The sequence below is a fragment of the Kiloniella antarctica genome (assembly GCF_042682825.1).
Lineage (GTDB): Bacteria > Pseudomonadota > Alphaproteobacteria > Kiloniellales > Kiloniellaceae > Kiloniella > Kiloniella antarctica.
This window is the reverse complement of sequence record NZ_JBHUII010000004.1, coordinates 580,767-636,620: the sequence shown is the minus strand read 5'-3', so window position 1 is coordinate 636,620 and position 55,854 is coordinate 580,767. Positions and strand designations below refer to the sequence as shown.

Below are 55,854 nucleotides of genomic sequence, written 5' to 3'. Positions count from 1 at the left end.
ACCACCTGCGCCAATGCCGTTGATATCGAACACATAACATTGGAATTGAGCAGCGGTTGCACGGGCAATTGCCAGTTCAACATCACGATCCGTTGTGCCTGTTAATACTGGGTGTAACAGAACTTCTGCGCCCATGGCAGCAAGTGTACGTGTGGTTTCTGGGAACCAGATGTCGTAACAAATTGAAAAACCAAAGCGCCCAACACTTGGCACATCAAAGACCAAAAATTCAGTGCCGCCTGTGACGCCTTGTTCATAAGGCATAAAGGGAAACATCTTGTCGTAACGCCCAATGATCACGCCTTCTGGGTTTATGACAACAGAAGTATTAAAGACGCCGCTTTCTCTGCGCTCGAACATGGAACCGGGTATGATCCAGATACCGTGTTTTACAGCGAGCTCTTGAAAGATCTCAATCTGATTTGTAATGGTTTCCGGATGATTGTCGATGAGAGGCCCAAAAGGAGCCAGCTCACTAAACATGATCATGTTGACCCAGGGGAAACGAGCGAGCGCAACCTCTGTCCGCAGTTTCATGGCGGAAATATTTTCATGAGTTGCGGATACAAACATTTGTATGCCTGCGATAGAAAATGGTGTCATATTTTTCTTTTCACGTTTTTACGGCTGGCGTAAGTGCCTAAATGTACAAGGTGGTAAAATTATCACCCCGCCTTGTACAGGGTTGTGTGTGTAACGATAGATACCAAATACATCCTGCAGAAATGTTACCACTACTGGGTATCACCACTACTGGGTATCACCACTACTGGGCGTCAACAAGGCATTGCGCAAGTGTTGCCTCTAGAACATCCATACCTTCGTCAATCAAAGCATTTTCTGCGGTGAGGGGAACGAGAATTCGGATCGTATTGCCATATATACCACAGGACAAAAGAATAAGCCCGTTTTCCATTGCTTTTACACAAAGTGCCTTAGCCAAAACGGGATCAGGAGCATCACCTTTCATCAGCTCAAAGGCAATCATACCCCCAAGATTACGGATATCACCAATAACAGGTTCGTTAGCGCGCTGGGATAGTTCTGACAAGCGGGCAACTGTTCTTTCTCCCAGCGCAATAGCTTTTTCATTTAACTTTTCAGTTTCAATGACATCAAGCACGGCGAGCGCTGCGGCACAGCCAATCGGGCTGCCGCCATACGTGCCACCCAAACCACCCGGCGCTGGTGCATCCATAATGTCAGCTTTACCGATAACACCGGAAAGTGGGAACCCGCCAGCGAGACTTTTGGCAACGGTAATCATGTCTGGTTCAATGCCTGCGTGTTCGATTGCAAGCGTGCGCCCGGTACGGGCAAAGCCAGTTTGAATTTCATCGGCAATTAACAAGATACCGTGCTGATCGCAAATCGCCCGCAGCTTTTGCATAAATGCAGGAGAGGCGATGTAAAATCCGCCTTCGCCCTGAACGGGTTCAATGATAATCGCGGCAATTCGGTTTGGATCGACATCTGCTTTAAAAACGGTGTTGAGAGCGTCGAGTGAATCTTCTTCGCTGATGCCATGATTGGCCATGGGATAAGGCACATGGAAAATGTCAGCGGGGAAGGGACCAAAGCCGACTTTGTAGGGAACAACCTTACCGGTTAAGCCCATTGTCAGATTGGTGCGGCCGTGAAATCCGCCTGAAAAAGCGATCACACCTGGACGTCCCGTATGGGCACGGGCAATCTTGATCGCGTTTTCTACGGCTTCCGCACCTGTTGTCAGAAATAGTGTTTTCTTTGGTGTCGGTCCCGGTGCGATTTTGTTTAGGCGCTCGGCCAGTTCCACATAGCTTTCGTACGGTACGACCTGGTAAGCGGTATGGGTAAAGCGTTCCATCTGTTCTTGAACGCGTGCCATCACTGTTGGGTGACGGTGGCCCGTATTGAGTACGGCAATCCCGCCTGCAAAGTCGATATAACGTCTGCCTTCGACATCCCAGAGTTCGGCATTTTCCGCCCGGTCGGCAAAAACATTCGTTGCTGTTGCAACACCGCGGGGGATTGCATTATCACGCCGCGCTGACAGAGAGCTATTATCCATAAGTGTCTTGCCTTCCTTTGTTAGGATGTTCCAGAACATTTCCGCCTTAATTAAGGGGTACCCAGCTCTGGACGTATCTTGTTTATTTAGCTGTTGAGAGCTTCACTGATATCAATAATTGGAACGTTGACCTGATCTGAAACGGGTGCAGTAAAAGCAACATCTTGTACCGCTATTTCAAAATTTGTGGCTTCAATACCTGCGGGTTCAATACCTGGGTTTTCAATATCTGGGGTTTCAATATCTGGGGTTTCAATATCTGCAACGCCAAGTGTACTTAGCGCAGTAAGGTCGGAAAATCGTTTTTCGATCTCTTCTTTGCTCAGGTTTTCGATTTTTTTGCTCAAAATCCAGACATGGCCGAATGGATCAACAACTTTTCCGGTACGTTCGCCCCAATAGGCATCTTCAAGTGGAAGAATAACAGCAGCTTGGGCTTCTACAATACGATCCCATGCACCATCGATATCCGCAAGATAAAGTTGTACTGCGGTAGAGGTGCCACCAAGAGAAGTTGGTGAAAGAATGCCGTAGGCAGGCATTTCATCGTTGAGATGAATGATAGAGTTTCCAATTTTCAATTCAGCCCGCAAAATGGTGATGCCATCAATATCGACAATGCGGGAGAGTTCTTTTGCATCAAAGACCGAAGCGTAAAACTCTATCGCTGCGGCAGCGTTTTTGACCACAAGTACAGGTGTAGATGTGTGATAACCTTTTGGTACCGGGTTAATTTTGCGCGCCATCTCTAGCATATCCTCTTTGACAGGTTTGGTCTGGATGGTAATATTCTCCAAACATCATGCCTCATGCTGTATCAAAAAAAGGAAACTGTCAACAACATGGACCAAGATGTAAATTTGGGCGTAACAATGGCTGTTACGCAGGCCGATCTGGTTTATCTTCGTCAAACCGCAAGGCTGGGCGAGTTTCCAGTGGTTTACCGTGTCCATCGTTTGCAAAAGGGAGGTGGCTTTGGGGATCAAAGCAAACATCCTTTCTCCTGGGGTGTGTTGGTTTATGTCGACAGCCAACTTGCCCGAATTAATTCGGCGCGGGGCTTTGGGCGTGAATGGAACGACCTGGCGCGGGTTGAAGTATGGCTGCGCGCACAAGGATTTCGGTACTGGTGGACTCGTAACGATCTTGAACCTATTGGCGAGTTCGAAGGCGTAGACGAGGATGAAGAAGAACTGGGGGTGGTTCAAAATCCGGCCAGTACGGACCCCGTTCCCGGTACGGATTTTGGCTATTAGAAACCAAAGGGTATGACAAAAGGTCTTTGGCGAATAATAAGGAAATCACCATACCGCGCTGTTAAAGTTGTTCCAAAGAGACATTATCTTAAATTCTGAGCGATTTACTTAGATCAGGAATAAGTCATCCGGAAAGTCAGGCAGATGCGTTCGCCTGTTGGTTTGTTGGTCTTGGGGATCTGGTGTAGCCAGTAGTGCTGGGTTTCGCCCTTCATCAATAACAGAGTGCCCGCCTTCAGATTGATATCGAACGGCAGGGTCGCGCCTGACTTTGGCTTGAATTGGAAAATTCGATCGCCGCCGAAGCTGAGAGAGGCGATGGCTGGATTTATTCCCAACTCTGCCTCATCGTCCGCATGCCAGGCAACGCTGTCTCGCTCATGACGGTAGAGATTGCAGAGCGCGCTGTTATAGGTAAATCCAGTAAGGTGTTCAGCCCGGTCCTTTAGGCGTGACAGCAAAGGTGTCATCGGTCTCGCTGGCATGTGCAGGCGTGAATAGGTATAGGGTGAATCTCCATACCATTGTTGTAAACGCGGGATCGGCACGGTCCGGCCATGTAAGGAGATCTGCGCTTGCTGCCAATCCAGATCAGTTTTCAGTTGTTCGAAAATCTCTGCGCTTTCAGTGGCTGAATAGGCATGAGGGAAACAGGAAATATCAGCTTGTGGGGCAGGGTACTGAATTGGGTTTGTATCTGGCAATCTAATCTCCACTAATTACCCTAACAAATGCCACGCATTATATTAACAGTATAAAGGATTAACTAATTTTATCGTATCTGCTATGAGGCTATTGCGGAAGTCTCTATAAGTCGCAGACATTATAGAGAATAGTTAAATACACAAGCCTAAGTGTTGTCATGTTGACCAAGAAGTGCTCGTTTCATGAGGATCAGGCGCTTTACCACCTTGGGACGCAAAACATAGAGAGGCTTTGGTCCGGCTTTAGATGGGGGTTATGAGGCAATTGACGTGCTGAATTCGAGGTGTCGATAATGTGGTTTGAAATCCTCGGATAGATGAAAATGATATGTTGTCAAAATCAGATCAGCCTTCTGTCTCAATTAAGACAAGTGGCTTAAGTCAGATACGTGTAAGAAAATAGGGTTGCCACCTGTATTTTTACGATAAGAAAAGCCGTTAAACCCGCTTTGTGATAAGGGAGTTCTCCGCGTTGTGACGCTTGGAGTTTCAATGTGTTGTAGCTCGATAAAGGTATAAGGTCTGGCCCACAGCCATTCTCTGTTGTCCACTGATGTTAGGTCAGGATCGGGCAATGTTTCGTCACTCCAACCATAGAAATAGAGACAAAATCCGTATTCTGTGACGGGTTGAATAGACATCAGGCGCATTCCAAGTTCTTCACCAAAATAAGTTTGAGCAGCGACAAGATCTGTAACGCGCAGCGTTATGTGGGCGAGGGTAGCTTGTGCCCCGATAAAATGGCCTTCGGGTAAAGACTTGGCTCTGCCTTCAAAACCCTGCTGCAAAAGTTCTATGGAAAATCCGTTCGGGTCGGTGAGCTTGCTCATATAGCCGATGTTCTTGAATTGATAAGGGGCGGGCAGGGCAACGCCTCGATCCTTTAAGTAACCGACAGCGGCATCGAGATCTCGTAAGGTGATGCCTATTTTCCAGTAAAAATCGTTGTTTTGAGGTTGATACGGTTCGACATTTTCCAGATGAAAAACAACGGCGCATTGTTCGGGGCTAAAGCCAAAAGCTCTTGAATTTTTGTCAGCATTGAGTTCTTCCATCCCCAGAAGATCGCAATAGAAACCAGACAGGCCAGTAAAACTTGGTACACGAAAGTGTTGTGCTGTTATTCTTGGTGGCGGGATCTTTGGGATAGAACGCGATTTCATGATTGATAAAATCCTACACACAGAATTTTTAAGATAAAGCAAAACTCATTTATTTACTAATCCCGCTCAGGAACCCGCCGGAGGGTCATGCCGAATTTCTCGTTAGCGGTAAAACCCAGGTTTTCATAAAACCCTCTGGCTGATCCAGCTTTACTTACGGTCGTTCGTTCCAATATTGCCGCGGTTAAATTATATGAAAAATGTGGATTTAAGGAATATGGGGTGGAACCCAGAGCCTTGAAAGTTGGAAACGATTATCATGATGAACTATTGATGCGTTTGCTGTTCACAAAGTAAAATTTCAGCCTCTTCTCTTTACGGGGCCTAACTGCAGCCTCTTGCAGTCGTCCGTATCCATACTTGCAAACACCGGGAGCTTGGGCTCACTTTATCCGCAACTAATCGAACGAAAATATACATTAACTGCGAGTATAAATAGAGCTACAATTTTAACCGCTTCGTGCCATTAGCAGTCATTCAACGTTTCGATCAACAGAAAATTTGGAACGTAGAGAGTAAGATTTCCGAGTGGGGAAACTTGTTATAAGCCATAGCATTCAACACTAGAATTAAATACATTCTTATGGCACTGGTAGACTACATGTTTATTGTACTGCTCTAACTCATTTAAATCGTTGACTACATTATGAACAGGAATTGATTTAGGAGCGACCTTCAAATTTTCTATGAGATACTTAGAAGCGCTTGCGGGTACAAGAAAATCAAAATCCCCGAAGAAATATCGTATAAATCCATTCGAATATAAATTAAAATCCCACGCCATATGATCATCCTTTTCGGGTAATGGAATGCTATAACCCCGGTCAGAAAGAAGGCATGTTTTCTCATCATATGTATATATAAATACCATGATGAATAAATTTGGGTTTTCAAAAAGATCTTTTACAGTTTTCTCTAGAAAATTAGGTTGGTCTCCTTCAATTGGTGTTAGACAAAGAAATATGACAGAAAGCCAATCTACATACTCTTCTTCTGTTACTCCTAATTGTTCACACAGATAGCTCTGATGGGGTTTTCGCCCATTAAGTACACGTTCAAAATTCTTATAGTGAATGGGATCAGTTGGATGAATATTCCTAAGCGGAAAGAATGTATCTAGAGCCTTCTTTATTGAATATGGGTTTCTGACAAAATTTAAAAACTTAGAAGCAAAAATGTTTAATATTTCAGGCTTTATATCTGCTCCAGGAGTAGGAAGCTTTGAAATCAAGCTTTCTGTATTTGATTTAATATTCGTCTCGTACTGATGGAATAGCTTTTCAAAATTATATCTTTCCACGTCTTTTCCTAGGATATCAAAACTAAATATATCTTTTAGGTTTAAGGTTCTTGAAATTTTGAATCCTTTCTCAGAATCAAGAATGATAGAATGAGATTCTCGATCTTTCAGGCTAAATGAATATATTTTTTTGTTTTCTTCTCTAGCTGATGGATTTACCGCATTAAGCCTTTGTTCTACTTGCGATACAAAATGCTGATTTTTAGTTCCATTGAGCAAATCCATACCGAGTTTCCATTGGCTTATGACAATTTAATAGAGAGAACGTTTGTCCGTTTTATCAATATTAATACCAAATGCTGGAATACATCGCCAGACAAGGTGTGTGGGCATTTAAAAGATGCTAAGCGGCTTCGTGCCATAAGCGGACGTAAAGAATTTTCACTCTGGTCAAACCTCAAACTTCGAAAATAAATAGATCGCTTCATTCAACATCAGTGGAATCTTGATTATCCAACTCCTCAAATTTGCTCGCCATTGTAGGGTTGTGCCGTGTCAGCTTTTTGATCGTTACGTCCTGTGCCTTGTCGTTTGCAAGGCGAAGATTTCGATCCGTTCCAAGCAGTGCCTCTTTAGTTTTTTGTAAGTGATTAATTGATTTATCAATTTCATCGATTGCGATTTGAAATTTCCTAGAGGCAAGGTCATAGTTTTTCCCAAATGCGGTCTTGAAATTATCGAGGTCGTTTTCGAAGTTTGTTATATCTATGCTCTGAGATTTAACAAGCGCAAGCTCCGCTTTGTATTCTAGCGATTTCATTGCTGCGTTACGCAACAGCGTAATGATAGGAAGAAAAAACTGCGGCCGAATGACGTACATCTTCGGATAGCGATGAAAAACATCGACTATTCCAGAGTTGTAGAGTTCACTGTCAGGTTCGAGCAGAGATACTAATATTGCATACTCGCAACCCTTCTCAGTACGATCTTTGTCTAATTCCTTTAAAAAATCTTCATTCAATTGGCTGTCGCGAACCTATCAATGCATTCTTGCATAAGTTTAATGGAATGCTCAAAATTTCCTTGCTGATCACGCATTTTATAAGCCCATTTCAATCCATGAAAAAAATTGTTTCTAAAACGTAAAACAATAATCATACATGCAGTGAGTTGATCAGGAATACTCTCTTTTTCCTTACTTAAGACAGCCTTTACCAGCTCTTCATTATCATGACGTCTAAAATGAAGAGAGGCAAACTTATCATTAAAACCTTCAGCTTGGGTATCCATATATCTGTTTCTAAAATACTCAAGTACATCATCGAACCATCTTTCATTGAGTAAACCTTGATCATTCCATTCTTTTACTTTGCTTGAGATTTTGTTAGCTGAAGCATTGGTATCCAATACTTGAGCTTCAAATATTGTCCAAAGTAGGGAAAAATGATGAACTGATATTCGCTCAACTTCATCCAAGTTTTCATAACCTGGTGCATATTTTTTTAATATTTCTATATTCATGAAAATTTAACTCCAAAGTTAAAGTCAAGTGATTGAACCTGCCAGAGCGGACTCTTCAATTGTCTCTTTTTTATTGTGCTAATAAAGAAAGTTGTTACTTACTACTTGTGCGATAAATTTAATATAAAAAATATATAAATGAGGGTGTATTAATGGCTTCTGAGGATGTAGATTATTTTCAAAACGAACATCACGATAACTATTTTGATAACGATTTTGACAAGATTAATGAATTAACATATCTGCCGTGGGTAGGATCAAAATACAAAGGCCTCTACAATAAGCAAAAAATTCTGGTTATTGCAGAAAGCGTTTATAATTGGGATGAAAATAGTCAACATGCTTGGGCTTCTGTTAACGGTAGGAATTTCTCTCGGCATGTTGTTCATAAGCATGGTCTATACCATACAGTGAGTGGCGGCGTAGAAAATGCGCCCACATACAGAAATCTTGAACGCTCTTTGTCTGGGCAAAGAAACCTTAGCCCTGAAGCGAGGGTAGAATTTTGGTCTTCTATAGCATTCCAACAGCACGTTCAAAGGCCTATGCGGAATAAAAAAGAAAGACCAAGTCCTGAGGACTATGAAAAAGGTTCAAGAGTGTTAAAGGATATCATAAGTATAACAAAGCCAGATTTGTGTGTATACATGGGAACAGATTGGCGGAAACTCTCTGCAATAATGGATGTATTTGGTATTCAAGAAATAAAACAATATTCAAAAATTAATGGGGCCATACCAAAAAAACTCACACTTGAACTTCAAGGCAGTACTATACCTTTAATAATGATTAAACACCCCAACAGATTTTTTAGTTGGGACAAATGGTTTAACGAAGTTATCAAGGATGAAATCAAGTAATTTTAGCACTAAACCTAATAAATAATAATACACCCGTGGGCTTAAATGAGGCAGTAAAGTGCCATTAGCGGACGCCCAGTTACTAAGAATAATCCCTCAGTAGTTCCTATCAGATATTGCTAATCTACTGTAGGGAATTAAATTTATTGGATAATTTTAAGGCTAGTCTGACATAATCTTGAGCTTGAGATGATGATATTTCATCATCAACAGAATGAGCGGCTTTGTTTCTAACTGACCTTAATTCGTTTAACAATTGTATTTCTGCGCTACTGATTTTACTATGCTGATCCATCTCTTCTATGATTTTGTAACCCGAAATCTGTCTGCGTCCATCTTTCGTCGTAAATTTACTGGTAGACAACAAACTTATCATTGAGGCTTCTAGTGTTTTCCAAGCCTCTACGACTGCTGCAGTAGGCCTTATCATGGCAATATTTAATAAATCTTCATCGATAGTATTATCATTTGAAATGTAACCGTCTCCAGTTTGAGAAGCTAAACTTTCTAGCTTTTCAAACTCTGCGGAAAAACCTTTACCTTTAACATTTTTGAGCCGCCCAAGAAGTGTAGTGGCTTCTTGTTTATATTTTAAAGCAATGATTAAAATGACTATTGGTATAGCCAAATGTTCAAATCCAGAAACTATAACATTTTCAAAGTCAAAATTTAGGAAATCGGTCCAAAGCTCTAAATGCCAAACTTTGGGTGTTTGATCTATTGTCTCTTCTATATCAGCCATGATTAATCTTATATGTTTTGATTGATGCTCTGTTTATCAAATTAAAATCGGGATGTATCTGCGCAAGTATCAAACTGTTTATTAATAAACTAAACATTATATATAATAACTTGATGCACAACCTTTGACCTGCTCCCCAATGTGTAATCATTTATAAGTTAGTTGTGTTCCTGTTTTGGATCGCATCAAGTCAACGTGGTGCCAAAAGCGGATATTTACCATCTTTTACTCCGCTTTCCCTAATTCCTTATCGAAACCTCTAATCTCTTCGTGAGAAGGAACAATTAATGGTATTGCAATGCCGCTTCTTTGTTTTGCAAGTCTCTTTTCCCTAATTGATACCATTTGAACAAAGTAAATTACAGCACTTCTGGCTAACTTTAATGTACGAAGAGATTCCGTTAAGAATACTTCATAGTCGAAATGCTCCAGACACCCGGCCTGACTTTCTGGAAGTTCACCTAAATCATGTAACACGGTAAAACGATGAGTAGACGAGTTTCTAGATGCTTGTTTTTCAAACAAATAACCATTTATATTTGAAAGATCTTTAGAAACTTCAGTTAAAGCTAATAGTGCGGTGTTACCATTCTCTATTTCTTGAGAAATTTTCGGCTTAAACTCTTCTTCTACATCTTTTCCTCGTTGTTTTTTTAACCAAAACTCTCTAACCGAAGCTCTCTTTGCACCACCAATTCCAAGGTAAGATAAAGTAGCAACCGCCACTTTATCTAAAACGTCTAATGCACTTCGCTGAGCCAAAGTCAAAGCGGACTCATTTACCCCATAACAAGCATAATCTAACGTGTCATTATAATTCCCCGTCTCAATGAATACTTGATTAGAGGCGTAAAAAAGCAATTGCCTAGAAAGAATATAGTCAGATTTTAGCAAATTAATCATTGCGAATATTTCAGGTACAGAACTACTTGAATCTACGTCGGTGGTTACTGATGATATGCTTATGTTATCCCAATATTTAGATTCATGATGGTGAGAATGGATAGTTGCTGATAGTGTTAAATTATTTAAAATAACAAACCTTTCGTACTCATCACCTTCAATAGTTGATTCACTTTTTTCTGTACAAGGAATATCCTTTATTTCATCGGTTATACCTTTTACTCCATACCCACCGGAGTAAGAATAGATAGTTTCAAGGTTTTGATTTACGTTAAAAGCTAAGTATTCAATTTCTTTTATTATTAGATTATAGTCGCCCAAATCCTGAGATAAGGCATATCTGAGCATTTTCAACGCGCCCGAACTGGCGACACCATTTTTAGGATTTTCAGTCAAAGCTAAGGTGTAAAAATCGTATGCTTCCACCCACCTATAAGATGACCATAAAAGATTCCCCAAGTTTGTATTAGATTGGGACTTTAGATCAAATGAAGACTGGTCATCATTTGCAGCCACATAAAAATACTTTCGCGCCTCCGAACGATAGTCTTCAGTTTCGCTATACCAAACGAAACCATTATATTCGGTAGATGAGGCGAGAGAGTGTAGTCCATTCGCTAAATTATATTTTAGCTCTGAGTTACCTTTAAATTTATCGACAGCATTACGATAAATTTCGACCCCTTTAAGAACCACATCAAAGTTCTTTAGCATTCCTCCAGCATCAACAAAAATTGCAGCTTTCAATAGCTCAACTTTAATATTCCCAGAAAGCTTTAGTGCTTCATCAATCGCTTTCTCTGGATCGTCATCTAACAATTTGCTTAATTCTTCAGATATGTTGATTGCATCCATTAGATTTCCTTAAATCGGCATACACATAATATTTCCATGGCACACTTTATAGTTCGGGCGCTCATGAAGCGTACACAGGTCAACGTCAAAGTCTGCTTTGGGTTGGTTGCGGAAATCCCAATAAGAACCAATTGTTATAGAAGATAGCATAAAATACAACCTTTGGTGTTGTTGTGATTGCCAATTAAAGTGAGTTCAGGATCATTTATTTCGAGCTGATGGTTATCTACCGTCGCAATTAAAGCGCGCCCAAATTCCCGATGTTTGCAAGCATGGACACGGGCGATTGTGGGTGGCTAACCGGTGATCTTGGGCCTTCTGAGCTTCAGTTCGGAAGGCCAGACAAGGGGGCGATTTCAGATAGCTTTGCCTTTTCGAATGCGTGTGGTTGCGCCTTTGTTGGTTCGTGCGAGGGCGACTTTCATTATGCGGTTGAACCTTGGGCACTCGGTGTGGGTGGGGGCCTGACACTCGACCACATGTCTCAATCCATCCCGTAAGGCTGCAAGCTGCTTAACAAGCTGATTAATTTCGTCCGCTTTTTTTAGTAGAGTTTGAGTTGGAAACTTGACCTCGCGACCAGATGCCGAAAATTCACGTATTTCATCTAATGAGAAGCCTGCCTTCTGACCAAGCATGATCAGTGAGAGTGTTTGCAACACGGAAGGGTCAAACAAGCGACGTAGCCCGTTTCTTCCAGATGAAACAATAAGCCCTTTTTCTTCATAAAACCGGAGTGTCGCAGGGGTTAACCCTGTCGCCTTTGATACGTCCCCAATATCGATATCTTTCATGCTTGACCTCAAGTTGACTTTAAGTAGTAGGTTATGTTTTCCAAAATTTAAATTCAATCGAAAAGGTCGATTTTTATGGAAGAAAATGTGTTCTGGTTTGTTGTCATTGGATTAGGGGCAACATTGATAATGGACGTCTGGGCTTTGATCCTGCGCCTTATCTGGAAAGTTCCCTCAATGAACTATGGCTTGGTTGGCCGATGGGTTGGGCATTTACGTTTTGGGGTGGTGTCTCACGAACAAATTGGCGCATCACCTATGATCCCGTATGAAAAGCTCAGAGGTTGGGTCGTTCATTATTTTACGGGGGCGGTTTTTTCTGTCCTGTTTGGTTTTATCGTGGGCACGAACTGGCTGGCAGATCCTCAAATAATACCCGCTGTTGTGTTCGGCGTAATAACGCTGATCTTTCCGTTCTTTATACTGCAGCCTGCTTTTGGCGCTGGACTGGCAGCGTCCAAAACACCGAACCCAACAATTGCCAGATTAAAAAGTTTAAACGCGCATATGTCCTTTGGCCTCGGCCTTTATTTGATCGCGCTTGTCTTGAGCTTTTTATAGACACCCTCGCTTTTCTATAATCTTTAAGGAGAAACACAATGAATAACATATACTCAACCATCACAGTCCGCCGACCAGATGAGGGTATTCGGTGCGTATCTGCGGGAAATGTCTATCGATATTTAGCGACTGGGCAGGAAACAAACGGCAAATTGGCGGTGCTGGAAAGTGTGGTGGAACCGGGGAAGGGCGCACCCTTTCATACCCATAGTCGGGAAGAAGAAGCTTTTCTTATAACAAAGGGCGAAATGGTTTTTTATTCTGAGAAAGAACGGTTCGTTGCGCCTACAGGTACGTTTATTACATGTCCTGTCGGAACTATGCGTGGCTTTAGAAATGAGACAAACAACCCCGCACACATGGTGATATTGCTTGCGCCAGCAGGTCTTGAGGAGATGTTCATCACGGATGGGACTGTTTTGGAAAGGGATCAAAAGGCCGATGACGTCGGCGGACTTCGTGAAGCCGCCTGCCCGAGCCTGTCTGAAGAATTTGGTATCATTAATCATGATATCCCTTTGCCCATAGGAAAAGAAGGGCTTGTTTCTGAAGCGAGCACCTGAAAGGACATCGTTCTATCCTGACAAAATAACGTGATTGTTGTGCAAAGCGCGGGTGTTAAACAAACTGCTATTTAGGTTGTTTATAATACCCGCGCCGGATTTTGGGACACCTGATCAAACGGCAAATTTTAGTGGTGAGATCAATGGAGCGGGAGCCGCAGCGAAAACCTAACTTTTCAAATTAATTCGTAACGAGATTATCTTCGTCAAACCAAACGGTGTCTCCTAGGCCATAACGCTCAAAAAACTTCTTGGTTTCTCCCTTTGCCATCATGTCAGCCAGAATATCGTTTAGGTTATCATACACTTTTTCGAGTTCAGAGGTTTTCGGGACGCCGAAATAATAGCCACTGCCTTCGTTGTATATGATGTAGGACGCGAAGACGTAGTCATCGATCCCAGCATTATTCAATGCTGTTTGAATTGAAACGAGATCTGCAATCGCCATTATTTTGAACCGACCGCCTTTGAACATCTGAACCATGTTTTTGTCATCGATACTGACTATTTTTTTAATTCTCGGGTCTTTGTCGAACTTATCGTTATAGGTTGTTCCGCGTTTAACACCGATCAAATATTTATAGAGATCCTCATAGCTCCCGAGGAGGTGCTTATCACTTTTGTGTACCAGAAATAAAACGCGTGTTCTGGCATAACCGATTGGTCCAAGGTATTTAACGAAAGCTTCCCGTTCCTCCGTTTTTCGTACGCGAGGAACAATGACAGGTTTCATTCTCTTTACCTGTTGAAGGCTCTGCGCAAAGGGAACATCCTGCCATTCTAGCTCATACCCTAATTGCTTAACGGCTTCTTCAAGTAGCTCAACCATGACGCCTTTGATTTGGTCATTATTATCTTTGAAAATGTAGGGCGGGCGGTCGCGCCAGTGAGCGATGAGTTTATCACCTTGAGAGAAAGAAGAAGCTGAAAACAAAGAAGTAAATAGTATGAAGATTACCGCAAGCATATACACCGCATGCTTTTTCATTATTTTCTCCAGGCCGTTTGTGCAGGTCATTATACAAACTGATAAGTTAATTTTTGGGAAAATTTGAAAAATAACACTGCTATAATTAGCTGTTCTCCAAGGTTGTCATCGTATTAACCTTATCAAGGGGTGTATCAATCCATAGCGAAAAACTCATCTTTTTCATGAGCTCTTGTACCTTGCATGGGGATCTATAAACTCACCTGACTTCACGTATCGGCGACAGGTCTTTGGGTCGCTTAGGGACATCGCAATGGATAAACATAAATAGATGAAGATCTTTTTTCGACGGCTTATTTGGGCGTGTGTGTTGATCGGGCTGGTCTTTCCCGTGACGACGATCCTGCTCTACCGGGTACTGCCGCCTCTGGCGACGCCACTCATGCTGATCAGAAGTTCTCCCATGAAGTATGACTTTGTCGCGTTGGAAGATATTTCGCCAAACCTTATACAGGCGGTTTTAGTTTCTGAAGATCAACGTTTTTGCCAACACGCGGGCTTTGATTGGAAACAAATGGGAATTGTCTGGGATGAGCTTTTGTATACAGGGACGGCTTCACGGGGGGCGAGTACCATCTCGATGCAGACTGGCAAGAACCTGTTTCTCTGGCCCTCTCGCAGTAAAGTTCGAAAAGTACTGGAAGTCCCTCTGACACTGATGTTGGAAACACTGTTACCCAAACGAAGGATCTTGGAACTCTATCTTAACATCGCAGAATTTGGGGATGGTATTTATGGGGCTGAGGCCGCAGCCCAAGCGCACTTTAATCGCGCGGCAAAAGGACTGACACGTGCTCAAGCAGCGCGCCTTGCTGCCGTTCTGCCCAATCCCTTGGACCGAAATGCCGCGCGACCAAGTCAGAATGTTCAAAAAGCTGCCAACCGTATTTCAGGAAATATCAGGGTTGCTCCTGCGGCCCTTTGGTCTTGCCTTTAAATTACCTGTTAAAAATATAATTTTAGCCAGATTTTTCTGGCCAATTTTTGCTCGGGATACTGAATTTAAGACATAAGAATTATGAGATTTTATAATAAAGTAGCCTTGAGTGAAATTGTTTTTAAAAGCAAGATTACTTCAGCGGTTTTGTTTTGTATCTTACCAGATAGAATGCTGACCGAATAATATTCCACGGACTTATGTACGCCTTGTTCTGAGTGCAAAAATGAATAGCCGTCGAAATAAAGCACGTTATTGTAAATTATATTTATGCTGATTGAGGTAAAACAGAATGGGTGTTTTTGAGCGGTTTTTGTCCGTTTGGGTTGGCCTTTGTATCGTTGTTGGAATCGTATTGGGTTTATGGCAACCGAGTCTTTTTCAAAAAGTTGCTGGATTAGAAATTGCTCACGTCAACATCGTGGTAGCTGTTTTTATTTGGGTGATGATTTACCCAATGATGGTGCAAATTGATTTCTCTGCCGTAAAGGATGTTGGCCGAAATCCTAAAGGCTTGCTGCTCACCATTGTGATTAATTGGTTGGTAAAGCCATTTACGATGGCGGCATTAGGTTGGTTATTTTTCAAAATTTTATTTGCCGATTTGGTCGATCCATCATCGGCACAAGAATATATTTCGGGGATGATTTTACTCGGTGTTGCGCCATGCACGGCAATGGTATTCGTTTGGTCGCAACTAACCAAAGGCGATCCTAATTATACCTTGGTTCAGGTGTCCGTTAATGACGTGATTATGATTTTTGCGTTTGCGCCTATTTCAGCATTTTTACTTGGAATAAGTGACGTTCAGGTGCCGTGGGAAACATTATTAATCTCAGTTGCTCTTTACGTGTTGTTGCCATTAATTGCAGGTGTGTTTACGCGCAAAATTTTGAACAAAGGTAATAATGAGCAACCCTTAAATGACTTTCTGGCAAGGTTGAAACCTTGGTCAGTTATCGGATTACTCGCAACCGTTGTTCTATTGTTTGGGTTTCAAGCAAATACAATTATTTCGGAACCAGAGACTATTGGATTAATTGCCATACCTTTGTTGATACAAACGTATGGAATTTTTATTATTGCCTACCTTGCAGCCAAATGGATGAAGCTTCCGCACAATATCGCGGCTCCTGCTTGTCTTATTGGTACATCGAATTTCTTTGAATTAGCTGTTGCCGTTGCAATTTCGCTTTTTGGCCTAAACTCTGGTGCCGCTTTGGCCACAGTTGTTGGTGTGTTAGTCGAAGTTCCTGTCATGCTTTCACTGGTTGCGTTGATTAATCGAACTCAACACTGGTTTAAATAGGCGTGAGACTGGCCCGCATATCGGCATATTTCGATATATGGGCATTAAAAGTACAATTGCAGCATTTAGATAACCCTTTTAGGCAGAATATTCTTGTTTGGCTAAAAGATTAGGCCAGATTTTTACCAGTTTTAGCGGAAAGTTAGTTCTCTGATTGCATTTGGGTATGGCAGGGTTAAAACCCGTCGGTTTTGCACTTGTGTTTCATAATATTTTTTGTCACCATCTGCGTGATGGTTTCTGGATATCTAAGCTGAATCCGGGATGAAAAGGGAATACGGTAAGGTGTAACCTCATAGGTGCCAATTCCGTGACTGCCCCCGCAACTGTATGTGGTTAGCCGCTCTGAGAGTACCACTGGATTACTAAAATCCGGGAAGGTTCAGAGAAGCTTTGATCCATAAGTCAGGAGACCTGCCATCGTGTTATTAACTCAAACCGGGCGGGGTGCCTCGGAAAGGATGATAGACATGGCGACAGGCTCTTTTGCGTCACATCACATCGGTTTTCGATCCTCCTCGTGCGTGCACGGAGGGTGCCATGAAACTGATTGCGCGATATCGATATCTCTTATCAAAATTTTGTAAAACGTTTGCACGTCTAGCTTTTAGCACGACGCAGCGAATAGAGAGCCAACACTCTTTTCAGAGATGGTCTTGTCTTTGTTGATAAATATGGATAGTAATGTTATAACATTACGTATTTATTTGTCGTGAATTAGATAAGAAATCCTGTTACATGAATAAAACGGCTTTAGAGGCCTGTAACCTGTCCTGGGGGCCAAACGGGCGCGAGGTTATCCTGCATGAAACCAGCTTTAAGGTTGGTGCCGGACGCATACTTGGCGTCGTTGGGGCCAATGGTGCAGGAAAATCGACCCTGTTGCGGTTGCTGTATCGCTATTACCGTCCTCGAACCGGGCAGGTTCTGGTTGATGGTGAAGATATCCATGCCATGGGGGCCAAGGCTGCTGCGCAACGCATAGCCGCTGTCCTTCAGGAACAACCGACAGACTTTGCCCTCAATGTGCGGGAAATTGTTGCGCTTGGCCGTACGCCGCATCGCAGCGGCCTGTCCGGCTATGGCGCACGCGATGCCGAGATTGTCACATCAGCACTGTCTAAACTCGATTTGTGCGGCTTTGCTGACCGATCATTTGGCACGCTTTCAGGAGGCGAAAGGCAACGAGTCATGGTTGCCCGTGCATTGGCACAAGAACCCCAAATCCTCATTTTGGATGAGCCGACCAATCACCTTGATATTAGGCACCAGCTGGAGGTTCTGACCCTGATCCGGGGCCTGGGGCTGACGATTATTACCTCTTTGCATGATCTCAATCTGGCCAACACATACACCGATGACGTGTTGGTCCTGTCCAAGGGACACAGCCTGGCTTTCGGTCCACCCGAAACGGTGCTGAGCGAAGAACTGATCACCCGTGCTTTTCACGTCAATGCCCGGATCGAGCGACTGGAACCCAGTGGTGAGAACCACTTTACCTATCACCTTTAAGTATCTTGCTCGCTATTAGCGACCTGTTTTGGAGAATACCCATGCGTAAATATATATCCTGTATGAGCCTTTCAGCCTCGGCCTTTGTTCTGGCATTATCGACAACCGCTGTCCGTGCTGCCGACTATCCTGTGAGTGTACAAAGCTGTGATCGAGAAGTTGTTTTTGACGCAGCGCCAAAGTCGGCGGTTTCCAATGATGTAAATCTCACTGAAATGATGCTGGTTCTTGGCCTGCGGGACAAAATGGTGGGCTATACCGGGATTTCCGGATGGAAAACGCTGGATGAAAAAATGCGTGAAGGCGTAGCAGAACTGCCGGAGCTTTCAGAAAAATACCCATCGAAAGAAGTTCTGGTTGGGGCTGATGCGGATTTTTATTTTGCAGGCTGGAACTATGGCATGAAGGTTGGTGGTGAAGTGACGCCAGAGAGCCTCAATCCTTTTGGCATCAAGGTGTACGAACTCACGGAATCCTGTATTCATATCGGGGGCAAGCCAAAGGTATCGATGCAGGATATGTACAATGATATCTTAAATCTTGGTAAAATTTTTGGGGTAGAAGAAAAGGCCAATGACCTTGTTGCAGGTTATGAGGCCGAGTTGGAAGCTTTCCAGTCCACATTGAAGGTGCTAGAGCATCCGGTTCGGGCGTTTGTTTATGATAGTGGTCAAGAAAAACCCTTTACTGCCGGGCGTTATGCGATGCCAACCGCGATGATCGAGGCTGCGGGCGGGCGCAATATCATGGATGACTTTGACAAAAGCTGGGCCAAGGTCGGCTGGGAAGCGGTTGTCGAGCGTAACCCGGAAGTGGTTGTTATCGTGAATTATGGCAATGTCACTGCAGAACAGAAAATTGAGTTCATGAAAAATAACCCAGCCTTTGCCGATATGGATGCCGTTAAAAATGATCGTTTTGTGGTGCTGGAATACGTCGAAGCAACGCCAGGGCCCCGCAACATCAACGCCGTGAAAAAACTCGCAACCGCTTTTCAGGGCAAGTAAATGAGCATCAGCAAAATGGAGGGGCCTCTGTTGCCAGATGAGGCTTCCCGCAGAACTGGCCGAAGAACAGGACGAGGAACGACTTCCCAAAAAACACACGTGTTACAGAGCTTGGTGGTGAAAGCTCTGGTAAAGCCAAGCCGATCATTTGCGCTCATTTTAGTCGTGGGTGTTATGTTTTTGGTATTCTCCATTTGCGTTGCGATCAGTGTCGGGGCCATTTCGGTCCCGATACCAACGGTTTGGGGGATATTTTTAAACAAGATTGTCCCTGGATTCATTGAGCAAACCTGGTCTGCGGGTCGGGAAGCCATCGTTTGGGAAATTCGTTTTCCTCGTACAATCTTGGCGGGACTTGTTGGTGCTGGTTTGGCGCTGGTTGGTGCGACCTTACAAGCCGTAACCCGCAATCCGCTGGCGGACCCGCACTTGCTTGGGATTTCATCAGGTGGGGCTTTTGGTGCTATTTTAGCTCTGTTGCACACGGGGTTATTTATTGGACTTTTTACCGTGCCTTTGTTGGCATTTCTTGGGGCGCTTGGTGCGTCGGCCTTGGTTCTCGGTGTGTCCAGGTTGGCGTCGGCAACCTCATCGGATCGTTTGATTTTGGCAGGGGTTGCTGTCTCTTTTGTGGTGATGGCTGCGGCCAATGTCTTGATCTTTTTGGGTGATCCTCGGGCCACTCATACAGTTGTATTCTGGATGCTTGGCGGGCTGGGTCTGGCGCAGTGGTCTCAACTTATTTACCCGTTGGTTATCTTGATCGGTTGCAGTCTGTTTTTCTGGTTCAAATCCGGTGATCTCAATGCAATGACGGTGGGGGATGAGACGGCTTCTACATTAGGTATTCCCGTGACGCGTTTTCGACTGACAATTTTTATTGTCGGCGCGCTTATTACAGGGGTGATGGTGGCTTTTTCAGGCATTATCGGCTTTGTCGGATTGATGGTCCCGCACATTGTCCGCATGTTTGTCGGCGGTGATTACAAGCGGGTGTTGCTGGCCTCAGCGCTAGTTGGGGCGATATTTTTGATTTGGTCGGATGTTATTGCTCGGACGATTATGGCGCCAGACGATATTCCCATTGGCATTATTACCGGACTGATTGGCGGGTTGTTTTTTATCTGGCTGTTGGGGCGGCGCAATAAGGTTTAGGTTTTTCAACTTAATGACCCAGAAGAAAGACAACTTGGATAGGACAAAAGCTGAAAAGGCAGGATGTCAAAGCTTGAGCTTCTCCTTACTGGAAAACGGACTTTGTGCTTGCTTTCCTCGCAAGGTGGGAAAGAATTTAAATGAAATCCTTATGGACTAATGCTTGGAGAATTGATCCTTAGCTTAAGCAGACCATTTTCAAGATCTCTACCGCAACAATACTCCTAGATGAGTAATTGGTGGTACTTTGTCCGGAAACGAATGTTCAGGAGAATAATGTAGAATAAACCAACACTAATACGATTGATCGCGGTTCCTAGCCTGTTAAAGTAATTTCAAAATTAATGCAAAATCAAACAATAATACCTAAAGGAACATCCGTATGAAATTTTGCAGTTATAATATTCAGTACGGGATCGGCAAGGATGAGCTGGTCAATTTCAACCGGATTGTCGCTGAAATCGGGACCCCGGATGTAATTTGCCTACAAGAGGTGGAGCGCTTTTTACCTGAAACGGGGATGAGCGATCAGGTGCGGGAATTGGCGGCACTCTTCCCAGCTTACCACTGGGTCTATGGTCCGGGGGTGGATGTGGATGCTGATATTGTTGAATCAAATGGTCACGTGCGCCATCGTCGCCGCCAATTTGGTAACATGTTGCTTTCAAAAGCCCCTATCCTGTCGTCTCGTAATCACGTTTTGCCCAAACACGGGTTGCTGGATGCCTTTAGCTTGCAACGTGGACTACTCGAGGGCGTGATTAATACCCCAAGCGGACCGCTGAGGGTATTTTCGACCCACTTTTCACACTGTTCACCGCAAGAACGCCGGGATCAGGCCGAGACGCTGCTGGACATCATTCGCCGTGGCCCGGACCAAGGCGGATCCTGGTCGGGAAACAACGCATCGGCGCATTGGACCGAAACGGGTAACGCCCCACCGATGCCGCATCAGGCAATCGTTATGGGGGATTTCAACTTGACCCCGAAAGATGCTGAATACGATGTTCTGGTTGGTCCTTGGGATGTGGCTCATGGGCGTTTGAGTAAACGTGATAACCTAGTTGATGCGTGGGATTATTCCAAGAGTGGGGATTTTGAACAGCCGACCTGTACGGAACGGGCGCAGGGAAACCGCCCGGTGCGCAGTGTTCGTTTGGACTACGCCTTTGTGACCCCGGATCTTGCGCCCAAAATAAAATCAATGTTTGTCGATGTCGAGGCGCAAGGATCAGATCATGAACCGATTTTTGTCGAGCTGGATCTGTAGGTTGAACAGAATGAGGTTAGGTCAAAAGAGATGAGTAAAGAAATGAGTAAGGGGAGGAAACTCCGAAAGACAATAAAAGAACGCGGTCTTGCGCGTGTGATGGCCGCCCATAGTCCACTATCAGCTCGCCTTGTGCAGGAGGCTGGGTTTGATGGTATTTGGGCCAGCGGTTTTGAGCTATCAGCACTCTATGGCTTGCCCGATGTCAGTTTGGTTTCCATGACCCAGCATCTTGATATGACCCGGGCAATGGCGACACAGACATCTTTACCGATTATTGCAGATATCGATACAGGTTTTGGCAATGCGATCAATGTTATCCACGCGATAAAGGAATATGAGCGTGCTGGTGTTGCGGCAGTTGTTATCGAAGACAAAAGCTTTCCCAAGGTGACAAGTCTGGTCGAAGGTGGCAGACAGGATTTGGTGCCGATCAAAGAGTTTCAGGGCAAAATTGCTGCTGCGATTGATAATAGAACCAGCGCGGATTTTCTGATTATCGCCCGAACAGAGGCACTGATTGCCGGATTGGGGGAGGCCGAGGCGCTGGCGCGTGCGCTGGCTTATGAAGAAGCCGGGGCGGATATGATATTGGTGCATTCCAAACAGGATACGCCCGCCGAGATTGAAAGCTTTGTGCGTAATTGGCAGGGGAAAACACCGATTGTCATCGTGCCAACAGCCTATCCTGAAATGACCGAAAAACAGGCGTTGGCACTGGGTAAAATTAAAGTGCTAATCTATGGAAACCATGCAATCCGGGCCTCTATTCAGGCAATGCAGGATGCCTTTGCCAATATCATCAAGCATGGCGGCGCGCAGGAAATTGGCAATGATATCGCCGCAGTTACAGAAGTTTTTCGTTTGCAAAAGATGGATCAGGTCAAAACAAATGAAGAGCGTTATCTCTCTTAAACCTTCGATTTATATTAATCGCGGGGTAAGGTATTTTATGTTATTGTAATATATAATTTTATTTATTGCCTTTGCTTATTCCCTAAAGGATTTTCAGTTCCATGCATCTGGATCCGGCACTGTCTTCATTTGTAGCAATTATCCTGCTCTTAACTGGGGTAGGGATGGCCGCTCATCTCTTTCGCCAACCTGTAGTCGTGGGTTATTTACTGGCGGGGATGATATTGGGACCAGATGGTTTGGCTATCGTCACCGACAGCGATGTTCTGGGCCGTTTGGGAAGCATAGGTGTTGTGCTTTTACTGTTTTTTGTCGGCATGGAAGTCTCTCCCAAGCGTTTGATTGCCAATTGGCGTATTGCGGTTATGGGAACAGTTTTACAAATAGGGTTGTCCGTGGCGATTGCCTTTGGATTGGGTGAAGTTCTGGGGTGGAGCTTTGGGCGTAGTCTATTGATTGGCTTTGTTCTTTCTCTGAGTTCTACGGCTGTTATTTTGAAGCTCTTTCAAGATTGGAAAGAGCAGGATACCAATACAGGGCAGGATGTTCTGGGTATTTTGTTAGTTCAGGATCTAGCAGTAATCCCTATGTTAATTGTCATTGGCGCTTTTTCAAATACTGGATTTCATACTGGTCAGGTCGTACTGCAGTTGGTTGGGGGGGCAGGGCTGCTCGGGATTGCGATAGCTGTTTCGGTTTTTGCCCCAATAAAACTGCCCTTTAGCAAGTTTTGGCGGCAAGATCATGAGATGCAGGTTCTGATCGCGCTCACGATTTGCTTTGGGTTGGCACTGATTTCTGGATTATTGCAACTGTCAACAGCACTTGGGGCCTTTGTAGCGGGAATGGTTCTTCACGCTACTCATGATACGGATTGGGTTGAACATAGCCTTCTTGGATTTAGAACTGTTTTCTTAGCTGCCTTTTTCCTTTCTATCGGGATGCTGGTTGATTTCGATTTTCTGGCCGAAAACTGGCCGCTTGTTTGTCTATTGGTTGGAATTTCACTGATTGCCAATAGCGGGATTAACACTGGAATCTTGAAGTTGTTTGGCAGATCCTGGCGTGAAAGTATCTATGGTGGTGCAGTTTTGGCTCAAATCGGGGAGTTTAGCTTTGTCTTGGCTGCGGTTGGTTTACAAGTCGCCCTGATCAATGAAACAGGGTATCAAATTATCATTTCAGTTATAACACTAAGCCTCTTGGTCAGTCCGGTTTGGATTGGCGGGACAAAACATCTCCTTAAAAAATATGGTGATAAAAATGATGTACCGGCCTAAATTTTTATTGTTAGTTGTTTTTTTGATTTTTACTTTAAAGCCAGCGGCTTCGGCTAATTATCTCTTTAGCGATTTGGTTTCTCAGTGCCGCCTTCCGTTCCAGAGCGGTCAACTTTTTTGTGCGGGTTATCTTGCGGGAGCTTTGGAAATGCATCGTTTGACCCGAAATCGTTTTCCCTCTGCGGCAGTTATCTGTGCGCCCGTTTTAAAGGTCGAAGAGCGTAAGGAAATTTTGGTGGAATGGGCCAAAGCGCATCCAGAACATAAAGACCTTACCCCTCCTGAAGGGGTAATGCGTGCTTTTTCAGAAAAGTTTCCCTGTCCATAAATAAAGGGCCATAAATTAGGAGGCCCATCTACAGGTCCTCGTAAACAGGTGTCTTTAAAATTATAATAGTCTTAGGATATGTCTCTGTTTTGAAACAAAAAAGATTATAATGAAAAAGTCTCAACCGAAAAACAGGTCGTTCGGTGCTCAGTGGGACTTCTGGCATGGGTGAGAGAGTACATTAAGAATTTTTCCGTTTGGATCACAGAGATAAAAGCGGCGCACGCCCCACGGCTCATCGGTTAAATCATAAACAATCTTGTGCTCTAATTTCTTTGCCAGTTCATATACTGCGTCAACATTATCCACTTCTATAGACAAATCAGGGACCGGGGTGCCTGAGCCACCTTCGCTGGCAAGGCTGATCTGCACAGTCGCCATCTCTCCAGAAGACAAGGTAGTAATCCAGCCATGGTCCATAACAACCTCTAGACCGAAGAGATTCATATAAAATTTCTGAGCGGTGGGGACTGACTTTACTGCTAGATTCGCGACAATACGCTTGACGGTCATTTTAATACCTTTGTTAGATTTCATAAAATGATGTGAGAGCGACAGGGGAAAACGATGGAATAGATGTAAAATTTCTCAATTGCAGATTACTACTTAAAGTATAAAATAAAAAGGTTCGTATAAATTTTACGGATATAAACTTTAAGGGAAGAAAATGGCAAAATATTTATTTATCTATCACGGTGGGGCGAAGCCAGAGAACCAAGAAGATGGTAAAAAAGCTATGGCGGCATGGATGGAATGGTTTGAATCCATTGGAGACAAAGTGATCGATGGTGGAAATCCAGTTGGTCTTTCTACGACTGTTATGAGTGACGGTAACGTTGTTCGTGATGGGGGGACAAATCCTGCAGGAGGTTATAGTCTGTTTGAAGCCAAAGACGTCGAAGAAGCAATTTCCATGGCAAAGGGCTGCCCGATTTTGGCTGCTGGCGGATCGATTGAACTTGCCGAAACCTTTGATCCATAAATATTTAGCCGATACAACAAGCAACAGTTTTTATCAAAAAGGACTTCGGAGAGTACATCAAGGAAGTGTACGGTAGTGTTCAAGCAATTGTTGCATATGGCTTTCTCGATAGTCACCAATAGCGTTCCAGATTTTTTCTGCGAGCCTGGGTTTGGCGTTATAAAGTTTATGACTGATCATCAGATACCAGTCATATTCAGCAAAAGAAGGTTTGATTTCGATCAGACTGTCGCTAAGGTTTAGTTCCCGGATCAGGTTTCGTCCAATGTTACTTTCTAGAACATAGGCATCGAGATGTCCCTCGGCGACATAACGAAGGCCTTTGGATGGCAGGTGTACGGTATTGGCCTTGATGCCATGATCTTCCTGAAGTTTTTTGACGACGACATAGCCTAAAGGGGTGCCAATGGAGTGATTGATGCTGGAAAATGTGTCTCCATTCCAATTAAAAACAGAGGTTTTGTTTTTAAACAGGCTGTAGACAACTCGGTGTAAACGTCTTTTGGGATCAGGGCGTGGAGTATTATTGGGCGTGTTGAGCATTAAGGGGTAACGGCCTAAAACTTCACGTTCTTGTCGATAGATAGAAGCAAAAATACCGTCAATCTTGTTTTGTTCAAGCAACTTCATGCAGCGCTTCCAAGGCCGCCGTATGAACTTGAGAAGAAGTCCTGATTCTTCTACAGCTGCTGTTATAATTTCAACGAGTACACCAGGGTTTTGTTTTGAGAAAATATCGTTACTTCCCATTATATAAGGGGGGTAGCTTTGGTTTTCAGCACAGGCAACAAAAACACCTTCTTCTGAAAGAGGATCAATTTCTGCTCTGGCTTCTTTGTGAAAAATTGACCAAATATTGAGCAAGGCAAAGCTCATTATAAAAAATGTAAAATATTTCATACCAACTCTCTATCTGACAGCGTTTAAGAGTGTGTCATCAAAGAGTTAAGGAAGGTTTATTGTCTGGTTTATCGCAATTAACTTTTCAGTTGAGGACATCTATGCTTCATTATTAAGATCAGGGCTATCAAGAATTATGTAAAAGAGGCAATGAAAGCCTCTAAAAAAACTGGGTACAAAGTATTCAGTAAGGGAACTTGGGAGCTATGATAGGGATGAGGGAGGTGCCGTGATTATCCGTTTTACTGTATTGTGTTTTGTGCTTGTCATGACCGGGCGTACAGTAAATGCGCAAGAAGTCCAAAACACCTATGTTTTTACGGGAGCACTTTTTCCCTTTATCCTCGAGCAAAATAACGAAGGTGCCCCGAAAGGGTTGTCCGTGGATATTCTCAAAAGAATTTCTGAGATAACGGGGGATCACATCGAGGTGAAAATGTATCCCTGGGCGCGTGCTTTACAGATGGCAAAAGCAGGTGTTACTCACGGCGTTATCGGACCCTACAAATCAGAAGAACGTGAAGCTTATCTAAACTATTCCAGCACCCATTTTTACGAAGACCGCATGGTGCTTTTACAGCGACAGCAAAGCTCTATTTCTTGGAAAGGTGATCTTAGGTCTCTAAGCAGCTATACGATGCTGGCGATCAATGGATGGGCGTATGGACCGGAATTTTCGGCGGCATTACCGTTTCTTAATGTGGAAAATGTATCTACAGCTGAGCAGGCCTTAAATATGCTTTGTAAAGAACGTGCCGACCTTGTTGCGTTAAACGAGAGAAATGCTTTGTACGAGATACAAAAAGAAAACGTTTGGAACGAATTATCCATTATGGAACCCGCCTTTCGTACTGTCGTTGGTTATTTTGCTTTTTCTAAAGAACGCGAAGATCTTGCCTTTGAAAACCGCTTTAATACTGCACTTAATTGGCTGGCGACAAGCGGAGAGATTAAGCAGCTGTCAGCAAACTATGGTCTTTCTTATATCGGCCCCACCGTTGAATAAAACCCGCCGTTGAATGAAATGATGTCATTCCTCTATCGCAATACAGCCATCATAGCACTGCCCCCGAAAAGACAGCCCCCTGAAATGTAGTTGATACGTTTAGCCGCCTTGCTGCCAAAAAGAAGCTTTTTGGCTTTTGCTGCTGCAAGCACATACATGGCGAGGACGGCAGCCACGACAAAAGTTGAAGATGCCAGTAAAATCAGGATCTGTTGTTCCGTGTTTCCTGTGGGCACCATAAATTGTGGTAAAAAGGCAAGATAGAACATGATGCCTTTGGGGTTTAGGGCTGCCGAGAGAAATCCGGCTTTGAAGCAGGCCCACTTTTTACCAGGCTGTGGTTCTGAAAAAGATGTGGAGGTCATCCGTCGGGCTTCAATAATTTGGGAATAGCCAAGATAGGCCATGTAAATTACTCCGGCCCATTTCACCATTTGAAACAATACTTCGGAAGATCCCAGAATGGCCCCCAGTCCCATCAGGGATAACAGCATCAAAAAAACATCACCGACTAGAACACCGCCAATGCTGGCGAAAGCCGCGCTCACACCGCGCGCGAGAGCGCCTGACCAATCAGCAATAGTACACAAGGCCCGGGAGCCAGTGTGATGACCGTGCAAGCAACAACAAAGGTAAGCCACATTTCAATCGACATTACATGGTCTCGTTTGGGCTAAGTTAAGGTGGGTAGATTAAGTAAGATAAGAAGTCTCAATCAAGTAGTCCCATTTTTCTAACGCTTAGTTTAAAAACGGGCAAGTTTACAAACTCATATTCGCACTAATTGGAAAAAACAATAAAGTAACTCTTGACCTTCCCCCTAGTGGAAACCTTATCTAAGGTGAATGGACAGAATTATTCACATATTATTGATTGTGGTTTTTACCGTGTCTGCCCCTCTTATGGGTGCTGGTGCAAATGACCATGGCGGTAAAATGAACCATCATGGTGTGATGGTGGACAACCTTGGCCACAGTGATGTGGTTGTGGATCAGGATAATTCTGCCATAGGTAGCTCTGGCGCAGAAGGATTGCGAGACGATTGCCTGCAAATCTTTCATTGCAGTTCTCCAAATACGCTGGTTTCTTTCTTCTCTGAACAAAAAAGAGTGAGCTTTTATCAGCATAACCTTTGGAGCTTGCACAAAAGCGAAGTGTTTCGCTCACAAACACCAACAGTAGATCTTCGCCCACCGAGATCACTGTAACTCCCCACGGGACGATCCACAAAAACCTTAAAGTCAGAAAACTCAAAGATTAACAGACTGTTCTTCTTATGATTTTTTCCAGATCTTAGCGGTTCATATTTCAGCTGTTCATATTTCAACTGTTAAATGTGTTCGTCCCTCTACTTTCAAAACATAAAATTTATTAAACATTACTGCTGGAGTTGCAGATGAAATCTACTGTTTTTGGCCATAAGGCCCTTATTTCTACTTTCGTTGGCATTGCACTTTCAATCGGCGGGATCTCCTTTGCCATGGCGAGTGCCGGACACGGAAGTGTAAAAGAAATATCCATTGGCCAACCGGGTGAAGCCGCCCATGTCAGCCGGACGATTGACGTTAATCTGGAAGACAATTTCTTTACCCCGGAAACGATAGAGGTCAGTAAAAACCAGACCGTGCGTTTTGTGATTAAAAACACCGGGGAATTTGTCCACGAATTTAACATTGGCACCGCCGCGATGCACGCATCCCATCAAAAAGAAATGATGATGATGGTCGATCACGGCATGCTTGAGGTTGATAAGGTCAATCGTGATATGAAAATGGATATGGGCGAGGGCGGGATGATGTCTCACGATGACCCTAATTCCGTTCTATTGGAGCCGGGCGAAACAGCCGAGATTATATGGCAGTTTCCTGAAGCCGCCGAGTTGGAGTTCGCCTGTAACGTACCCGGTCACTATGACAGTGGCATGATGGGTGAAATCACGGTTGGCGAACCTGACCATGATAACGTCGAGCTTTCAACGCACTAGGCGCGTTTCATATCTTTTCTAATGCTGGTCGTACGTGCTCAGAAAATAGAACGTACGGCCACAAAGAGATAATCCGGGCACAAACATTTTCAGCATAAAACGACAGGCATCTTTACTCAGGTCTCAGTTATTCTTGGGCTCAAATTTATTTGGGGCCAGTCATGAGATCAGATGCTTGATTAAGGAATATTTTCATGAAACAGGACAAACCCAGTCTTGCTAAAAACTGTTTTGCTTTTGCGTCCTCAGCCGTTGCCCTTGTCGGTGTGCTGTGGACCGCAGGGGCGCAAGCAGCGGTCTATGATATCAGTGTTGATACCGTGAAGATCGAGACCAGAAGTTTTAGCAAAAACGGCATCGGTTATAACGGCAGTTCACCGGGACCAATCTTGCGCTTTACAGAAGGTGAAGACGTCACCATCAACGTCAAAAATAATCTCGACACCAGCACATCCATTCACTGGCACGGTTTGATCCTGCCAACGAATATGGACGGTGTACCGGGGATCAGCTTTGAGGGCATCGCGCCGGGGGAGACCTTTAGCTATCAATTCCCGGTGGTGCAGTCCGGGACCTATTGGTATCACAGCCATTCCGGTTTTCAGGAACCCGACGGGGCTTATGGTGCCATTGTCATCACGCCCAAAAAACGCGAACCCTTTAAATATGACCGCGATTATGTGGTTCAACTCACAGATAAACACCCGGACTCTGGCGCGAAGATCATGCGCAATCTCAAGATGATGGATGACTATTATAATCGTTCTCAGCGTACCCTGGGCGATTTCTTTTCCGATGTTTCAAAAAAAGGACTTTCGGCGACCCTTGATGATCGTAAGGCATGGGGGGAAATGCGCATGACCCCGACAGACATCGAAGATGTTCAGGGCTTCACCACACTGATCAATGGCCAAGACGCAAATCAAAGTTCTGAAAAGAATTGGACCGGATTATTCAAGCCGGGCGAAAGAGTTCGCCTGCGTTTTATTAATTCTTCCGCCATGACCTATTTTGATATTCGTATTCCCGGTCTGGAAATGACGGTGGTAAGCGCGGATGGCAACAACGTGCAACCCGTCAAGGTGGACGAGTTCCGTATTGCCGTTGCTGAAACGTACGACGTCATCGTCCGTCCCAAAGAAGACCGGGCCTATAACATCTTTGCTGAATCTATGGGCCGGACGTCCTATGGTTTGGCGACCCTTGCGCCCAGAGAAGGTATGAGCGCAAGCACAGAAGTTCCAACACTGCGTGAAGCTCCACTTCTGACCATGGCCGATATGGGTATGGATCATGCCAACATGGACCAAGCCAGTATGTCGAGTATGGATATGTCTGGAACTGATGATATGGCAGGTATGGATCACTCTAAGATGTCGGATACAGACATGGCAAAAACAGACATGGAGAGCATGGACCACTCAAAAATGGATATGAGTTCTAAGCCTGATCCTTTTTATGCGGCGGGCAGTGGGCTTGCGCCTGTGGCGGCACCCGTTGAAGGTCGGGTCGGCAAGTTTTTGTCTTATGGAGATCTCAAGGCGCAAAAACCGCTCTACGATGACCGCGAAGTCACCCGGGAGATCGAGCTGCGGTTAACCGGAAACATGAGCCGCTATAGCTGGTCGATCAACGGGGTGAAGTACGAAGATGCGGACCCGATCCGTTTGCAATACGGAGAACGCGTGCGTTTCAAATTTGTCAATGAAACCATGATGACCCACCCGATGCACCTGCACGGCATGTGGTCCATTCTCGATAACGGCAATGGTAAATGGAACCCGGTAAAGCACACCATATCCATTGCGCCGGGCACTACGGTTTATTCCGAAACCGAAGTTGATGCCTCGGGACAGTGGGCCTTTCACTGCCACCTTTCCTATCACGCGGCGGCAGGAATGTTTCGCAAGGTGATCGTCGAAGGGGGGCCAGATGTGGCGGCAGTTCCTGTGATAAATGCTCCTGTAATAGTTGGTAATGAGGGCTAAGGTGATGAACTCCATATTTAAAAAAGCGAGGCCTTCAGGCCTTGGAAACGTGGCCTCTGGTTTCATGCTTTTCGTACTTTCTGGTGCTGGGCTCTCGTTGGCAATAGGAACAGCGAGCGCTGGCGAAGACCCTTACGTCTATTACGGTATCAACTTTGAACAGTTCGAATATCGTCTCGGCGCAGAAAAGGACCTGTTGGTCTGGGATGGCGATGCCTTTGTCGGCACCGACGAGGTTAAACTTCGTTTGCGATCAAGTGGAGATTATTCACTGGATGACAGTGCCTTTGAAGCTCTCGAACATCAGGGCTTGGTTCAGGTTCCGGTGTCAGACTTTTTCGATGCCAAAGCGGGCTTGCGTTACGACAGCCCGGTGGGTGAAAACCGGGGCTATGCGGTACTGGGTTTTCAAGGTCTGGCCCCGCAGTGGTTTGAGGTCGAGGGAGATGTTTATTTAAGTGAAAAGGGAGATGTCTCGGCCAGATTGGAAGTTGACTATGAACTACTGCTTACCAATCGCCTGATCCTGACCCCAACCGCCGAGATCGACGTTGCCTTTTCAGATGACGCACAAACGGGCGTTGGTTCAGGACTGAGTTCGATCGAAACCGGACTGCGCCTGAGTTATGATCTGGTTGGTCGCTCCATCGCGCCCTATGTCGGCGTCAATTACGAACGCAGCTTTGGCCAGACTAAGGATTACGCCCGCGAAGATGGTGAAGCCGCTGACGATGTTGCCTTGGTCGCAGGCGTTCGCCTGTTGTTTTAGAGCGATTATCGTATAGGTAAGAAACATGCCCCCGGTTCCGCGTTTGAGCAACACTGAACCGGGGGCATGGTACTTATTACCAGAGTATCCAAAGTGTTGGTTTTAAGCGTGATTTGCAAAGACTTCCTTTGCTGCAAACACACCATTCAAAGCTGCTGGAAAACCAGCGTAGGCGGACATCTGTATCATGATTTCAACTATTTCCTCACGAGTGAGGCCAACGTTTAACCCGGCGTGAATATGAACTTTTAGCTGTGGTGTCGCGGTTCCCATCGCCGTTAAGGCGGCGATTGTTGCAATCTCTCTTTCCCGTAAAGCCAGACCTGGGCGAGAGTAAATATCGCCAAAACCAAACTCGATGATATAGCGCCCTAAGTCGGGCGCGATATCGGCAAGAGAAGCAACAACTTCGGCGCCAGATGATCCGTCAATTTCGGCAAGGGCGCGTGATCCTCGCTCGAACCGACTTTCGTCAATGGTTGATGTTTTGGGCGTGATTGTCTGTGTGTTGGGTGTCTGTTCCATGGTGTCTATCCTCTGATAAAGGCTGGCTTTTTCAAGCTTAAAGCCAGCCTCTTTATTGCTGAGGTCACAGAACCTAAATGCTGGAGTGCACTCCAGATCAAGTGTTTTATTTGGGAATGTTGAAATTAAATTGAAACGCTCAAATTTATAGAGGCGAGATATCTACATAGATTTGATAATCCTGTATCAAATCGTTCCTAATTTGCAACACAGTGGCAAAGGGAATGGTGAGTTCGCTGTCGTCGAGACGGACATAGTGCACTTGCCCGGTACAGATAATGTTATCTCCGCTTTCCCAAAGACCGTCGAAACTGTGGGTCATAGATTTAATGCTGGTAAAGAAGGCGGCATTGGCATCAAGCACGGTGGATTTTCCCTGTATCGCACCAAAATTGCCAAGCTGGAAGCGTAAGTCTTCACCGAGAAATGTCTCGAGCTGATCGACAGACTTCGCATCAATGGCCTGATAAAGTTCCGTGACGAATTTGCGGGTTTTAGGGCTTACGGGATTTTTATCTAACATACTAACTGGCTTTCTTATATTACGGGGTTTATTTCACTGGGTTTATTTCACTGGGCCTTATTTCCCGGGACTTTGTATTAACGGGAGCCTCTAATTAACCGGGATCAATTGATCCCCTCTTAAGGGGTGTCGTAGAGGTTGCGTTCGGCGGGGATGTCGCTGAAATACTGAATGAACTCGAATTGGAAACCTTGCGGATCGAGGAAATATACCGTCTTGCGAAAAGGATGATCGCCGCCTTCTATGTCGATCTCAAAGCCTTTGGCCTGCAGGCGGGCGATGATGCCATCGACGTCATCGACTTCAAATCCGAGATGAGCGAGGCCGGGTTTATGCCCGGCGAGTTCTCTGTTTTCGCCTTCGCCATTGTCGTTCAGGGTGATGTAAGTCGTATCATCACCCACATGTAGCCAGGTGCGGGGCTTGCCTTTCCAGTTCATTTTTCCTTCACCACGGACTTCCCATTTCGGAAAGGCGGTCTGAATAAAATCCAGAGTGGCTGCGATATCTGTCACGACCAGATTTGCGTGTTCAAAACGAACCATGATTTATCTCCTCTTTTGAGTTCTTGGTATCATTGAGGTTTAAAAAATTTCTTGCCTGACCTAGAGATAATGTGTTTCTTAAAAGATGATAATCAGGTTATATAGAAACATATTGGTGAGTAAAAGTTGACAGTTGTAAGGGGAGAGTTGTGGACGATAGTATGGGCGCGATCCCGATTTTTGTGGCGGTGGTCGAAGAGGGCGGCTTCTCTGCGGCGGCGAAAAAGCTGCACGTTTCCAAATCGGCGGTGAGTAAACGCATTACCCAGCTTGAATCCCGTCTTGGGGTGCAGCTTTTGTATCGCTCAACCCGTAAGCTCAGCCTGAGTGAAGCGGGCGAGCAGTACTTTGCCCACGCTGTGCAGTCTTTGGCCGCCGCGCGTGAGGCCGAGGACGCCGTTGCGCAACTGCAGGGCGCGCCACAAGGGCGCTTGCGCATCAACACGCCGATGTCTTTTGGCCGTTTGCATGTTGCGCCTTTGGTGCCTGAATTTCTCAAATCACATCCGGGAGTAACCCTGGAAATGGTGATGGATGACCGGGTGGTGGATATGGTTGAGGGCGGATTTGACCTCGCTATTCGGGTGCGGACCTTACCTGATTCAGCTCTGATCGCGCGAAAACTTGCGCCCTGCCATAATGCGCTTTGTGCTTCGCCGGAATATCTCGAGACCTTTGGCACTCCGCAAAGGCCGGAAGACCTGCTGACGCACAATTGCCTGCAATATGCCTATGCCAGCAGCACCCATAACTGGCAATTTCACGCGCCCGCAACAGAAGGCGGAGAGACGATCTCGTTGGAAACCACGGGAAGCTATCAGGTCAATAATTCTGAGGCCTTGCGCGAAGCGCTGGTTGCAGGTGTCGGCATCGGCCGCCTGCCAACCTTTATCGCAAGTTCTGATGTTGCCGCTGGTAAATTGGTTCCGGTGATTTCCAATTACCACCTGCCAAGCCAGACCATATACGCGATCTTCCCCGAACGCCGCCATCTCCCCGCAAAAGTTCGTGCCTTTGTCGATTTTCTCGTTAAGAAACTTGGCGACGATGTGCCTTATTGGGATCGGTAAGTGGCGCAGGAGAATACAGAAAGTATTATATTAGTTCGATCTATTTTCTGGTCTATTTTTTTGGTGCATCGATGGCGAGAAGATAGCGAGATACTGATTTTTCCACGGCTTTATTTCCATCGCGGGCAATCGTCAAACCGGGAAAGGCGCCGTGGATGGTCTCGAACTCAAAGCCTTCGACGGATTTTCCAATTCTGCGAACCGCCGTGGCTGGTAAAGGAATGTAGTTGGGATAACTACGCATAAAACTGACGTGCTGAAGATCGGCAACCACCTGCATGATATCCCCTGTAAAGAGCGTTCCTTTGTCTTGTTTCCAATGAAGTACGGTGCCTCCTTTGAAGTGGCCTCCACAACGGATTAGTGTGAGATCCAGGTTGAGGATTTCTGTTTCTCCGGACCAATGACGGATCGAGGAGTGCGGCTTTTGAACCCACTTGGCATCATCAGTATGAAGGTAAATTGGGATGTTATCAAAAGCATCACTCCATGCACCCATTGCGGTGTAATAATGAGGATGCGAAATAGCAATTGCCGATAGCTCACCGTTGCCCTTGATCCAATCTATTGTGGTATCGTCAACCATTGCGAGACAATCCCAGAGCACGTTTCCGAAGGGTGTCTTTATGAGAAAACCACGCTGGCCAATAGCAAATTTAGGCTCAATTGTTAAGGCGTGGAGAGTAGAAGATATCTCTGTTCGAACTATATGGTGGCTTTGCTCTATGTTTTCGACTGTTGTCCAGGCTTGTCCTGTTGCCGGAACGTATTGCCGTTCATCCTCACAGATCGGGCAACAAACGGGTGGTATTGTGGCCTCCGGATATTGTGTGCCACAGGTCGCGCAAATTGGTTGAATCAATTTTGTCACCAGAAATTTTGTTACTGGAAATATTCTAAAGCATGATCCTAAGAAGGAGAAGGTTTGGATAAGCTTAGCGTCTCTGTTGAAACTTGCAACTTTGATAAGCTCTGCGCAAGGAGGAGTAAAATTGCATATTTTCTACAATGTCACTTGCATTGAAGAATGAAAGCTTGCTCTATGAGAGCGGTATTATCGAATATGGATCATGGTTATGAGTGCAGAGAAAACACAAAATTCTGGGATATCGTCGGCTGAAAATTTTAAGGGTGCTGCTTTGATGGCGCTCAGTCAGGCGGCTTTCGTCTTTAACGATGCCTTTATGAAACTGGCATCGGCTGATCTGTCCTTGTTTCAAACCATTTTTCTGCGTGGATTGTTCACGACTTTTTTCCTTGGCCTCATTGCCTTGAAAATTATGGGGGGGCCAAGAGCGCTTGTCCGCCCGCTTTCAAAACCTGACCGCAAAATTTTGAGCTTGCGCGTGGTGGGTGAGGTTGGCGCGACACTTTGTTATTTGACGGCTCTTTTTAATATGCCAATTGCGAATTCCACGGCGATCCTCCAAGCGCTGCCACTTGCTGTAACCTTGGGCGCGGCGTTGTTTTTGGGTGAAACCGTGGGTTGGCGGCGCTATTCCGCCATTGCGGTTGGTTTTATTGGAGTATTGATTATCGTCCGTCCGGGGGCCGAGGGCTTTAACGCCTATTCCTTTTGGGCACTGGCAGCCGTGGTCTTTATCGTATTGCGTGATCTCGTGACCAAGAAAATTTCCAACGAGATACCTTCTATCTATGTCGCGCTTTTGACCTCGATTGCTCTGACCGTTACCGCAGGCGTGCTTTTACCGACATCTGGGTGGCAGGCCGTTGAAATCAAGCCAATCGGTTATCTTACAGGGGCAGGTTGTTTGCTTATGGTAGGGTATCTTTCTGTTATCGCGGCGATGCGTACGGGGGAAATTTCTTTTGTCTCACCGTTCCGTTATACCATTTTGATATGGGCAATCCTGCTTGGCTTTTTTGTCTTTGGTGATCTTCCTGATAAATGGACGATTATCGGCAGCCTGATCCTGGTGGCTACTGGCGGCTATACCTTCTATCGTGAGCATAAACTCAATAAGTGTTTGGCCTCGGAACAACTTCACCACGATACAGTTGACCTTGGCGATCTCGGTGACTGGCCGGAAAAAACCACAAAATTAGAAACAGAGTTGGAAAAGGCCGAGGAGTTATCCAACAGATAATCGTACGAATAATGTGTGGATAAAATACCTTTCCTAGGGATTAAACGAAAAGATAAAGGGACAGATTAAGTGAGTGGTCCAGATGACATAACGCCCGGGTTTGATCCCAAAGGCACGCCAGTTGAAAAGCCTGTGAACGAAGTATCTACAGACAAAGCTTCTAAAAATTTGGCAGCTCAAGATCGATCTACTGAAAATGTCAAAGGGGCCGTTTTAATGATTTTCGGTATGGCGGCCTTTGTCGGTAATGTCACTTTGATGAAGCTAGTTTCTTTTGAACTTTCGCTGTTTCAGGCAATTTTTTTACGGGGATGTTTTGCTGCTGTCGTGCTCGGCGGATTGGCATTTTATCGGCGAGAGTTATTTATCAAAGTTTCCAGCACTGATGCCAAGGTATTGAGCATTCGGATTGTTGGGGAAATCGGAGCTTCGCTTTGTTACTTTATGGCTTTGTTCAACATGCCAATCGCAAATGTCACGGCGATTTTACAGGCCTTGCCACTTGTCATAACTCTTGGTGCTGCGATCTTTTTTGGTGAAACCATTGGGTGGCGGCGTTATGGCGGTATTGTTTTGGGTTTTGTTGGAATCTTAATCATCGTTCAACCGGGTACCGATGGCTTTAGTGTTTATTCGCTTTGGGCGCTGGCATCGATGTTTTCTGTGGCAATTCGCGATCTGGCAACTCGGCGGTTTTCATCTGGCTTGCCGTCGTTGTTTGTTGCCTTTGCTACAATGGTCTGTGTCACTTTGGTCGCAGGATTATTGACGCCCACCATGGAATGGAAGCCGGTAAGTTTGAATACGGTTGGTATGTTGGCTGGGGCAGCGATATTTATTATGGTGGTGCACATTACCCTGATCCAGGCCATGCGTGTGGGTGAAGTCGCTTTCGTTACACCATTTCGCTACACTGTCATGATCTGGGCGATTGCTCTGGGATATTTCATCTTCGACGAAACCCCAGAAAACACCACCCTAATTGGCTGTAGCCTACTAATACTCACGGGGATCTATTCTTTTTGGCGCGAACGCAAAGTGGTAAAAGAGAATTTAGATGATGTGGATGTTATTCCGATAAAATAAGCCAATTGAAAATTAATTTGAAAAGGGGAGATCCATTAAAAGAATGGATTGATCACCTAATAATCTTCAGTGTGGCAAACTTTATCGGCTAGGATTGTCAGCCAAGATATGACTTCTTTACTTTCTGGCGATAATTGAGCCTTTGAAAGTTGTTCTTTGCTTGCGTGTATCTTGAGAGCATTCCACTTTTGGCAAAAATCACTGAGATCTCGCGGATTAGGAGAATCACGATCTGGTACTAACTCTGATAAGGGCTCTGGTGATTGGTTATCAGTTTTTCTCACAGTACGTCCTATCTGTTAAGTCCAAACCCTTGTCGGAAAAATATTTTTTAAATATTTCGATATGTTGTTCGTTTCTCGCTAAACAACAGGGTTTGAAAACTTAGATTGTTCATTGATTTTATCTCGTTAAGTGGTTCTACCAATCAGTATGAAGCAGATACCAGCAAAGGTAGCGTCCAAAAAGCGTGAAAAAAAATGTAAATAGTTTTTTAACTTAACGGGAAGGTGGTAATCTTTGTGTGCTTATAGGGTCAAAAAAATGGCACAATTTATAACGTGTCTAAAAAACAGGGAATAGGGTCCAAGTTAACGCATGCAAAACTACCCTAATAATAAAAAGCTAAAGCTACGCCTATTTGGGACTTTCTCAGCCGAGTGGAGTGGAGGGAGCAAACTCGATATTCGCAGTACAAAACTGCGGGCCTTAATGGCTTTGCTCGCGACGGCGCCGAATATGAAAAGAACACGGTCTTGGTTGCAGGATAAGCTCTGGAGTTTGTCTGGTCAGGAGTTGGGCCGTGCAAGTCTTAGACGGGGATTGAGCGATCTGAAACGGGCGATTGGTTCTGATTTTGAATTGCTTTTTGATATTTCTCATGACGATGTTGCGCTCAATTCAGATGTGATCGAATTTGTCGGCGCCCCTTCGGAAGGGGAATTCCTCGAAGGGATTAATATTCCTGAAACGGGCTTTACGAATTGGATCAATGATCAGCGGTTAAAACCACCCCAACTTTCTTCTGAACTTGAATATTTTATGCCGTCTGAGAGTTCCGGTATTTTACCTGCTGTTGCGGTTCTTCCTTTTTTACAAAGCTTTAATTTGGAGGGAGATAATATCCTCGGTGATATGTTGGCTGAGGAAGTTTCTCGGGCTTTATCTAAATCGCAACTCATTGATGTTATTTCACATTTGTCTTCTCGAAATCTGAATATGCGATTGCTTAACCTTGCTGATGTGCGTCGAGCTCTGAATGTTGAATATGTTATCCATGGGAGTTATCGACAGGATGGCGAACGGTTCCATCTTGATGCCGATTTTCTTGATGCTGAGAGTGGACGAATTATTTGGTCGCGCCAGTTTTCGGCAAGGATGTCGGACTTTCTTAATGGTGGGCAGGAGATTGTGGCTGATATCTCTCGCCAAATCGGACAATCTATTCTCTCAACGTCTATTGAGCTGGCAACAAGCAAACCGTTGCCCGAAGTCGCAAGCCATGCCCTCTTGGTCTCGGGTGTTAGTCTGATGCACCGATTGAAGCTTGCAAGCTTTGCCAGGGCTCGACCTTTGATTGAAGAGATTATTCGCAAGTCACCAAAACACGCCAGTCTCTACGCTTGGCTTGGAAAATGGTATGTCTTATCTGTTCAGCAGGGATGGAGCCATGACATTGAAAAAGATTGTCAGATTGCGAGTGACTGTACAGCACGTGCGCTTGACTTGGATCCTGAGAATTCGTTCTCCCTCGCTGTGGATGGGCTGGTTCAAAATAATTTACTTAAAGAGTTCAATACGGCACTTCAAAGGTTTGACCGAGCGGTCGATTTGAATCCCAATGATGCTTTGGCATGGTTACTCAAAGGTACTTTACACGCATTTGTCGATGAAGGCGAAAAAGCTGTTTCCTATACGGAGAGAGCGCGAATTTTATCCCCGCTTGATCCATATAAATATTATTTTGAATCGTTGTCTGCTACTGCTTTGATTGCCAATAAGCAGTTTGCTGAAGGTTTATTGTTAGTTGAGAGCTCGTTAAGAGAAAATAAGAGTCACACCTCAAGCTTACGCGCAAAAATTGTAGCCCTGCAGGGGTTGGGCCGTAATCAAGAGGCTAATGATACAGCAATAAAACTTTTAAATTTGGAACCAAATTTAACTATCACAGGCTATCTGGAAAAACATCCCGCCGCAGGTTTTAAAACGGGACAAGAATGGGCCTATGCATTGAAAGAGGCGGGAATTCCGGAAACATAAAAGCAGGTCTCATTTAGCTGAACTTAGTAGGTATGAAAATATCCAACATTAAGAAATATGGGAGCAGATAATGTCAACAAATTCAACACTAAGCGGTATTAGCGGTATTAGTGGTATCAGCGGTATCAGCGGTATCAGCGGTATTAGTGGTATCAGCGGTATTAGTGGTATCAGCGGTATTAGCGGTATTAGTGGCATTGGAGGCGTGACGACAAATGCAATCCTTACAGCTTCGGATGCTATTCGTAATCCCTGGAATTTACCAGAACCGGGTGTTGGGCCTGGGCCTATTCCTGCGGACAGGGTCGATAATCTTGAGAAATGGTCTCCTGACGTCAGGCAAGTAACAATTGTAACCGACCTACTGTCCCGTCTTTCTTTTAAGGTTGATGGTGAAGAGGGAGCTATTTCAATTTGGTTCCAACACGATCATTCTCATGGAGGACTGGATCATGCGCCGCACCCTGCCTATTCGCGACTGGTTAAGTTAACACGCCCAAACGAAGCTGTGTTTCGTGAGCAGCTGGAATATGTTCGTAACTATGCAGATCAGCGCGCGGAACGCGGTGCTGAAGTTTTGGCACAGGTAGGGTACCCGACAGATTTCTTTACCTCTGTTGTGCCTTTGAACGCCTCAGTCCACGCACATACTTTGCAGCTCATCAGCTTGGTCCAACACTATGCTTCTCATGTTGTGTTGAGAACAAAGCACAGTTTGGCGTGTCGACGTCCGGATGTTTATTCAGCGCAAATTCAACCTCTGATCCCAACACCAGCACATGGTACTTTACCAAGCGGTCATTCAACCGAGGCTTTCGCTACAGCTACGGTTTTTGGTGCGTTGCTTGATGGAACAGTTATGTCTTTTCCACAAAGCCCAACAATTAAAGAGATGTTACTTTCTGTCGCCGAACGCATTGCCGTGAACCGCACGGTCGCGGGACTGCATTTTCCAGCGGATAGTACTGCTGGTGCCGCGCTTGGGACGACGCTTGGGAACTATCTGCTACAGATGGCTTCTGGTGAAGAGGGGGATGTTCAGGCGTTAGAATTTATTGGCAATAATGCGACTGGAGATTTTACCAAGGCTTCAGCAATTCCGGGCGATTGTTCTGCACCTGTGACTAAATGGGGTAAATCCGAGGTTCATGCCGAGCCGGATAATATGTTCCGTTGGTTGTGGCTCAAGGCCAAGAGTGAGTGGGAGGAAGCCCCTGCCGCAGGAGGCAGTAATGATTAATCAATTCCATTGGCAAGATGATGGCGTAAAAGCAATTGATCCTTATGAAGATTGGTTGTTTGACACGGGCAAGGGCTATGGTTTTCCTTTTGGTCCGCCATTGGAAACACATTGGCATACTGGAACAGAAGCCTCTGCTGACTTTATTCCGGGAGATAAGGATCCCAATGCTATTTATCCCAGGCTCTATCAGCCTGTGGGATCTGGGTCAGGTAAGTTTCAACCAAGCTTTCGTCCCTTTGTGCTGCGTGATAGTCCAGTTACCCATTCACCTGTTATGGCAGGAACGACGACTGGCAGTACAATAAAACGCCGTTTAAGCATCCCGCTCAGGGCGGCCAGCGTGAATGTGGGCTATAGCCCGGATCTGGCCCCAGAAAACCCTTTGATTGAAGGCTCGGCAAAGGTTGTTATTGGTGTGATCGATGATGGCATTGCTTTTGTTAATCGACGTTTTCAGTCAGAACTTGGTAAAAGCCGAGTTGATTTTGCCTGGGTCCAGGATGGCGATGCCATTGCGGGATCAGATGTTGCCTTTGGCCGTGAATATACCCGTGGTCAGATCGAAAGTGCCCTTGCAGAGCACACGGACGATTTGGGTTCCACTGACGAAGCTGCGCTTTACCGTGCGCTTGGGTTAACTGATAGTAGACGGGTGATGCCCAACACGCTGGATAACAAAGCTTCACACGGAAGCCATGTGCTCGATCTCGCTGCGGGTGCTGATTATGATAAACATGCCTCTGAGGTGTTGGAAGAAGACCGTATTATAACAGTTCAGGTTCCCGCAGCTGTGACCTGGGATACTTCGGGTATTGGGCTGGATATGTTTATCCTAAGTGGTGTGCACTATATTCTTGAACGTGCAGACCGTATTGCGCCCGGCCTTCCCGTAGTGATTAATTTCAGTTATGGCGTTTTTGGTGGACCGCACGATGGCACGGCCCTGTTGGAAAAGGCAATCGATGAGATTGTGGCTGCGCGGAATGAACGGGTGGCACCGACCTCTGTGGTCTTACCTGCTGGGAATCATTATCTGGAGAGATCCCACGCGGTGGTTGCTGAGAGTGATTTTCTTAAAGAACCTGTGGGATTCTGTGACCTGCCGTGGCGGGTACAGCCCAATGACCGGACGTCGAGTTATCTCGAAATCTGGATGCCAAAAGAGAACTATGTCGATGGGGATATCTCGGTCGAGGTGATCCCCCCCGGCGGTATTGCGAGCCAGAAACTTTCGGGTGTGGTGGATACGGCAGTTGTGCTCAATCACGGTATCCAATCTATCGCCCGACTGTCTTATGATCGACACACGCCTTTGGATCGTGAAGACGAGCGGGGACGTTTTATGCTGACCTTGGCCCCGACAGAGGTTCGAAATGATCAAGATGTCTCTATAAAGCAGCTAAAGCCTGCACTGTCAGGCTTGTGGATCGTGCGTCTGATCAAGAGTTCAGGGAAGGCTTCGGAGGGTAAAATGATGCCAGAGTCGATCCATGCGCGTATCCAACGTGATACCAGTCCTTTTGGTTACCCTGCTTTGGGGCGGCAGTCGTATTTCGATGAACCGGCCTATAAGGTCTATGGTGCGATGGGCAAGCTTGAGCTGGAAGATAATTCTTCCATCATCAAACGCAGCGGGTCTTATAATGGACTTGCCACTGGAGAGGTGCCCATCGTTGTTGGGGGGCATGTAGAAAGCACAGGCAAGCCCGCGATCTATAGTGGTAATCAATCCACGAATGTTGGTTATCCAACGTCTTCAGTGGGGCCTTTTGTCTCTGCTGAGAGTGATCGTTCTCCGGTGTTTCGAGGCATTCAGGCATCGGGTGTACGCAGTGGTGTTTCTGTCGCGCTTGATGGCACATCGGTTGCTGCGCCTATTGTCACTCGACGTGTTGCTGAAACCCTCAAGGTTGGGAGTGCCAAACCAAAAATTCAAATCTTCAGTGAGGCGGAAACCATTGAAGCCGAACGCCAAGCGCTCGGGTACTTTGCCGAGCGCAATCCAACCCGACAAGGCGCCGGCCGTTTCCCGCAAGGAGAAATTTACGGCAGTTAGTGTTTGTTAATTTTACTGCAAATGGACAGTGAAATAAGGCCGGAGAATCTTTCTGTGAGGGCGTCCGGCTTTTTTGTGGTTTTGGAATCTGTCTCAATGCCAGCAGGTGTATTTCGGGAGATGGAAAATATCTGAGAGAAATGAAGTCGAAAAGAAGGACGAGGCCCGTCAAAAAGGGGGGATTTGACAGGCCTCATCAATCGGGTTTTGATTAATCAAAACCTAGGGTGGGGGGGCACCCTAGAATCACATATAGGCGTATTTATTGGCTAATCAAGCCATGAATTTTCCAATTTAAGCGGGCGACAGAGCACCTGCCTTACTTTTGTTGGCAACCAGTACCAGCGCGAGGGCGGTAACGCCACAAAAACAAAGGGCGATGATCATATGCATGATGGTGCCATCGTAAAGTCGTCCGGCTGAAACAGACACTGCGACCGCGACCAAACTGGAGATCGAAGCGATGACTGATGCGCCCAGTCCCGCCATCTTTCCTAGCGATTGCATTGCCATGGCATTGATGTTGCCAAACAAAATACCGATCCATAAAAAGATAAAAAAGCCGTTGATCATAAAGACTGGAAAGGGCGGTATCCCTTTGTATGGAAGGGCAAAGAGAAACAAGGTTCCTGTGAAAAAGATCATTCCACACAATGCGGCAACGACCATTCTGTGCATACCAAAGCGCATGACCAGTTGTGAATTGATCAGCGAAGACAAAGCAACAGAGGAGGCGAGTATCGCAAAATAAAGTGGGAAATTATCTACCACGTCATAGAGATCTTCGAAGATTGATTGTGAGGTGCTGACATAAACGAGAAGAGCACCAAAGATCATGCCGCCTGATACGGAATAACACATCACTTTTCCGTGCTTTAGTATGCGTGCGGTTGAGCGCATCAACTTTGCAGGTGATAGCGATATCCGGTTTTCATGCATCAACGTTTCCGGTTGGCGGATTATGAGCCACAGTCCCGTTGAGCAAGATAGCACCAGAAATGAAAAGAAAATGTAGCGCCACTCAGCAATGGCGAGAACCAGTTGGCCAAAAGCGGGCGCAATCATCGGAATCATGATAAAGATCACCATGATAAAAGACATGATCCGGGCCATTGCTGCGCCCTCGTATTGATCACGGATCAGGGCGCGGGTGGCGATTTTGGGACCCGATGCCCCGATGCCTTGGATTATACGGCCAAGGATGAGGATTTCAAAGCTCGTGGCAGTCATCGCAACAATGGTACCGACAACGTAGATGCCGATACCTATGAGGATGGCCCCTTTTCGGCCAATGGCGTCAGAAATTGGCCCGATGAAAAGTTCGCCAAATACCATCCCGAAAATAAACAACGAAATGATCAGCTGACTGTCGAGGGGGTCAGAAATGAAGAGGTCTTCACTAATCTGGGGCAAGGCGGGTAACATGGCATCGATGCTTAATGCCGTAATAGAGGTTAACAGGGCAAAAAGGATAATAAATTCAGGTAGTCGTAACGGGCTCTTATTCATAATCTCACGTTTAATCTCTTATGACTTCCAGACAGGTTTTACAATCTTGTCTGATGGCCATAGCTGGGTGGTTATTTGGCTATGGCACGCTGAACGGCGGGGCGGTTTTCCATACGATTAAAATGCGCGTTAAGTCGCGGGAAGATGGCGATATCAACACCGTCCCCTGCAAGCCAACACGCGATGGTATAGAGATAGGCATCGCCGATCGTATAGTTTGCACCCATCACCCAAGGTTCAGATTCTGAATCTTTAAGGTAAGTTTCTTCAATCTGGGTAAAGAGAGCTGTCATATTTTCTGTGACCTTGGCCTTCATATCATCCAGAGAGCTTTGTTCGTTTGCCCATCGGCTGCCACGAAATTTATGCGCATGGGCGACGTGAACAGTCGAACAGAGAAAACTGTTGAAGGACTGGAGCTGCGCCAGGCCAAAGATATCATCAAGAGGGGCGAGATTTGCCGCTGGGTAGCGTTGTGCCAGATAGAGCAAGATCGCAGGAGTTTCCGTAAGAATACCAGATTCAGTAGAAAGAGCAGGTACTCTGCCTTTGGGGTTGATAGTGAGATATTCTGGTTTGTGTTGGTCGCCCTTTGCAAAAGAGACTGTTTTAACCTCGTACTCTACATCGGTCGTTTCCCGAATTTCTTCTAGGGCGATGCAAGAGGCCAAAGAGCAGGCTCCTGGTGTGTGAAAAAGCGATAACATTATTAAATTCTCCAATGTCCCCTCCTGAGACTTTAGGAGAGAGTAGAAATGTATATAAGCGACCGTATGATCGCGATAACTTGTCGCCTGAGGGTCATAAATCTGATCAATTCAGATCATGGTCCAAGTGTGACAGTACAGATGGATACATCATAAGGAGGAGACCATAAGAAACCTGGAGGATATCTGAGGTCAGATTAATTTATCTCTCAAGTCGAGAAGCTAATCCATCATCCAAAATCCCGCAAAAGAGATCCGTCGTACTGTTCGCAATTTTTGGTTTTGGCTGGGATCCTGTTTCAATCAGTATCAGCTTAAAAATAAATTGATAAGAGGGACAGGGCCAGTCGGCTGTTTGTCTGGTTACATCGATAAAGAGGTCGATGCAGCTAACACAAGCAAGCATTTAGTGAAGTACAATCGCATCAAACCATTTGGTATTCTAGAGGTCAAGACGTAAACGATAAGCAAATAGTTGTGTTCTATTTAAGTTATTCAATTAAATTGTGTTTTTAGCGCAAATGCATGCTTTTAAAACAATTTACAAGTTACGATAAGCATGTTGATATGTGGTTTATTGATTGTGCGAAAGCGCTAAAGGGTCGTGTATTGATTGAGATAAAAAACGCCAGAAATAGGCAATTTTTTGATTATTGGCAAAGTTTGGAAAGAAAAGGGGGCAGTGTAATGCCTCTTAAGAGCTCTTTTGTGCCTGAAGAAGTCGGCCATTTACTCTCGCACATGATCGTTTACGAACTCATTTCCAAAGACAATATTAAAATACGGCTTCAGGGAACGGCAATTAACGAACGTTTTGGCCAGGATATTACGGGTGGAAACTATCTAGATTACGTCGAACCTGAACGGAGGGATGTTGCATCTAATGCTTTTTGGCTTATGGCAGAACAACCTTGCGGGATTATTGCAACGCTGGAACATGCACTGTCCAGTGGCCGGAAAATTACTGTTGAGTCTATCGGGTTTCCTTTTGAAAACGATAGAGGTGAAAATCCGATTATCATGTATCAGAGCAATGAAATCGAAGCGTATAATCCAATTATGTATAAAAACGATGGTCAGCTGAAGCTGATTTTTGTGGTCGAACGCCACATAATTGATATTGGCAAAGGTGCTCCATCGTTTGTCGATTAAGCCAATTAGATAGGCGTCGATTAAATTCTTAATGTCTTTTTGAAAAGCTTAAGATACGAAATTTATTGACCTTTCTAGGATTAAGTTTCAGCCTACCCACACCATAATATTTAAACGTAAAATATTGAAACCCAAATATTGAAACCCAAATATTGAAACTCAAATATTGAAACCCAAATATTGAAACAAAGAGGAAGTTAACGATGGATATCCTGACGGGGCTGGATTACGCCGGGGTTGCTGTCTTTGCTGCAACCGGTGCGTTGGCGGCATCACGCAAGCAGCTCGATTTCATCGCTTTTTTGTTTTTGGCCGCGATTACCGGGATTGGTGGTGGAACGATTAGAGATACCATCCTGGGGCAAACGCCAGTGTTCTGGGTCCAAGATCATATATACCTTTTGATCTGTGCCGGGGTTGGTGCGCTGGTATTTTTCACGGCACACCGCTTTGAATCTCGCTATAAAGTGTTGCTTTGGCTCGATGCTGTCGGAATGGCGGCTTACTCTGTAAAGGGGGCTGCTATTGGGTTTTCGGCCACGGGATCGTCTGTGATTGCTATTGTCACAGGGATTTTAACCGCGACCTTTGGGGGGGTGCTACGTGATCTTCTTTCGGGAGAGCAATCGGTATTGATGCGCCGGGAAATTTATCTCACTGCCGCGCTTTTTGGCGCACTGGCTTGGGTCGTTTGTCATCACGCAGGGCTTAGCCCTGTTGTGGGTTCAAGTATTGGATTTGTCGTTGCCATGGTGATCCGAGGGGGCGCATTGCATTACGGTTGGTCGTTGCCGACTTACAAAGGCAAACCCGGGCGCACCATGGAAGAAATTGAAAAACTTTAGGTTGTTGCTGAAGCCTTGATATCAATCTACCACCCCGCGTAAGAGATAGCCAACACCATAGGATACGATGGCCGCAAGGCTGCCGATGGCGAGAGTTTCTCCACCAGAGCGCCACCACGGGGCCAAAGACCATCTGCTTTTGAACATACCCGTAGCAAAAAATGCGATCGCGGTCATGCCCATGGAAACTTCAAAAGCATTGGGCAGAGAAAAGATAAACGGCAACAGTGGAATCGCACCACAGACAAAAAAGGCTGCGAAGGTGGTCAAAGCTGATTTTAAGGGTGCACGTGCAACAGGAGAGACCCCATATTCCTCTGTCACCATGGTATTGACCCAGAGCTCTTCGTTGGAGGTAATTGCGTCGGTGGCTTCGTCCAGAGTGGTTCCGGTTAGGCCCTTTGCCAGCAGGATCTGGCGAATCTCTTCACGTTCACCTTCAGGGACTTCCTTGATGTGCTTACGCTCAATTTCGCGCAGACGTTCTGCGTCATCAAGCTCTGATTTTGTTGCACTGTAATTTCCTGCAGCCATGGAAAAACCGTCGGCAAGAAGGTTGGCTACGCCGAGGATCAGGATTACACGAACCGACAATTGCGCCCCGATCACGCCAGATACCACCGCAAAGGTAGTTACTGCGCCATCAATAGACCCGTATACCCAATCTTGTAGATAGCTCGCTTTACGCCCCTGTGCAAAGCGTTCTTTGATGGCCTCGGCTGAATGATCGTGTTCCAGTTTCATTGGGGTACCTCTCTTTATTATTCGGCCTGTTATCTTGGTATATTGCTTCAGTGCTTTAATTGAGGATACCGAGGAACAGTTAAAGAAAACAATGTATCAAGTGTCGCAGGCAGGATTGCTACATTCTAGGATCGTTAGGTTCTGTTTGTAATCCAAATAGATCGATGACCGGAATGCCAAGATAAGTCCGGCGGATGATTTTCCTACGCCACCTGGGCCGATAAGGTATAGATGTTTGTTCCCAAGCACCGTGACTTTATTCTCCTTTTTCTGTTTTTGCTTCTGGCATGGCTTCTACCATGGCTTTTATCTTGAGCGCCTTCTCGAAATGATCAAGCTCATGCGTTTCAATCCACCAGGTCGCTGCTTCCATCAATAGTGCGGGGTCGTCGTTTTTATTGGCAAAGAATGCGTAGAACGACAACCCGACATTGTCGCCCTTCTTTTCTATCTTGAGGTTACAGACTTCGATGATTTTTTTGCATAAGGCTGTTCTCATAATGTTTTTATCTTCTTTTCTGAACTGGACGACAAATTATTAGGTGGAAGCAAATCGGTTAAAATTTTTATGGGAGTGTTGTTACAGTATAAATTTTCACTTTGATATAGAGCTAAACGCTTTGTCGTGAAGTGCAATGTTAAAATCGTCAGGAAAATTTGTGCGAAAAACTCTCTTTTTGAAAGTTTCGGTGTTTAAAGAAAATGCCTGAAAAGATTGATTTGTCTGTTCTTAGGAATATTAGTCTTTGATTTTACTGTGTTAATCTCGTTATTGGTGTTTTAGTCCAACGTAAGTTCCACCTTTGCTGTTAATATTAATAAAGACTTTGTTAATCTTTCGTTAACCATGTTAACCTTTTTTACGCAGGCGAAAAAAAGATCTGCATAAGGGGAATAAAAGTGGGGTTCCGGGGGTAATGGTTGATTTCAAACACACCAAAAATCAGGCTTTTTATGACTATTGGCTAAGTTTACCAAAAGAAGGGATTTTACCTCATCGACATAACTTTATGCCTGAGGATGTACCTTCACTACTATCAAGTATGGTGATTTACGAACTGGTTTCTGAGAGTTTTATCAAAATTAGATTACTTGGATCTTCTATTGAGGATCGTTATGGTCTTAATCGAACAGGCAGTAACTATTTGGATTTGGTTGAAAATCCAAGACGGTTAAAGGCATCTCAGGCCTTATGGTCACAGGCAGAAAAGCCTTGTGGCATGCATACTTTCCTAGAGCAGGAACTTAAAACTGGCCGCAGGGCTTATCTTGAAGCTGTTGGCCTGCCCGTGATGCATGACCGGGATGGTATTCCGCTCTTGATCTTCCAGAGCAATGAAGTCGTGAACGAGCACAAAACTCCAGATAAAAAGCTTTATAAAGAGCCTGACAAAAAAAATGATAAAGAGAAAAGTCCACTCAAAGCCGTACGTATTGTCAAACGATCCTTCTTTGATCTTGGCGCCGGGGTTCCCGATTTTCGTGATTAATAGCTCAATAGCATGAACGAATTTCATTGTATTTTGTTGTCAATTTTGTCGGAATTTATCAACTCGTTCTAATCGTTTTGCGAACAATTTGTGGGCTTTCCAACTGCTATGCGATTGATGCAATAAATATACATCGCATTTGGGGTGTTTTCTTGGCAAAATTTAATCAAATTGAAAACGTAACTACTTGATTATTATTGTTTAATGTAAAATATTCTCGCGATGATTGTTGAAGCTAAGGTGATGTCTCCTTACTGAATATGTTCTAAAAACGAGCCAGTAATTAAACCCCTTGTTTAATACGTGATCTCAATTATTGGATCTCAATTATTGGATCTAGTTTACTGGGGATCTAGTTTACTGGGGCCTAGTTTACTGGGGCAATGTGTTTATGAACAAATTTGGAGAAAGCTTGAAAACGTTTGTAGCGGGATAAAACAAAATCTTGATGAATTTTAGACATAAAAACACTGAGATATTTTTCGATTACTGGCTTTCGCTGCCAAAAGAAAAGTATGTGCCTATGCGCTGTAGTTTTCATCCTGAAAAAATACCCGCGTTGCTTACGAACATGATGATCTATGAATTGCTATCTTGCAGTAAGATCAGACGTCGCTTACTTGGATCCCGTTTAGATCTTCTTGGGATTGGTGGCGTGGGGCCCGATGATATTCGTTCAGCTACTTTATCCGGAATTTGTGGCGACGGACGCCGTGAAGCAGAAGATATTACCCGATTTGAAATCCTGGATACACAACCCTGTGGCTTATTAGTGGTGGCACAACAATCGCTTAAAAGCGGGTTGGAAGTCCTTGTCGAGACCTTATGTCTCCCTCTTTTGGGGGACAAAGATGGCAACAGCCAAATCATTATTCAAAAAAATATATTGGATGATCCTGCATTTATGCCTCATAGAGATATTTTTAGCTCAGATCATGTTCCTGTTACGGAATGTCATTTTGTTGATATTGGGGCAGGCACGCCGGAGCTATGATTTTGAATTTTACAAAGGATTTTCGGAAAATTATATGGGTTTTTCAGCGATTTTACAGAATCGTTTTGTGGTATCGCATGCCAAAAAACTAAACGCTATTAATCTTTGTGGCAAAGAAAGGTCACAATGGCTCTTTATAAGTGAATAATACCAAAATAGGGTTAACTTTATCGCGATTTTATTATACGTTTCATACTAAAACGCTGATATATCTTGATTAATTAAGTTTTACGATGGATGATTGTCACCCATCCAGTGATAAGCTTGTATTCCTAAGCCGAGGCGGCAGTTTGTTCGAATTCAATAGCAGTAAATCCAAAGAGTTCTATGATTATTGGCAAAATTTACCGCGTAATGGGTTAATCCCCTGTCGCAGTAGCTTTATGCCTGAACAAGTACCGTCGTTGCTGCCCAATTTCATCATCTACGAAATGATTTCCAAAGACTACATTAAGGTTCGGTTATTGGGATCGGCGTTGAGTGATAAGTTTGGCGATGATCGCGCGGGGGAGAATTATCTCGATTTTATCGAAGGTCCTCGTAAAGAGATTGCTTCTGAAGCTTTGTGGGCTGTTGTGAACAAACCTTGTGGAATACGGGTGGTTTTAAAGCAGGTTCTCAAAAATGGTTTAACTGTTTGCCTGGAATCAGTGGGATTACCTCTTTTAAGCGAAGACGGTGGAAACCCTCTTATTCTTTTTCAGAAAAATGAACTCGATTGTGAAAAAGGGGTGCCTGAAGAAGGTTATGATCCTTTGAGGTATTATCAATTGGTCCAAAGAGATTTTATTGATATCGGCGCAGGGTTGTCCGGGCTTGAAGATCTTGTTTTTCAAGGCGACGCCAGTGTTTAAAATCTTTGATTTTTTCAGACAAACGATTACTCAGATAACTTGAGATAATGACGTGAAATCAAAGTTTTACTTTTAATAACAGCTCCTGATCGGTCGATCTTCTCGACCCTGTGTTTCCCTTTATACCAATATATTTGCGGGTTTAATGCGGGACCACTGCCCGGGCGATTTCTGTAACGTGGCGCAAGTCCGAACCACAACACCCGCCAAAGATGTTAAGCCAAGGCATTTTAACGTAGATCGCTTTGTATTGACGTCCCAATTCATCTGGATCACCCGCATCCAGTTCTGTACAATTATCAAGTTCGGCATGGCTCATACGAGAGGCGTTACAGCGTATACCCTTGATCCTCTTGGCCCATACATCATTATTAGTGTTCACTCCTGAAAAGCTCTTCGGTGGCAGGTTGTCGGGAAAATGATCGGGGTGGGCGCAGTTGACCATAAAATAAATAGCACCGTTATTGGTTTCCTGATCGACCTGCTCAATGGCATCAGACAAGCTTTGTCCCGTTGGTAACAGGCCATTGGTCTCGACGGTGAAGGACACCACAATGGGAAGATCTGCAGCCCGAGCCGCTCGTACCGCTCCGATGGCTTCTTCTGCTTGGGTAAAGGTCATGGCGGTGATCATGTCAACTTGGGTTTCTGCCAACCAGGAGATTTGTAATCCGTGATAATCTTCGGCTTCACGGGTGGTGATTTGGTAATCCGGAGCGTAGGCATCCCCTTTGGGGCCGAGGGAGCAATTTAAAAGTATTGGGTGCTTGTTGTCTGCGTATTCTTCTCGTAAATCAGCAATATAGGCCACGGAGGCTTTGTTGGCTGCCCGTAAGTCATCAATACTTTCACCAAGATCTTCACTCCAATGCGCATGGGCCTTCCAGGTCTGTCCATCCAGAATAAATCCTGTATTCATTGTCTGGGCGAGCGAAAGGAACCCCCGATAATAGTTTGTCATCGCCAAGCGCCCCGTTTCCTCCGGTAACAGAGTGTGGGCCGCAAAACCTTTTATTTCCAAGCCGTGATTGAAAATCAAGTCGGTTTCCAGGCCTGCGTCGGTGAGGTAGATCCCCCCGTTTAGTTGAGGCAAGGATGTTCTATATCTGGCCTGAAAGCGTTTCATTCTGGTTCATCCGTTTGAAGGGGCGGAACTATACTACCGTTTATTGTTTTATTTTCTATCTGAATAGTCCTACGGAGATCAAGGTTGTGCTAAACCCGAAAAGTATCAGAGCTATAATTTTATTGATTTATTAAACGACTCAGCGACAGATTTTTGTTTGGTCATGTTGTTTAAGGCTATAATCGAGAGATATTTATACGACATTTCTGAAATTATCTAAGTATATGCGATTCAGTCGTCGATAAGCCTTAGAGTTTTTTTTTAATTTCTAAATTAAAATTAAGCATTAAAAATCAATAGATTATAGCACAAACTTTCTTGTTTGGATGATAGAGGAGTATGGATGTTCTTTAAATTAGGCCAATTGGTATTAAAAATAGAACAGTTCCTTGAGGGAAATTTTTGTTAGAGTCTGTACCTCACTTGTAATCACAGATACATAACCAGACTAAATAACCAGGCAAAAAATCATGCAATCCAGAGATCTTATCAGTCAACGTTTAAGTTTGCGCCCTTTTACCGAGAGGGATACTGACAAGCTTTTTCAGCTCTACGGTAATGTGGATGTCATGGCTATTCGCAAGATTGGTGTCCAATCCAGAGCGGGAAGTGACATTCAGTTACACAATATTTTAGATCACTGGGAACGCAGAGGTTTTGGTCTTTGGGCTGTTTATGATCGCGAAAGCGATGTCTTTATGGGGGAGTGTGGACTGCGTGAAGAAAACTCACATGATGACATGGTCGAGCTTTCCTATGGCCTGCTCCCGCAATTTTGGGGTGGGGGCCGTGCTACGGAAGCTGCGACAACTGTTCTCGATTTTGGCCTTAAAGAGCTTGGTTTGAAAAAAGTCTATGGGTTTGCTCAAAAGAAAAATCATGCGTCATTACATATTCTGGGTAAATTGGGCTTCAAACACGAATGCGATTTTGATGAAGACGGCGATATTATTACCCGCACGGCGTTTTCCAGCACAGCTCTTCCCGCGGAATGAACTTAGGTGATTTGTGATCTCGGGGAAGGACTGTACCTTGAATAGAAAGTATTTAGTCTAAAGGTCGGGGAGGTGCATCGATGCCATTACCAGAAATTACCGTTCATTATAAAGATCCGCACAGCTATCCCAGTGGCATCGCGTTTCTAGACGAGCAGTATGTGTCGATGGAACAGGCCAAGATTTCCGTCTTGGATTATGGTTTTCTCCATTCTGATGCGACCTATGATGTGGCTCATGTTTGGAAAGGCGCTTTTTTCAGGTTGGATCTGCATCTTGAACGGTTCTTTTCAAGCTTGGAAAAGCTGCACATGAATGTCCCCTATGATCGGGATGAGATTACCGAAATTCTCCATAACTGTGTTGCGTTATCGGGACACCGCGACGCCTATGTGGAGTTTATTTGCACCCGAGGGAATTCCCCAAGCTTTAGCCGTGATCCTCGCGATGCGATCAATCGTTTTATGGTCTTTGCGATCCCCTTTGGCTCTGTCGCAAACAAAGATCAAATGGCCCGTGGTCTCCATGCTGCGATTAGTGATAGGGTTCGTATTCCTACAAGTTCCGTAGATCCAACGATTAAAAATTATCACTGGCTGGATTTGGTTCAGGGAATATATGATGCCTATGACAAACAAGCTGAAACGGCTATCTTACTTAATGAAAACGGAGATATTGCAGAGGGGCCGGGCTTTAACGTGTTCGCAGTTAAAGATGGCCGCGTGAGGACACCTGGGCATGGGGTGTTGCAAGGCATAACACGACGTACCGTTTTCGACCTGTGCGCTGAACTTGACCTGAGTTGCAGGGAAACACAAATTTCTCCAGAAGAACTCAGCCAAGCGGATGAGGTTTTTATATCATCAACTGCGGGCGGGGTTATGCCGATTACACGCCTTAATGGAACGTCAGTTGGCGCAGGCGTTCTTGGTCCAATATTTGAAAAAATCAAAAAGATGTACTGGGATAAGCACAGCGATCCTCAATGGAGTTTACCGATTAGGTATTCGTCATCGGCGTAATCGTACATAAACGAGTACAGTATGTTGAGGATAAAAAAAATACCCCCGGCCTGCTTGTGTGTGTGGCGTGACCGGGGGTAGTTTTCTGGTGTGGAAGACAGGGCCTTCGCCACTTAAAAGTGGTTTACACCAGAATATAAACGCGTATTGAGACGCTGTTTATTTGTTATTCTATCTCGATAACCTCACCGGTATATTCACCACGGCCGGGGTAATCGTTAGCCATGATAAAGTCGATAGCCCCGACCATTTCTTTGAAGGCTGGGCGAATAAATGGCATCGTCTGAACAGAGGCGTAATAAAGAGTTTGATCAGGGCGAACTAAAAAGACACCGGGTTCAGAAAACAGCGCAGGCTCTTCAATGCCGATAGAAGTTGTGCCACGGGATGTTGAAATAAACAGGCCCCATTCCTTAGCAACACTTAGAGAAAGATCATATCCAAAGCGCAGATTTTTTGCTTCGATTTTGTCTGCCATGGCTTGTGTGCGTTCTTGTCCGTCGGAACTCAGCGCAATGGTTTTTACGCCACGCTGTTCAAATTCTGGGGTCAGGCGCTCAAGTTCTTTCAGATAGTTGGCACAAATCGGGCAGTGTAGGCCGCGGTAGAAGGTGACCAACGTGAAGTTTTCTGCTTTATCAGTGCTAAGATCGAAGGTGGTTCCGTTGAGGGTCGGAACGGTGAGGTTGGGAGTTTTTTGACGTGGGATCAACATTTAGGGGTACTTTCAATATATATGGGTCGATTAATGGGCCAATTTTGCGGGTCTGGACATCAGCCATTGAATAAGAATATAGTGAACTCTTGGTGTCATGTGGTGCGTAATAGTTAACTTAGAGTACAAAATGTCAGAGAATGAAGCTCAGAACTCACACTTGTCAGGGAAACCTGATCGTCTTTCTGCTTTGATTGCGCGTTTTCATGTTCAGGCGCGGGTTATTTCTTTTGTGCCAAAGCTCATGATGTTAAATCCCCAACTAAAGTCTGCGGTGAGTCCTCTCGTAAATTCTCAGATAAGTCCGGGTGCGGAGACGAATGGATATCTTGTCAAAGATACTGGTGGAGATGATGATAATCATAGAGAGGCGAATTTGTTTATTGCGCGATCAGGGCAGCTCGAAGAAAAGATCAAAAGACAAATAAGATCATCAAATTCTGATTTGAAAAAACTAGAGGATGATGTGCCTCTGTTGGTTTTTTATCCCCGTGGTGTTTCTTTGTCCAAAAATGACAAAGCTCCGTCTTGCGATAATGGTCTTAATAAGGACCAGAAAAAAGGCACTTATAATAAAAACATTGATAAATACACCCAAAAAGATGCCGAAAAAGAGATCAACCAAAAAGATTATAATGAGAACAATAGCGAGAGCGATATAAATAAAAGCGCCTTGGATACATCATTTTCAGGGGGGTATGTTTGCGCTGTCGTTGATACAGGTGGTGTGGCCAATCCTATCGC

The 55,854-nt window shown here is 44.9% G+C and carries 59 protein-coding genes and 1 riboswitch (2 of these 60 running past the window's edge); of the genes, 33 read left to right on the top strand and 26 right to left on the bottom strand.

What is annotated here, in order from left to right:
• The 3 genes from ACFSKO_RS10065 to ACFSKO_RS10055 form a co-directional block, all read right to left on the bottom strand.
• Positions 1-603: the 5' portion of a carbon-nitrogen hydrolase family protein gene (locus ACFSKO_RS10065; RefSeq protein ID WP_380251074.1), read on the bottom strand. 267 nt of this gene lie to the left of the window's left edge; 603 of the gene's 870 nt are visible here — the first part of the coding sequence; the start codon lies at positions 601-603; its stop codon lies beyond the left edge, outside the window.
• 163 nt (positions 604-766) lie between these two features.
• A complete protein-coding gene (gene gabT, locus ACFSKO_RS10060; RefSeq protein ID WP_380251072.1) occupies positions 767-2,050 on the bottom strand; it encodes a 4-aminobutyrate--2-oxoglutarate transaminase in 1,284 nt (427 codons plus the stop codon).
• 86 nt (positions 2,051-2,136) lie between these two features.
• Positions 2,137-2,796: a VOC family protein gene (locus tag ACFSKO_RS10055; protein WP_380251070.1), complete on the bottom strand. Its 660-nt coding sequence runs from the start codon at positions 2,794-2,796 to the stop codon at positions 2,137-2,139.
• 96 nt (positions 2,797-2,892) lie between these two features.
• On the opposite strand from ACFSKO_RS10055, the gene ACFSKO_RS10050 reads away from it, so the two are divergent.
• The gene (locus tag ACFSKO_RS10050; protein WP_380251068.1) at positions 2,893-3,306 is read left to right on the top strand and encodes a hypothetical protein; all 414 of its coding nucleotides are present in this window, start codon (positions 2,893-2,895) and stop codon (positions 3,304-3,306) included.
• Between the two features lie 113 nt (positions 3,307-3,419).
• Here the strand turns inward: ACFSKO_RS10050 and ACFSKO_RS10045 are convergent, their stop codons facing one another.
• From ACFSKO_RS10045 to ACFSKO_RS10025, 5 genes are all read right to left on the bottom strand, one after another.
• A complete protein-coding gene (locus ACFSKO_RS10045; RefSeq protein WP_380251066.1) occupies positions 3,420-4,010 on the bottom strand; it encodes an alpha-ketoglutarate-dependent dioxygenase AlkB family protein in 591 nt (196 codons plus the stop codon).
• A 362-nt stretch (positions 4,011-4,372) separates the two neighbouring features.
• Positions 4,373-5,173: a VOC family protein gene (locus ACFSKO_RS10040; RefSeq protein WP_380251064.1), complete on the bottom strand. Its 801-nt coding sequence runs from the start codon at positions 5,171-5,173 to the stop codon at positions 4,373-4,375.
• Between the two features lie 541 nt (positions 5,174-5,714).
• Positions 5,715-6,698: a hypothetical protein gene (locus ACFSKO_RS10035; RefSeq protein WP_380251062.1), complete on the bottom strand. Its 984-nt coding sequence runs from the start codon at positions 6,696-6,698 to the stop codon at positions 5,715-5,717.
• A 199-nt stretch (positions 6,699-6,897) separates the two neighbouring features.
• Complete coding sequence (locus ACFSKO_RS10030; protein ID WP_380251060.1) at positions 6,898-7,434, bottom strand: DUF2130 domain-containing protein; 537 nt, start codon at positions 7,432-7,434, stop codon at positions 6,898-6,900.
• Positions 7,431-7,934 carry a hypothetical protein gene (locus ACFSKO_RS10025; protein ID WP_380251058.1) on the bottom strand — a complete coding sequence of 168 codons (504 nt, stop codon included), beginning with the start codon at positions 7,932-7,934 and terminating at the stop codon, positions 7,431-7,433. The genes ACFSKO_RS10030 and ACFSKO_RS10025 overlap by 4 nt, the downstream gene beginning before the upstream one ends.
• Positions 7,935-8,086: 152 nt before the next feature.
• Between ACFSKO_RS10025 and ACFSKO_RS10020 the strand changes: the two genes are divergently transcribed.
• The gene (locus ACFSKO_RS10020) at positions 8,087-8,794 is read left to right on the top strand and encodes a hypothetical protein (protein WP_380251056.1); all 708 of its coding nucleotides are present in this window, start codon (positions 8,087-8,089) and stop codon (positions 8,792-8,794) included.
• Between the two features lie 124 nt (positions 8,795-8,918).
• Here the strand turns inward: ACFSKO_RS10020 and ACFSKO_RS10015 are convergent, their stop codons facing one another.
• The 3 genes from ACFSKO_RS10015 to ACFSKO_RS10005 all read right to left on the bottom strand — a co-directional run bounded on the left by ACFSKO_RS10015 (position 8,919) and on the right by ACFSKO_RS10005 (position 12,088).
• Positions 8,919-9,536, bottom strand: a complete 618-nt coding sequence (locus tag ACFSKO_RS10015; protein WP_380251054.1) for a hypothetical protein — start codon at positions 9,534-9,536, stop codon at positions 8,919-8,921.
• Between the two features lie 225 nt (positions 9,537-9,761).
• The gene (locus tag ACFSKO_RS10010; protein WP_380251052.1) at positions 9,762-11,294 is read right to left on the bottom strand and encodes an LA2681 family HEPN domain-containing protein; all 1,533 of its coding nucleotides are present in this window, start codon (positions 11,292-11,294) and stop codon (positions 9,762-9,764) included.
• A gap of 356 nt (positions 11,295-11,650) precedes the next feature.
• Entirely contained in the window at positions 11,651-12,088 is a 438-nt protein-coding gene (locus ACFSKO_RS10005; protein ID WP_380251050.1) for a helix-turn-helix domain-containing protein, read from the bottom strand.
• A 75-nt stretch (positions 12,089-12,163) separates the two neighbouring features.
• Between ACFSKO_RS10005 and ACFSKO_RS10000 the strand changes: the two genes are divergently transcribed.
• Positions 12,164-12,649 carry a DUF2938 domain-containing protein gene (locus tag ACFSKO_RS10000; RefSeq protein ID WP_380251048.1) on the top strand — a complete coding sequence of 162 codons (486 nt, stop codon included), beginning with the start codon at positions 12,164-12,166 and terminating at the stop codon, positions 12,647-12,649.
• A 38-nt stretch (positions 12,650-12,687) separates the two neighbouring features.
• Positions 12,688-13,212 carry a cupin domain-containing protein gene (locus ACFSKO_RS09995; RefSeq protein WP_380251045.1) on the top strand — a complete coding sequence of 175 codons (525 nt, stop codon included), beginning with the start codon at positions 12,688-12,690 and terminating at the stop codon, positions 13,210-13,212.
• A gap of 181 nt (positions 13,213-13,393) precedes the next feature.
• On the opposite strand, the gene ACFSKO_RS09990 is transcribed toward ACFSKO_RS09995, so the two are convergent.
• Positions 13,394-14,200, bottom strand: coding sequence for a substrate-binding periplasmic protein (locus ACFSKO_RS09990; protein WP_380251043.1), 807 nt, complete (start codon positions 14,198-14,200; stop codon positions 13,394-13,396).
• A gap of 271 nt (positions 14,201-14,471) precedes the next feature.
• Here ACFSKO_RS09990 and mtgA point away from each other — a divergent pair, with 271 nt between their 5' ends.
• The 9 genes from mtgA to ACFSKO_RS09945 all read left to right on the top strand — a co-directional run bounded on the left by mtgA (position 14,472) and on the right by ACFSKO_RS09945 (position 23,913).
• Complete coding sequence (gene mtgA, locus ACFSKO_RS09985) at positions 14,472-15,137, top strand: monofunctional biosynthetic peptidoglycan transglycosylase (protein ID WP_380251041.1); 666 nt, start codon at positions 14,472-14,474, stop codon at positions 15,135-15,137.
• Between the two features lie 292 nt (positions 15,138-15,429).
• Positions 15,430-16,446: an ACR3 family arsenite efflux transporter gene (arsB, locus tag ACFSKO_RS09980; protein WP_380251039.1), complete on the top strand. Its 1,017-nt coding sequence runs from the start codon at positions 15,430-15,432 to the stop codon at positions 16,444-16,446.
• A 217-nt stretch (positions 16,447-16,663) separates the two neighbouring features.
• A riboswitch (cobalamin riboswitch) is annotated at positions 16,664-16,882 on the top strand.
• A 302-nt stretch (positions 16,883-17,184) separates the two neighbouring features.
• Positions 17,185-17,958, top strand: coding sequence for an ABC transporter ATP-binding protein (locus ACFSKO_RS09975; protein ID WP_380251037.1), 774 nt, complete (start codon positions 17,185-17,187; stop codon positions 17,956-17,958).
• A gap of 41 nt (positions 17,959-17,999) precedes the next feature.
• Positions 18,000-18,965, top strand: coding sequence for an ABC transporter substrate-binding protein (locus ACFSKO_RS09970; RefSeq protein ID WP_380251035.1), 966 nt, complete (start codon positions 18,000-18,002; stop codon positions 18,963-18,965).
• On the top strand, positions 18,966-20,120 hold the full coding sequence (locus ACFSKO_RS09965) for a FecCD family ABC transporter permease (protein WP_380251033.1): 1,155 nt from the start codon (positions 18,966-18,968) through the stop codon (positions 20,118-20,120).
• 382 nt (positions 20,121-20,502) lie between these two features.
• Complete coding sequence (locus ACFSKO_RS09960; protein WP_380251031.1) at positions 20,503-21,390, top strand: endonuclease/exonuclease/phosphatase family protein; 888 nt, start codon at positions 20,503-20,505, stop codon at positions 21,388-21,390.
• Positions 21,391-21,420: 30 nt separating this feature from the next.
• Positions 21,421-22,305, top strand: a complete 885-nt coding sequence (locus ACFSKO_RS09955; RefSeq protein WP_380251028.1) for an isocitrate lyase/phosphoenolpyruvate mutase family protein — start codon at positions 21,421-21,423, stop codon at positions 22,303-22,305.
• 101 nt (positions 22,306-22,406) lie between these two features.
• Complete coding sequence (locus ACFSKO_RS09950; RefSeq protein ID WP_380251026.1) at positions 22,407-23,585, top strand: cation:proton antiporter; 1,179 nt, start codon at positions 22,407-22,409, stop codon at positions 23,583-23,585.
• Complete coding sequence (locus ACFSKO_RS09945) at positions 23,569-23,913, top strand: Rap1a/Tai family immunity protein (RefSeq protein ID WP_380251024.1); 345 nt, start codon at positions 23,569-23,571, stop codon at positions 23,911-23,913. Before ACFSKO_RS09950 ends, ACFSKO_RS09945 begins: the two co-directional genes overlap by 17 nt.
• Positions 23,914-24,060: 147 nt before the next feature.
• On the opposite strand, the gene ACFSKO_RS09940 is transcribed toward ACFSKO_RS09945, so the two are convergent.
• On the bottom strand, positions 24,061-24,426 hold the full coding sequence (locus ACFSKO_RS09940; RefSeq protein WP_380251022.1) for a VOC family protein: 366 nt from the start codon (positions 24,424-24,426) through the stop codon (positions 24,061-24,063).
• Positions 24,427-24,580: 154 nt separating this feature from the next.
• On the opposite strand from ACFSKO_RS09940, the gene ACFSKO_RS09935 reads away from it, so the two are divergent.
• Positions 24,581-24,895, top strand: coding sequence for a YciI family protein (locus ACFSKO_RS09935; protein ID WP_380251020.1), 315 nt, complete (start codon positions 24,581-24,583; stop codon positions 24,893-24,895).
• Between the two features lie 57 nt (positions 24,896-24,952).
• Here the strand turns inward: ACFSKO_RS09935 and ACFSKO_RS09930 are convergent, their stop codons facing one another.
• A complete protein-coding gene (locus tag ACFSKO_RS09930; protein ID WP_380251018.1) occupies positions 24,953-25,795 on the bottom strand; it encodes a substrate-binding periplasmic protein in 843 nt (280 codons plus the stop codon).
• A 229-nt stretch (positions 25,796-26,024) separates the two neighbouring features.
• Between ACFSKO_RS09930 and ACFSKO_RS09925 the strand changes: the two genes are divergently transcribed.
• Positions 26,025-26,801: a substrate-binding periplasmic protein gene (locus tag ACFSKO_RS09925; RefSeq protein WP_380251016.1), complete on the top strand. Its 777-nt coding sequence runs from the start codon at positions 26,025-26,027 to the stop codon at positions 26,799-26,801.
• A 32-nt stretch (positions 26,802-26,833) separates the two neighbouring features.
• Here the strand turns inward: ACFSKO_RS09925 and ACFSKO_RS09920 are convergent, their stop codons facing one another.
• Positions 26,834-27,391 carry a LysE family translocator gene (locus tag ACFSKO_RS09920; protein WP_380251014.1) on the bottom strand — a complete coding sequence of 186 codons (558 nt, stop codon included), beginning with the start codon at positions 27,389-27,391 and terminating at the stop codon, positions 26,834-26,836.
• Positions 27,392-27,688: 297 nt separating this feature from the next.
• Between ACFSKO_RS09920 and ACFSKO_RS09915 the strand changes: the two genes are divergently transcribed.
• The 4 genes from ACFSKO_RS09915 to ACFSKO_RS09900 all read left to right on the top strand — a co-directional run bounded on the left by ACFSKO_RS09915 (position 27,689) and on the right by ACFSKO_RS09900 (position 31,542).
• Positions 27,689-28,009, top strand: coding sequence for a hypothetical protein (locus ACFSKO_RS09915; protein WP_380251012.1), 321 nt, complete (start codon positions 27,689-27,691; stop codon positions 28,007-28,009).
• Between the two features lie 188 nt (positions 28,010-28,197).
• Complete coding sequence (locus ACFSKO_RS09910; RefSeq protein ID WP_380251010.1) at positions 28,198-28,785, top strand: cupredoxin domain-containing protein; 588 nt, start codon at positions 28,198-28,200, stop codon at positions 28,783-28,785.
• A 194-nt stretch (positions 28,786-28,979) separates the two neighbouring features.
• The gene (locus ACFSKO_RS09905) at positions 28,980-30,773 is read left to right on the top strand and encodes a copper resistance system multicopper oxidase (RefSeq protein WP_380251008.1); all 1,794 of its coding nucleotides are present in this window, start codon (positions 28,980-28,982) and stop codon (positions 30,771-30,773) included.
• Between the two features lie 4 nt (positions 30,774-30,777).
• On the top strand, positions 30,778-31,542 hold the full coding sequence (locus ACFSKO_RS09900; RefSeq protein ID WP_380251006.1) for a copper resistance protein B: 765 nt from the start codon (positions 30,778-30,780) through the stop codon (positions 31,540-31,542).
• Positions 31,543-31,644: 102 nt separating this feature from the next.
• Here the strand turns inward: ACFSKO_RS09900 and ACFSKO_RS09895 are convergent, their stop codons facing one another.
• The 3 genes from ACFSKO_RS09895 to ACFSKO_RS09885 form a co-directional block, all read right to left on the bottom strand.
• Positions 31,645-32,067 carry a carboxymuconolactone decarboxylase family protein gene (locus ACFSKO_RS09895; RefSeq protein WP_380251004.1) on the bottom strand — a complete coding sequence of 141 codons (423 nt, stop codon included), beginning with the start codon at positions 32,065-32,067 and terminating at the stop codon, positions 31,645-31,647.
• A gap of 145 nt (positions 32,068-32,212) precedes the next feature.
• Positions 32,213-32,590 carry a nuclear transport factor 2 family protein gene (locus ACFSKO_RS09890; RefSeq protein WP_380251002.1) on the bottom strand — a complete coding sequence of 126 codons (378 nt, stop codon included), beginning with the start codon at positions 32,588-32,590 and terminating at the stop codon, positions 32,213-32,215.
• A gap of 119 nt (positions 32,591-32,709) precedes the next feature.
• Positions 32,710-33,135, bottom strand: a complete 426-nt coding sequence (locus ACFSKO_RS09885) for a VOC family protein (RefSeq protein WP_380251000.1) — start codon at positions 33,133-33,135, stop codon at positions 32,710-32,712.
• 161 nt (positions 33,136-33,296) lie between these two features.
• On the opposite strand from ACFSKO_RS09885, the gene ACFSKO_RS09880 reads away from it, so the two are divergent.
• Positions 33,297-34,205, top strand: a complete 909-nt coding sequence (locus ACFSKO_RS09880; RefSeq protein WP_380250998.1) for a LysR family transcriptional regulator — start codon at positions 33,297-33,299, stop codon at positions 34,203-34,205.
• Positions 34,206-34,257: 52 nt separating this feature from the next.
• Here the strand turns inward: ACFSKO_RS09880 and ACFSKO_RS09875 are convergent, their stop codons facing one another.
• Entirely contained in the window at positions 34,258-35,067 is an 810-nt protein-coding gene (locus ACFSKO_RS09875) for an MBL fold metallo-hydrolase (RefSeq protein WP_380250996.1), read from the bottom strand.
• Between the two features lie 214 nt (positions 35,068-35,281).
• Between ACFSKO_RS09875 and ACFSKO_RS09870 the strand changes: the two genes are divergently transcribed.
• On the top strand, positions 35,282-36,313 hold the full coding sequence (locus ACFSKO_RS09870; RefSeq protein WP_380250994.1) for a DMT family transporter: 1,032 nt from the start codon (positions 35,282-35,284) through the stop codon (positions 36,311-36,313).
• Between the two features lie 69 nt (positions 36,314-36,382).
• Positions 36,383-37,399 carry a DMT family transporter gene (locus ACFSKO_RS09865; RefSeq protein ID WP_380250992.1) on the top strand — a complete coding sequence of 339 codons (1,017 nt, stop codon included), beginning with the start codon at positions 36,383-36,385 and terminating at the stop codon, positions 37,397-37,399.
• A gap of 56 nt (positions 37,400-37,455) precedes the next feature.
• On the opposite strand, the gene ACFSKO_RS09860 is transcribed toward ACFSKO_RS09865, so the two are convergent.
• Positions 37,456-37,683: a protein-tyrosine phosphatase family protein gene (locus tag ACFSKO_RS09860; RefSeq protein ID WP_380250990.1), complete on the bottom strand. Its 228-nt coding sequence runs from the start codon at positions 37,681-37,683 to the stop codon at positions 37,456-37,458.
• Positions 37,684-37,996: 313 nt separating this feature from the next.
• Between ACFSKO_RS09860 and ACFSKO_RS09855 the strand changes: the two genes are divergently transcribed.
• From ACFSKO_RS09855 to ACFSKO_RS09845, 3 genes are all read left to right on the top strand, one after another.
• Positions 37,997-39,658: a hypothetical protein gene (locus tag ACFSKO_RS09855; protein WP_380250988.1), complete on the top strand. Its 1,662-nt coding sequence runs from the start codon at positions 37,997-37,999 to the stop codon at positions 39,656-39,658.
• A gap of 70 nt (positions 39,659-39,728) precedes the next feature.
• On the top strand, positions 39,729-40,898 hold the full coding sequence (locus ACFSKO_RS09850; protein WP_380250986.1) for a phosphatase PAP2 family protein: 1,170 nt from the start codon (positions 39,729-39,731) through the stop codon (positions 40,896-40,898).
• Positions 40,891-42,957: a S8 family serine peptidase gene (locus ACFSKO_RS09845; RefSeq protein ID WP_380250984.1), complete on the top strand. Its 2,067-nt coding sequence runs from the start codon at positions 40,891-40,893 to the stop codon at positions 42,955-42,957. The genes ACFSKO_RS09850 and ACFSKO_RS09845 overlap by 8 nt, the downstream gene beginning before the upstream one ends.
• Before the next feature lie 294 nt (positions 42,958-43,251).
• Here the strand turns inward: ACFSKO_RS09845 and ACFSKO_RS09840 are convergent, their stop codons facing one another.
• Both ACFSKO_RS09840 and ACFSKO_RS09835 read right to left on the bottom strand, forming a co-directional pair.
• Positions 43,252-44,466 carry a multidrug effflux MFS transporter gene (locus tag ACFSKO_RS09840; protein WP_380250982.1) on the bottom strand — a complete coding sequence of 405 codons (1,215 nt, stop codon included), beginning with the start codon at positions 44,464-44,466 and terminating at the stop codon, positions 43,252-43,254.
• Between the two features lie 71 nt (positions 44,467-44,537).
• A complete protein-coding gene (locus ACFSKO_RS09835; RefSeq protein ID WP_380250980.1) occupies positions 44,538-45,173 on the bottom strand; it encodes a glutathione S-transferase family protein in 636 nt (211 codons plus the stop codon).
• A gap of 525 nt (positions 45,174-45,698) precedes the next feature.
• On the opposite strand from ACFSKO_RS09835, the gene ACFSKO_RS09830 reads away from it, so the two are divergent.
• Together ACFSKO_RS09830 and ACFSKO_RS09825 are read left to right on the top strand one after the other, a co-directional pair.
• The gene (locus ACFSKO_RS09830) at positions 45,699-46,325 is read left to right on the top strand and encodes a PAS domain-containing protein (protein ID WP_380250978.1); all 627 of its coding nucleotides are present in this window, start codon (positions 45,699-45,701) and stop codon (positions 46,323-46,325) included.
• A gap of 203 nt (positions 46,326-46,528) precedes the next feature.
• Entirely contained in the window at positions 46,529-47,170 is a 642-nt protein-coding gene (locus tag ACFSKO_RS09825) for a trimeric intracellular cation channel family protein (protein ID WP_380250976.1), read from the top strand.
• Between the two features lie 21 nt (positions 47,171-47,191).
• Here ACFSKO_RS09825 and ACFSKO_RS09820 read toward each other — a convergent pair whose 3' ends face one another.
• Both ACFSKO_RS09820 and ACFSKO_RS09815 read right to left on the bottom strand, forming a co-directional pair.
• The gene (locus ACFSKO_RS09820) at positions 47,192-47,914 is read right to left on the bottom strand and encodes a VIT1/CCC1 transporter family protein (RefSeq protein ID WP_380250974.1); all 723 of its coding nucleotides are present in this window, start codon (positions 47,912-47,914) and stop codon (positions 47,192-47,194) included.
• 256 nt (positions 47,915-48,170) lie between these two features.
• A complete protein-coding gene (locus ACFSKO_RS09815) occupies positions 48,171-48,413 on the bottom strand; it encodes a DUF6500 family protein (protein WP_380250972.1) in 243 nt (80 codons plus the stop codon).
• A 418-nt stretch (positions 48,414-48,831) separates the two neighbouring features.
• Between ACFSKO_RS09815 and ACFSKO_RS09810 the strand changes: the two genes are divergently transcribed.
• The 3 genes from ACFSKO_RS09810 (at position 48,832) to ACFSKO_RS09800 (ending at position 51,252) form a co-directional block, all read left to right on the top strand.
• The gene (locus tag ACFSKO_RS09810; protein WP_380250971.1) at positions 48,832-49,404 is read left to right on the top strand and encodes a PAS domain-containing protein; all 573 of its coding nucleotides are present in this window, start codon (positions 48,832-48,834) and stop codon (positions 49,402-49,404) included.
• Positions 49,405-49,852: 448 nt separating this feature from the next.
• Positions 49,853-50,398 carry a PAS domain-containing protein gene (locus ACFSKO_RS09805; protein WP_380250969.1) on the top strand — a complete coding sequence of 182 codons (546 nt, stop codon included), beginning with the start codon at positions 49,853-49,855 and terminating at the stop codon, positions 50,396-50,398.
• 233 nt (positions 50,399-50,631) lie between these two features.
• Entirely contained in the window at positions 50,632-51,252 is a 621-nt protein-coding gene (locus ACFSKO_RS09800; protein ID WP_380250967.1) for a PAS domain-containing protein, read from the top strand.
• 142 nt (positions 51,253-51,394) lie between these two features.
• Here ACFSKO_RS09800 and ACFSKO_RS09795 read toward each other — a convergent pair whose 3' ends face one another.
• Positions 51,395-52,378, bottom strand: a complete 984-nt coding sequence (locus ACFSKO_RS09795) for a homocysteine S-methyltransferase family protein (protein WP_380250965.1) — start codon at positions 52,376-52,378, stop codon at positions 51,395-51,397.
• A gap of 470 nt (positions 52,379-52,848) precedes the next feature.
• On the opposite strand from ACFSKO_RS09795, the gene ACFSKO_RS09790 reads away from it, so the two are divergent.
• Entirely contained in the window at positions 52,849-53,373 is a 525-nt protein-coding gene (locus ACFSKO_RS09790) for a GNAT family N-acetyltransferase (RefSeq protein ID WP_380250963.1), read from the top strand.
• Between the two features lie 80 nt (positions 53,374-53,453).
• A complete protein-coding gene (locus ACFSKO_RS09785) occupies positions 53,454-54,395 on the top strand; it encodes an aminotransferase class IV (RefSeq protein ID WP_380250961.1) in 942 nt (313 codons plus the stop codon).
• A 166-nt stretch (positions 54,396-54,561) separates the two neighbouring features.
• Here ACFSKO_RS09785 and ACFSKO_RS09780 read toward each other — a convergent pair whose 3' ends face one another.
• Positions 54,562-55,110, bottom strand: coding sequence for a peroxiredoxin-like family protein (locus tag ACFSKO_RS09780; protein WP_380250959.1), 549 nt, complete (start codon positions 55,108-55,110; stop codon positions 54,562-54,564).
• Positions 55,111-55,240: 130 nt separating this feature from the next.
• On the opposite strand from ACFSKO_RS09780, the gene ACFSKO_RS09775 reads away from it, so the two are divergent.
• Positions 55,241-55,854: the 5' portion of a helix-turn-helix transcriptional regulator gene (locus tag ACFSKO_RS09775; protein ID WP_380250957.1), read on the top strand. The gene runs 520 nt beyond the window's last position; the window shows 614 of its 1,134 coding nt (coding positions 1-614); its start codon is at positions 55,241-55,243; the stop codon falls past the right edge of the window.

What these genes read in the sequence shown, in the direction of transcription:
- gabT (WP_380251072.1), bottom strand. Translation starts at nt 2,050, where the DNA reads ATGGATAATAGCTCTCTGTCAGCGCGGCGTGATAATGCAATCCCCCGC.
- ACFSKO_RS10055 (WP_380251070.1), bottom strand. Translation starts at nt 2,796, where the DNA reads ATGGCGCGCAAAATTAACCCGGTACCAAAAGGTTATCACACATCTACA.
- ACFSKO_RS10050 (WP_380251068.1), top strand. Translation starts at nt 2,893, where the DNA reads ATGGACCAAGATGTAAATTTGGGCGTAACAATGGCTGTTACGCAGGCC.
- ACFSKO_RS10040 (WP_380251064.1), bottom strand. Translation starts at nt 5,173, where the DNA reads ATGAAATCGCGTTCTATCCCAAAGATCCCGCCACCAAGAATAACAGCA.
- ACFSKO_RS10035 (WP_380251062.1), bottom strand. Translation starts at nt 6,698, where the DNA reads ATGGATTTGCTCAATGGAACTAAAAATCAGCATTTTGTATCGCAAGTA.
- ACFSKO_RS10025 (WP_380251058.1), bottom strand. Translation starts at nt 7,934, where the DNA reads ATGAATATAGAAATATTAAAAAAATATGCACCAGGTTATGAAAACTTG.
- ACFSKO_RS10020 (WP_380251056.1), top strand. Translation starts at nt 8,087, where the DNA reads ATGGCTTCTGAGGATGTAGATTATTTTCAAAACGAACATCACGATAAC.
- ACFSKO_RS10015 (WP_380251054.1), bottom strand. Translation starts at nt 9,536, where the DNA reads ATGGCTGATATAGAAGAGACAATAGATCAAACACCCAAAGTTTGGCAT.
- ACFSKO_RS10010 (WP_380251052.1), bottom strand. Translation starts at nt 11,294, where the DNA reads ATGGATGCAATCAACATATCTGAAGAATTAAGCAAATTGTTAGATGAC.
- ACFSKO_RS10005 (WP_380251050.1), bottom strand. Translation starts at nt 12,088, where the DNA reads ATGAAAGATATCGATATTGGGGACGTATCAAAGGCGACAGGGTTAACC.
- ACFSKO_RS10000 (WP_380251048.1), top strand. Translation starts at nt 12,164, where the DNA reads ATGGAAGAAAATGTGTTCTGGTTTGTTGTCATTGGATTAGGGGCAACA.
- ACFSKO_RS09995 (WP_380251045.1), top strand. Translation starts at nt 12,688, where the DNA reads ATGAATAACATATACTCAACCATCACAGTCCGCCGACCAGATGAGGGT.
- ACFSKO_RS09990 (WP_380251043.1), bottom strand. Translation starts at nt 14,200, where the DNA reads ATGAAAAAGCATGCGGTGTATATGCTTGCGGTAATCTTCATACTATTT.
- mtgA (WP_380251041.1), top strand. Translation starts at nt 14,472, where the DNA reads ATGAAGATCTTTTTTCGACGGCTTATTTGGGCGTGTGTGTTGATCGGG.
- arsB (WP_380251039.1), top strand. Translation starts at nt 15,430, where the DNA reads ATGGGTGTTTTTGAGCGGTTTTTGTCCGTTTGGGTTGGCCTTTGTATC.
- ACFSKO_RS09975 (WP_380251037.1), top strand. Translation starts at nt 17,185, where the DNA reads ATGAATAAAACGGCTTTAGAGGCCTGTAACCTGTCCTGGGGGCCAAAC.
- ACFSKO_RS09970 (WP_380251035.1), top strand. Translation starts at nt 18,000, where the DNA reads ATGCGTAAATATATATCCTGTATGAGCCTTTCAGCCTCGGCCTTTGTT.
- ACFSKO_RS09965 (WP_380251033.1), top strand. Translation starts at nt 18,966, where the DNA reads ATGAGCATCAGCAAAATGGAGGGGCCTCTGTTGCCAGATGAGGCTTCC.
- ACFSKO_RS09960 (WP_380251031.1), top strand. Translation starts at nt 20,503, where the DNA reads ATGAAATTTTGCAGTTATAATATTCAGTACGGGATCGGCAAGGATGAG.
- ACFSKO_RS09955 (WP_380251028.1), top strand. Translation starts at nt 21,421, where the DNA reads ATGAGTAAAGAAATGAGTAAGGGGAGGAAACTCCGAAAGACAATAAAA.
- ACFSKO_RS09950 (WP_380251026.1), top strand. Translation starts at nt 22,407, where the DNA reads ATGCATCTGGATCCGGCACTGTCTTCATTTGTAGCAATTATCCTGCTC.
- ACFSKO_RS09945 (WP_380251024.1), top strand. Translation starts at nt 23,569, where the DNA reads ATGATGTACCGGCCTAAATTTTTATTGTTAGTTGTTTTTTTGATTTTT.
- ACFSKO_RS09940 (WP_380251022.1), bottom strand. Translation starts at nt 24,426, where the DNA reads ATGACCGTCAAGCGTATTGTCGCGAATCTAGCAGTAAAGTCAGTCCCC.
- ACFSKO_RS09935 (WP_380251020.1), top strand. Translation starts at nt 24,581, where the DNA reads ATGGCAAAATATTTATTTATCTATCACGGTGGGGCGAAGCCAGAGAAC.
- ACFSKO_RS09930 (WP_380251018.1), bottom strand. Translation starts at nt 25,795, where the DNA reads ATGAAATATTTTACATTTTTTATAATGAGCTTTGCCTTGCTCAATATT.
- ACFSKO_RS09910 (WP_380251010.1), top strand. Translation starts at nt 28,198, where the DNA reads ATGAAATCTACTGTTTTTGGCCATAAGGCCCTTATTTCTACTTTCGTT.
- ACFSKO_RS09905 (WP_380251008.1), top strand. Translation starts at nt 28,980, where the DNA reads ATGAAACAGGACAAACCCAGTCTTGCTAAAAACTGTTTTGCTTTTGCG.
- ACFSKO_RS09900 (WP_380251006.1), top strand. Translation starts at nt 30,778, where the DNA reads ATGAACTCCATATTTAAAAAAGCGAGGCCTTCAGGCCTTGGAAACGTG.
- ACFSKO_RS09895 (WP_380251004.1), bottom strand. Translation starts at nt 32,067, where the DNA reads ATGGAACAGACACCCAACACACAGACAATCACGCCCAAAACATCAACC.
- ACFSKO_RS09890 (WP_380251002.1), bottom strand. Translation starts at nt 32,590, where the DNA reads ATGTTAGATAAAAATCCCGTAAGCCCTAAAACCCGCAAATTCGTCACG.
- ACFSKO_RS09885 (WP_380251000.1), bottom strand. Translation starts at nt 33,135, where the DNA reads ATGGTTCGTTTTGAACACGCAAATCTGGTCGTGACAGATATCGCAGCC.
- ACFSKO_RS09880 (WP_380250998.1), top strand. Translation starts at nt 33,297, where the DNA reads ATGGGCGCGATCCCGATTTTTGTGGCGGTGGTCGAAGAGGGCGGCTTC.
- ACFSKO_RS09870 (WP_380250994.1), top strand. Translation starts at nt 35,282, where the DNA reads ATGAGTGCAGAGAAAACACAAAATTCTGGGATATCGTCGGCTGAAAAT.
- ACFSKO_RS09855 (WP_380250988.1), top strand. Translation starts at nt 37,997, where the DNA reads ATGCAAAACTACCCTAATAATAAAAAGCTAAAGCTACGCCTATTTGGG.
- ACFSKO_RS09850 (WP_380250986.1), top strand. Translation starts at nt 39,729, where the DNA reads ATGTCAACAAATTCAACACTAAGCGGTATTAGCGGTATTAGTGGTATC.
- ACFSKO_RS09845 (WP_380250984.1), top strand. Translation starts at nt 40,891, where the DNA reads ATGATTAATCAATTCCATTGGCAAGATGATGGCGTAAAAGCAATTGAT.
- ACFSKO_RS09840 (WP_380250982.1), bottom strand. Translation starts at nt 44,466, where the DNA reads ATGAATAAGAGCCCGTTACGACTACCTGAATTTATTATCCTTTTTGCC.
- ACFSKO_RS09835 (WP_380250980.1), bottom strand. Translation starts at nt 45,173, where the DNA reads ATGTTATCGCTTTTTCACACACCAGGAGCCTGCTCTTTGGCCTCTTGC.
- ACFSKO_RS09830 (WP_380250978.1), top strand. Translation starts at nt 45,699, where the DNA reads ATGCTTTTAAAACAATTTACAAGTTACGATAAGCATGTTGATATGTGG.
- ACFSKO_RS09825 (WP_380250976.1), top strand. Translation starts at nt 46,529, where the DNA reads ATGGATATCCTGACGGGGCTGGATTACGCCGGGGTTGCTGTCTTTGCT.
- ACFSKO_RS09820 (WP_380250974.1), bottom strand. Translation starts at nt 47,914, where the DNA reads ATGAAACTGGAACACGATCATTCAGCCGAGGCCATCAAAGAACGCTTT.
- ACFSKO_RS09815 (WP_380250972.1), bottom strand. Translation starts at nt 48,413, where the DNA reads ATGAGAACAGCCTTATGCAAAAAAATCATCGAAGTCTGTAACCTCAAG.
- ACFSKO_RS09810 (WP_380250971.1), top strand. Translation starts at nt 48,832, where the DNA reads ATGGTTGATTTCAAACACACCAAAAATCAGGCTTTTTATGACTATTGG.
- ACFSKO_RS09805 (WP_380250969.1), top strand. Translation starts at nt 49,853, where the DNA reads ATGAATTTTAGACATAAAAACACTGAGATATTTTTCGATTACTGGCTT.
- ACFSKO_RS09800 (WP_380250967.1), top strand. Translation starts at nt 50,632, where the DNA reads ATGGATGATTGTCACCCATCCAGTGATAAGCTTGTATTCCTAAGCCGA.
- ACFSKO_RS09795 (WP_380250965.1), bottom strand. Translation starts at nt 52,378, where the DNA reads ATGAAACGCTTTCAGGCCAGATATAGAACATCCTTGCCTCAACTAAAC.
- ACFSKO_RS09790 (WP_380250963.1), top strand. Translation starts at nt 52,849, where the DNA reads ATGCAATCCAGAGATCTTATCAGTCAACGTTTAAGTTTGCGCCCTTTT.
- ACFSKO_RS09785 (WP_380250961.1), top strand. Translation starts at nt 53,454, where the DNA reads ATGCCATTACCAGAAATTACCGTTCATTATAAAGATCCGCACAGCTAT.
- ACFSKO_RS09780 (WP_380250959.1), bottom strand. Translation starts at nt 55,110, where the DNA reads ATGTTGATCCCACGTCAAAAAACTCCCAACCTCACCGTTCCGACCCTC.